This is a genomic window from Streptomyces sp. NPDC046557 (assembly GCF_040645975.1).
Classification (GTDB): domain Bacteria; phylum Actinomycetota; class Actinomycetes; order Streptomycetales; family Streptomycetaceae; genus Streptomyces.
The window spans coordinates 1-45,517 of sequence record NZ_JBEYZH010000032.1; the positions used below are offsets into that span (position 1 = coordinate 1).

The window sequence follows — 45,517 nt, forward strand, 5'->3', positions numbered from 1 at the left end:
GTCAGGTCCCCTTTTTCAGGGCCCGCATGTTCACCGAGTCGATCGCGCAGCGGGACCAGTCCAGCTCACCGCGAGCGCCGAGCTCGTCGAGGACCAGACGGTGGAGCTTGGCCCACACCCGTGCCTTGCTCCACTCGGAAAAGCGCCGGTGGGCTGTCGCCCCCGACGGCCCGAACGACGCTGCGGGCAGCTGCTGCCAGGTACAGCCCGACGTGGCCACGAACAAGATCGCGGCGAGCACTTCCCGGTCACCATACCGACGCCGGCCACCACCCTGCGGCCGCGACGGCGCCTCCGGCACCACCCGCTGGAACAGCACCCACAACTCATCCGGCACCAGCCGCTCAACAATCCCCACCACGACCGAAAGACTACCCAATCCACCAAATGAGATGACGTCTTAAACGCCTTCAATACCGACCCCATACTCTCGACGGCTTCAGAGCCGGCACCGGCCTCACCCTCGACGACCCAACGTCACCTTGAAGGGCCGAGGTCAGTCCCGCCAGTGAGGGTGACGGCGAGCGGGATTCCGTGGCGGTCGACGATCAGATGATGCTTCGACCCGGGACGGGCGCGGTCAACCGGGGAAGGGCCCAAGTGATCCCCCCTTTGAGCGCCCGAACGTGCGACCCGTCCACGGCACAGTCGTCCAGGTCCAGAAGCTCGGCGCGCCGCAGTTCGCTCAGTAGAGCGGCATGCAGCCGCGGCCAGACTCCGGCCTCGGTCCAGTCACGCAGCCGGCGCCAGGCCGCCACCCCGGAACACCTGACGGTCTCCGCTGGGACGTCGGGCCAGGCGACACCGGTTCGCAGCACGTACAGGATCCCCGCGAGGGCCGCCCGGTCAGGAACACGCAGCCTCCCTGGGTAGCGGTGACGGCGCTTCTATCTGTCGGACCACCCACCGTTCGACCTGATCGAGGAGGAGCTCGGGCACGTGGCGAAGGCCGTCGCCGCGTCCCGTACGTGAGGGCCGGGCGCGGCGATCGCCTGGGCCCCACGCCGTCGGGTCCGCCCGGCGTGCGGGTGGTTGACGACCGACGCGCAGGCCTTCACCGACGTCATGGGCCGCCCGCGTGTTTCCCCGACGACGTGGTCGGTCGCGCACCGGACCGGGCGTGGCGGGTATGCGTAGGCGTGCTTATCCCGTGCGATCCGGGACCAGGTGGGGCTGGTGAGGGCGAGCAGTCTTGCCGCCTCCGGGAGACGCGTTGACAGAGGTTGTGGTCGCCAGCCGTTGTGGTCGACGCAGCGGGAAGTGCGCACCGTCGGCTCGGCCGGGTCCTGTCAGGCGATCGTTCCGCCGCCGTCGACGTAGACCGTCGAGCCCGTGGCGTACGGGTTGTCGGCGAGGAAGAGGACGGCCGAGGAGACGTCGGCGGGGTCGCCGACGCGGCGTACGGGCAGCCGGGCGGCGGCGGCCTCGTACATGGCGTCGCGCGCCTCGGTGTCGAGGCCGTCCCACAGGGGGGTGCGCAGCAAGCCGGGCGAGACGGCGTTCACGCGCAGGGGAGCGTACTCCAGGGCCAGACCGCGCACGAGGGCCTCCATGGCCGCGTTGATGGCGCTCTGCAGCGCGGTGGCTTTGCCCGGGCGCTGCGAGAGGTAGCCTGCGACCAGGGTCAGAGATCCCGAGGGATCGACGGACACGGAACGGGCGATGCGGTAGGCGCCCCAGAACTTGCTGTCCATGGCGGCGTAGGCGTCGGCCTGGGTGAGGGTGTCGACGCGGCCCATGGGGGTTTCGGCGGCGGACACGACGACGTGGTCGAAGGTGCCGGCTGCCGCGGCGAACTGCTCGACCTCGGTGTCGGAGCGAATGTCGAGCGCTTGGGCGCTGGACTTGCCGGCGAGCGGGGCCAGTTCGGCGAGCGCTTCCTGGAGCTTGTGCGGAGAGCGGGAGGCGATGATGGTCTCGGCGCCGCGGGCGGCGAATGCGCGGGCGGTGGCGAGGCCCACACCGGAGGTGCCGCCGACGATGAGGGCGCGCTGCCCCTCGTAGGTGTTCATGAGTGATCTGTCTCCTGTTGTGGTGGGAGGGCAGGGGCTTCGGGCGTCATGCCGCGGTCGCGGTTCCGGGTTGTTCCCCGGACCGGGTCCGGGCGTAGGAGGCCCGGTCCAGTTCGGTGATCTGTACGGAGATGTCGCAGGAGGTTTCGCGCAGGGTCCGCGCGAAGGCCCGGGTGAGGACGGCGAGGGCGGTCTCGGCGATGGCAGCCCTCGTCTGAGGGGACTTGCCGGCGAACGTGCGTACGTCGAGATTGACGAAGGACTGTTCGCGGCTGCCGTCACCGATGGCGTAGGAGTCCATGCGCACCGCGCGGCTCTTGAAGTCCTGGAGGCGGAAACCGCCGGCGACGGCGAGCGCGGTGTGGATCTCGGCGAAGACGACGGCCGCGTCGAACGGGTCGCGGGCGTTGGACGAGTACTCGAGGGCGAGGTGCGGCATTGGCGTGCCTTTCGGGAGGTGAGGGCCGTCAGCGGGCGATGGAAGCCGCCGGGGCGGGGGCGGCCGGCACGGGGGCAGCGGCCTTGCGGATACCGGTTGCGCTCAGCACGGCGGCTACGGCCAGGGCGACGACGGCTGAGGCCAGGGCGGCCCGCAGACCGGAGAGGAAGTGGCCGGAAGCGGCCTGCCCGACGAGCAGTCCCATGGCGGCGACTCCGATGAGGCCGCCGAGCTGGCGGGAGGCGTTGAGGACGCCGGAGGCGATCCCGCCGTTGGCCGGGTCGACCGCGCCGAGCATCGCGTTGGTCATGGCGGGGACGACCAGGCCGATACCGAAGCCGGCGACCAGGAACTGTACGACCAGGGCCGGGTAGGAGCCGGAGCCCACCGCGGGCAGGACGGCCAGGTAGCCGAGCGCGGCAAGGGTGTTGCCGGCGAGCAGGACGCGCCGGGCGCCGTGGCGCTTGACCAGCGGGCCGCAGGCCAAGTTGGCGGCCATGATGGCGGCGGTCATGGGAAGGAAGGCGAGGCCGGCGGTGATCGGTGAGTATTCCCACACCTGCTGGAAGAAGAGGCTGAAGACGAAGATGAGGCCGTAGAAGGCGAAGTTGAGCAGGACGCCGATGAGTGAGGTGGCACTGAACGCCTGGCGTCCGAACAGGTGGAGCGGCAGCATCGGGTCGGCGCTGCGGTGTTCGACGGTGAGGAAGGCGATCAGCGCGGCCGCGAAGACCGCCAGGCAGGTGATGACCAGGGCGGACCCCCACCCTTGGGCGTTGGCCTCGATGATGGCGGTGGTCAGGCTGCCGAGGCCGATGACGGCGAGCAGCTGGCCGGGCAGGTCGAGGGAGCGTCGGCGGGAGCGGTCACGGGCCGGAGCGGGCTGTGCGTACAGCTGGGTGAGCAGGATGCCGACAGCGGCGATGGGGAGGTTGACGTAGAAGATGGAGCGCCAGCCGAGCGAGTCCACCAGCAGTCCGCCGACGACCGGGCCGAGGGCGAGCGCGAGGCCGCCGGCGGCGGCCCAGAGGCTTACGGCGCGGGTGCGGCGGGCGGGGTCGGGGAAGTTGGTGTTCACGAGGGACAGCGAAGAGGGCACGATCATGGCCGCCCCGATGCCCTGGAGGACGCGCGCCGCGATGAGGGTGATCAGGGACGGGGCGGCGCCGCAGGCCAGTGAGGTGAGGGCGAAGATGGCGAAGCCGAGGATGAAGATGCGCTTGGGGTCGAAGCGGTCGCCCAGGGCTCCGGCGGTGAGCAGGAAGGCGGCGAAGGTGAGGGTGTAGCCGTTGATCACCCATTCCAGGCCGGAGAGGCTGCCGCCGAATTCTCCGGCGAGGGCCTTGGTGGCGACGTTGACGACGCTGACGTCGAGAATGACGACCACGAAGCCCAGGCAGGCGGCGAAGAGGGTCGGGCCCGGCCGGGCCGCGGCGGAGGGGTCATGGCGACTCATGTGCTCTGCCTTTCATTGGTGGGGGCGGGGACGAGGCTGGGTACGGGTCCGGGCGGCGGCGTACCGTGCCGGCCAGGCCGTTCCCAACGCCGGGTGTAACTGCAGGCGGCCGGGGGCCGCAGCAGATGGGGCCCTGGCAGGCATCACGGGATCGTGCCTGCACACATAGACTGTTCGCTGAAGGACGAACATCAGAGAGTGTACGCATGGCAGCGAACACTCTGCAATCGGTGCCCGGTGTGATGCGGACACCCCGACGGGACGGAGAGCCGCCATGGCGGCAGCACACGCGCAGTCCGCGCCAGAGAGCCGGCACCCGGCCGCGGCACACGACGCGGCGGCAACGAGCCACCGCGTGCCGCCGGTCCACACCGACCCTCGCGAGGTGCCCCTGGAGGCTGCCCTCCTCGCGCTGGCCGACCCGGTCCGCCGCACACTCGTACGAGAACTGGCCGGGGCCGGTGACTGGCAGCGTTCGTGCGGGAGTTTCGACGTGCCGGTAACCAAGGCGACCCTCAGCCGGCACTTCGCGGTCCTGCGGGACGCCGGGCTGCTGGAGCAGCGTGACGCCGGGGCCAAGAGACTCAACCGGCTGCGGCGGCCCGAGTTCGACGAGCGCTTTCCCGGGCTGCTCGAACTGGTGCTGGGAACGGACTAGGGTCCTCGGCGGTGGGCCGCAGCACACGCTCGTACAGCGCTGTGGCCACCGCCGACGCAACGACGGGGTCCGTGGCCGGAACACCGTAGGCCACGGAGAGCGACACCGACCCGGCGAAGGTCGCGACGTGCAGGACCAGGCCGTAGTTGGCTCCCGTACGGTTGACGACCGTACGGAATTCGGTGACCCGCGCCGCGTGCGTACCCAACGCCGGGTCGACCACCCCCACGTTCGTGATGCAGACCCCCGGGGCATCGGTCCCGGCGGCCGCCACCTCCACGGCCCGGCGGATCGCCGAGTGGTCCCGCCGAGGCGGCCGCCACCGCGCGTCCGCGTCCCGCAGCGCGGCGCCGTAGCGGCGCGCGGCCGTGGCCGGGCCGTTGGTGTCCAGTGCCACGGGTACGCCGACCACGTTGATGAAGCAACCGACGTCCGGGAGGGCGGCCGGCCCCGGGTACCGCCCGCGCAGGGAGACCGCGGTCAGGAGCCGGACCTCCGGTCGGCCCGCGACCTCGGCGTAGGCCCTGGCGAAGGCAGCGCCGAGGAACTGGTTGACCGTCACCTCGTGCGCGCGGCACCACGACTTCAGCGCCGCACTCTGCTCCGGGCAGAGCGCGAGGGGTACGAAGTCGGCCGTGCGCTCGGCCCAGGGGGCGACGGATGCGAACGGAAGGGCCGGCAGCGGCCGGATCTCCTCGGGCACCGGAGATCCGGTGGCGGCACCGGGCGCACGGTAGTCCAACCCGTCGGCGTTCGGCGGGACACGGCGTACGTCCTCGTACGGCCGGGGATGCGCTAACGCCCCCGCCGGAGTCCTGGGCGCCGGCCCGTCCAGCTGATCGAGGAGCGCGCGCAGTAGGGCCCCCGTGGAGTGCCCGTCCGAGATCGCGTGGTTGCGGGTGAAGTAGAGGTGGGTCCGGCCCGGTGCACCCTGCCCCTCCGTGGCGCCGGAGCTCGGCTCGCTGACGGCGCGCAGCCGCCACAGGGGACCGCCGGTGGGCAGGATGTCGTTCAACTCTTGGCGAAAGACGTCGTCCGGCGTGTGCGACGGGCCGAGCAGGCCGTACCCCAACTGGGCCGGCTGCAGGTTCGGTTCCTCACGGAACCACAGCCCGTCCCGACGCTCCTCGATCCGCAGCCGCAGGACCGGGACGTCCCGCACCCACCGGCTCACCGCCCGCTCCAGCGCGCCGGCGGGCAGGTCGCCACGGAGCGAGAGCAGGGTCGTGACCTGAGAGGTGCCGCGCATCAGGGCGTGGGTGTACGCGAACGACGCCTCGATGTCACTGAGCCTGCGGGGCAGACCCGCGGCGCTCACCGGCCCCACTCCTGCCCCCGGGCCCCGACGCCCGGCCGCGTCCACGCCAGGGAGTGGGACATCCGGACGCCGTGGCTGCTCACGTCGATGGTGACGCGGTCGCCGTCGGCGGCCCGGAAGCCGCCGTGGAAGCTGCTCCGGTCGGCGCCGATGTAGACGTAGTGCACGCGGCCGGGCCGGTGCAGGGCCCGGTGGGCGAAGAGACGATCCATGATCGCGGCCACGTCATAGTGGATGGCGTCGGTTCCGGTGGTGAAGGCTCCCTTCCATGCCGTGGCGCCGTTGCGCTCGATGACGACCTCGCCGGCCGCCGTGCGCGGCGGGGCCCCCAGGTGCATCCAGGGGGCAATGCCCGCGTCGCACAACTTGGCGTAGGAGAGGTGGCCGGCGTGCTGCTTGAACCGGCCGATGTCCGTGAGGTCGTTGCCGAAGGTGTATCCGGCGTAACGTGGCGCGCCGTCCTGGTCGCCGACGTACACCAGAACGACCTCCGCCTCTTCACACACGGCGACTGCGTCCGCGGGGACGGAGAGGGGCTCGCCCGGCACCTTCAGGGCGTCACCGAGACCCTTGACGAACCAGTTGGGTTGGTCCTGCGCCGAGACGTCGATCTTGATGTTGTGGGTCATCATGAAGCCGCTGACCAAGGCATCGCCGACGTGGTCGGGCAGCAGGGGTGGCCGCATGCGCACCCGGTGACGCGCGTCGGCCGGAACTTCGACCGCGGGTCGCTCCGCCAGCAGGGCGGTGAGGGCCGCGGCGCGGTCGTCCTCGTCGCGGGTCCGGGCGAAGAGGGCGGCGGGGCAATCGTCCTCGCGCAGGCGGTTCAGGCGCAGCGGCGCGTCGTCGGAGGGGACGCCCAGTCCGATGTGGCGGGCGTTGTCAAAGGTGCATTCGAAGAGCACTGTCACGGTGGGATCTCCTGTCGGAAGGCGGATGGCAGGGGCGCGAGGGGGCCGATGCCCGGGGATCAATCCATGAGGATCTCGACAAGGACCGGCTTGCGGTGCGTCTTCAGGTGGGCCACTGCTTCGCGGATGGTCGGGGCGACATCGCCGATCTTCTCGACCCGCGGCAGGGCGTGGACTCCGTACGACCGGGCCATGGAAACGAAGTCGACAGGGTGGTCGTAGAAACTGGTGGCGATGTGCGCGCGGTCGATGTCGCGGTCGCGGTGGCCGGCTATGCGCTCGGCGTGCTGAGTTGAGTTGAGGTAGAGCCGGTTGTTCATGACGACGACCAGCAGCGGCGCGTCCTGGGCGGCGAGCGTCCACAGCGCGCTCGGCGTGTAAAGGAAGTCGCCGTCCGCCTGGAGGTCGATACAGAGCGTGTCGTCCTCCCGGTGGGCAAGGGCCGCGCCAACCGAGGCGCCCAGTCCGTAGCCGAGTCCGCCACCGCCGTTGAGGCCCAGGTAGCTGCCGGGTCGCTCCAAGGGCCACAACTTCTTGACCCAGCCGTCGATGGTCAGGCTGCCGGTGTTCGTGAGGACCCATTCCTCGTCGCGGACGGCCCGGTGGATCTCGTCGAGGGCGCCGGCGACATGGATGTGCTCGCGGTTCTTGAGCTCTTGGGACTGGAGCGACCACTGCGCACGGGCGCGGGTGTGGACGGCGGCGAGGGCCTCGGTCCGCTCGGTACGGCGCTCGGTGAAAGCCTCCGTGGCGAAGGGTCCTGCCGGATCTTCGGCCAGGGAGCGCAGGGCGGCGATCGAGGCACCCGTGTCGGCGGCGATCGACCGGTCGACAGGCACGAACTGCTGGTAGTCGGCCGCCCACTTGCTGGTGAGGAGTTCGTTGAATCCGATCGTGACGACCTCGGCGCCGTTGGCAGGCATGCCCTGGTCCGTGAGGGGCAGGAAGGCGCCGAGTGCTCCGACGAGGTCCTGGACTTCCAGGGCGATCACCAGATCGGCGTCCGCGAGCACCTCTGTGCCCGTGTGACTGACGTTGAGCGGGTGGGTGTTGGGGAAGTTCAGACGATTGCCCCGGTCGACCACGGCCAGGCCCAGTGCCTCGGCGAGGGCGACGAGCGGGGCCACCGTCCGGGGGTCGCGCCCGGAGAAGTCGACGACGAGTACGGGCATGCGGGAAGCGAGCAATCGTTCGGAGAGGTAACCCAGCGTCTCCTGGTCGAGCGGGGGCAGCCGAGTGGGTTCGGTCGCACCCGCGGGGAGGAGACGTACCCCTTCCTGCAGGGGCTCCTCTTGGGTGTCGAAGTCGAGGGCGACGAACACCGGTGCATGCATCGGTGTGTTCATCAGCTTGAAGGCCCGGGTGAGGGACTCCACCGTGGCGCGCTGGCCGATGGGCTGATCACACCACTTCACATAGTCCTTGACGACGGACTCGATGTTCTGCGAGGTGTGGATCCAGTCGATCCAGGGACGCCGCTTTCCCGCGTCGACAGGGCCGTTGCCACCGAGGACGAAGAGCGGCACCCGGTCGCACCAGGCGTTGAAGACGGCCATGGAGGCGTGCAGCAGCCCGACATTGGCGTGGACGAAAACGCCCATGTGGCGTCCGCTCGCCTTGTGGTAGCCGTGGGCGATCGCCACCGCGATCTCCTCGTGGCATGCCATCACGATGTCTGGTGCGATGCCCGCGTTTTCGGCGTGGACGAGCGAGTCGTGGACCCCGCGGAACGAGGCTCCGGGGTTGAAGACGACGGTGTCGATGTCCTGCTGGTGCAGGAACTCCACGATCAGGTCGGAGAAGTATGTGGTCGTCATGCGTGTTCCTCACTGCGTTCGGTACCGGGAGCGGCGCCCTCGTCTGTCGCGGGGTGCCAGAGCGGGTCGCCCTCGATGCGGCGCGCCACCGCCCAGCGGTCGGCGTGGTCGTTGAGGTCGAGCCCGAAGCCGTGCCCGGCCGGAGGTGAGATGGTGTTCGTCACCCGACACACGGCGGGACGCGGCGAGACGATCATCTCGGGGAAGAACCGGTCGGACTGGCCGGCTTCCACGGTCAGGGCGTCGCAGTGACGGAACGCGAGCGCCCGTCCGGCATTGACGAGTGGGCCCACTTCGGCGACTTGAACGCCGATCTGGAAGCCGAGGCCCTGCGCGCGGGCGAAGGCCGCGAGCCGTGCGGCGGCGACCGGGCCACCGTTCTTGGCCACCCGGATGTTGAACGCGTCGCAGGAACCGTGGGCGACGGCTGCTCGCGCGTCGTCGAGGGTGCAGACGGATTCGTCCAACATGATCGGGAGGCCGACGTCCGCGCGCAAGCGGCCGAGGTCTTCCCAGGCGCCCTTGGGCAGGGGCTCCTCGACGAGTGTGGCTCCGGCGTCCCGGAGGGCCCGCAGGTGCCGGGGGGCCTCGTCCGCGCTCCAGCTCATGTTGGCGTCCACCATGATCGGGACGGTGTCCGCGAGCTGTGCGCGGATCCGCGCCACCGTGCGGACGTCCTGCGCCATGTCACGCGATGCCTTGATCTTGACGAAGTGGAACGGCCCGCGGGTGGCGAGGAACTCGTCGGTGTCGAGGCTGAGATCGAGAACCTGGGAGACCGGCAGGGACCCGGGACGTTCGGCCTCCGCGTCCCGCGGGCCACCGGGCACCAGGTCCACGCCGGGCAGCGCGAGCCGCTTGCCGAGCAGATCGAGCAGCGCGGTCTCCAGCAGACACAGCAGGTTGTTCCCGCCGCGCAGGCCGAACGTGTCGGCGACCCCTTCGCGCAGGAGCCGGTCGAGAAGGTCGGCCGGATCCGTACGTCGCAAGGTGGCGGCGACGTCCTCAAGGGGCAGGCCCTGCAACTCGGCCGAGACGGAGTCCGTGGTCTCACCGGTGACGTACGGTCGCGGAGCGCATTCTCCTATGCCCCGCAGGCCGTCGACTTCCAGGCGCAGGACGAGGCTGTCGGAGGCCGACCGCTGCCGCGCGGGGTGGTCGAAGGCGACCGTCATGGGCAGCCGGACCCGGTACAGGTCCGCCGATGAATGCTCAGGCATTGCGGTCGAGCCCCTGCAGCAGGGTGAAGGCGGAGGCCCAGTCCACCAGGCGGGCGCGGACATCGGTGTAGAAGAGGTAATGCTTGTCGGTGGCGAACTGGATGAGGGCTCCGTCACTGGCGGTCATCCGCAGGAAGGTGCGCTGCGCGTCGTCGAGGTCCACGATGGGGTCGCTGATGCCGGAGACGAAGGCCGCCGGGACCGATGGCAGTGTGCGCTGCGGGACCGTGTACATGCGCTCCAGCTGGAGCAGGGTCGCCCGCGAGCGGCGGGTCAGCAGCCGGACCGCGAGGTCGTCGTTGTCGATGAAGTGCCGGTGGCGCGCCTCGTCGGTGAAGTCCGCGGATCTCAGGCCCGCGTCCCACAGCTCGGTGCTGGTGTCGGCGGCGAGTCGCTGCCGCTCCTCCTCACTGTGGGTGGCGTGCAGCTTGCCGAGCCAGGACGAGCAGAAGACGGCCGCTTCGTAGCGGGTGATGAAGCCGGGGTGGTGCATGAGGGCGGCCATGAAGGACCCGCCCAGGCAGTGGCCGAAGAGCGAGAGCGGTACCTCGTCGCCGATCAGGGTGCGTACGTGCTCGAGGGCGACCGTGTAGTCGCCGAGGACGGTCTGTGCGTCGGGAAGTTCGTGCCGGGGGCCGCCGCTGATGCCACTGCCGCGCCGGTCCAGTACGAAGAAGGCGATGTCGTTGTCGGCGAACTGGGGTCCGACCTCCCACAGCCAACCGGCGTGCGACTGCAGGCCGTGGAAGTAGAACACGGCACCCTTGACGTCCCCGCGCGGCCGCCACAGGTGGAGGGCGAGATCCGTACCGTCGACCGGCAATCCGATGATCTCCCGGCGGATGTTCTGCGGCGGCCTCTTGGTGTCGATCATCTGTGTCTGACTCCCCTTCAACGTCGGGCGACTGCATCGACGAAGTCGATGTCGCGCTGGAACGGCTTGTACTTGTACTGAGTGGCGTTCCCGGCTTGGCGGCGGCTTTCGATGTACGCGGAGATGGCGTCGCGCGGGACGCTGACCACCTCCAGTGGCGCGAGCCGTCCGCTGTCCCGCTTGGACGCGTACTCGATGTTGATCTCGTGCAGGGCGCTGTCGACGGCCGTGGACAGCGCGCTGTCGAGGCCGGCGGAAGGTTCCGGTACCTCGGCGACGACGACATAGCCGGGCGGAGTGCCCCAGCGCGGGCCACACATGTAGAGCCCCGTAACCAACCCGCTGGTGGCCAGGCCCCGTGTGATGGCCTCGGTGACCTGGGCCTCGGTGATCTTCTCGCCGGTGAAGGAGTGGAAGATTCCGTCGCGGTGTACGAAGTGCACCCACGGCGTGCCGTCGACAACCCGGTCCACGTGGTAGACGTCCCCGGTCCACAGCCGGTAGAGGCCGTTGCCCTGCGACATGATCAGGTGGTAGTCGCGGCCCTGCTCGACCTCGTGGACCAGCAGGGTCTCGATCCGTTCTCCCGAGTCGACCAGCTCGCCCAGTGGCACCTCGGCCGGCACGAACTCGAAGAACGCCTGGCCGACCGCCAACGGCTGGCTGTGGAGCGAGTCGTCGACGGGGATGGTGGTGACGCCCTCGGTGCCGCAGCTCATGAACGGCAATTTGGCGACGCCGGGGAACACCGCGTCGAGTTTGGCCGCGTACAGTCCGGCCGAGGCCGAAAGCCAGCATGTGTAGAGGGTCAGGGAGGGCCAGAGGTCTTTCAGCGTGAAGTCCGCTGTGGCCAGGACCCGTTCCAGGTGCGCGGCCGCCTGCTCGTCGGGTGCCGAGTGCGGTCGGCCTTCGAGGGTGCCCTCGCGCAGGTCGCGGACGAGCGCCGGGCCGTGCGCCGCCACGAGGTCGCGCATGGAGATGAGGGTGCTGGGGTTGATGGAAGAGATGTAGTGCAGGTCCTTGCCCACGAGGTGGCGCAGTCGGTGGTACATGCGGCCCTCGTGGCCGGTCGGCACGTCGGGGCCGAACCAGGGGGACTCGAACCACGGGGGGTTCCAATCACGGCTGTTGATCTGGGGGTGGCGGTTACTGACGGCCTGGTGCCCGATGCCGTGCACGAAGTCGAAGACGTCCTCGCGGACGGTCTGGGTGTCGAGGGTGGCGTACGGGTGGGCCAGGAGTTCGGGGTGGTGCTCCAGGTACGTGCCCCACATGGCCTTCATCGCGGGGATGCGGTAGGTGAGAAGCCAGTGGAGGGTGTAGGGAACGCGCTTGGGCACGCCGGTGGTGCCGCTGGTCTTGAGCCAGCGCATGACCGGGCTGCAGGTCAAAGTGCCGCCCTTGGTGCGGGTCTCGCGCTCGATCTCGGGGACGAAGTCCTCGTAGCGCATGATCGGCAGGACCGAGCGGAACCGGTCGTGGTCCGAGACGACGGCGTCATAGCCGTGTTCGCGCCAGTGGAGGGATCCGGCACTCATGTCGATGACATCGGCCAGTACGCGGCGCTGGGCGGTCTGCGGGTCCTTGAGGTCCAGCAGCAGTTCCTGACGGGCCTGCCGGCACTCCTGTATGAACGGTTCGCGGCGCTCCTGCCAGTGCTTCTGCCAATGGGGTGTGTCCACAACTGCTCCCGGAGGGGTCTGGATCCGAAGCCGAGCGGCCCGGAAACGGTTCGAACGTCATGGGACGGGTGAGGGGGAGAGCCACCGCGCGGGGTCAGCGGTCGATGTAGGCCATCATTCGCTCGTTGTAGCGGGGGCCGGCGACCTGGCCGGGGCGGACCATCGTGTCAATCGCGGCCAGCGTCTCTGCGTCGAGCTTGACCCCGGCGGCGACGGTGTTCTCCTCGAGGTAGGTGCGCCGCTTGGTGCCGGGGATCGGCACGATGTCCTCCCCCTGGTGCAGCGCCCAGGCGATGGCAAGCTGAGCGGGGGTGAGGCCACGGGCCTGGGCGATCTCGCGCACGGTGTCGGCGATCGCCGTGTTCTGGTCGTAATTCGCCCCCTGCAGACGCGGGTCGTGGTGGCGGAAGTCATCCTGCGGATAGTCCTCGGCGCGCAGGACGCCGCCGGTGAGGAAGCCCCGGCCCAGCGGGCAGAAGCCGACGAGTCCGATGCCGAGTTCGCGCAGTACCGGCAGCACGTCGTCCTCGAGGTTGCGCTCCCAGACGGAGAACTCGCTCTGTACGACGGAAAGGGGGTGGACGGCATGGGCCCGACGGACGGTGTTCGTGCCGGCTTCGCACAGGCCCAGGTAGCGCACCTTGCCCTGCTCCACCAGTTCGGACATCGCCCCGACGACCTCCTCGATGGGGACCGTTGGGTCGACACGGTGCTGGTAGAGCACGTCGATGTAGTCCGTGCCCAGTCGCTTCAGCGAGGCTTCGACGACCTCGACGATGTGTGATGGCCGACTGTCGGCCTCGGCTGTCGTACCGTCCTTGAGCTTCATGGGGAAGCCGAACTTCGTGGCGATCACGGCCTGCTCGCGGCGGTCCTTGAGGGCTTCGCCCAGCAGGACCTCGTTGTCGTAGGGGCCGTACGCCTCGGCCGTGTCGAAGAGGGTGTAGCCCAGCTCCAGCGCCCGGTGCACGGTGGCGATGGACTCGCGGTCATCGGTCGCGCCGTACCACTGGCTCATCCCCATGCAACCGAGGCCCAGTTCGGAGACCTCCAGACCTTGGCTGCCCAGCTTCCTGAACTTCAGCATGCGTCTCTCCTCATTCGCGTGGTCGGTGGGGTGAGGGGCCGACCTGGGCGGGGGAGGCCAGGTCACGCCCCTCACGAACCGGAACTGAAGCACAAACATGTACTGCGATTCAACTGTTTACTTGAGATCAGATTCACATCGACGGTCTGCGAACGGCGTGCCCGGACCAGAACGGGATCGCTGTCCAACTCGCATGTGAACAAGGCGTTACGGCGCGGGGCGCCGGAGATCGCCGTGTGTGCGGTCCGCAGTCAAGCTTTAACGCCACCTTCACGGGTGGACTGGAGAACAACATTGGTGCTGCGTGTATTTTTGAACTGCTCACTCGTCAGGAAGGGCTCGCAGTGGACACAGTTGGCGCGATCGCAATCGTTGGCATGGGTTGCCGCTTCCCCGGCGCGGCAGGGATCGACGCGTTCTGGCGCCTGCTCGAACGCGGCGGCGACGCGGTTACCGCTGTCCCCGGGGACAGGTTCGACGCCGAGGCGCTGTACGCGGGTGAGGACCCCGCACCCGGCCGACTGAGATCGCGGCACGGTGGCTTCCTCGACGACCTGTTCTCTTTTGACGCGGGCTTCTTCGGCATATCGCCGCGCGAGGCCCTCACCATGGACCCGCAGCAACGGCTTCTGCTCCACGTGGTGTGGGAGGCCCTGGAGGACGCCCGCATCCCGCCTTCGTCACTGGCCGGTAGCGCGACCGGTGTCTTCGTCGGTCAGGCCACCGCCGAGTACGCGGACACGCTGGGCTCGACCGGCTCCGGTGACATCCGTGCGCTCGCGGGCAGCGGACTGCGCGCCGTCACCTCGGGGCGGCTCAGTCATGCCCTTGACCTGCGCGGACCGAGCCTGACCCTGGACACGGCATGCTCTTCGTCGCTCGTGGCCGTGCACATGGCCCGCCAGAGCCTGATGGCCGGCGAGTGCGAGCTCGCGGTCGCGGCCGGGGTCAACGTCATCCTCACCCCGCGCGACGCCATCGCGTACTCGCAGGGAGAGATGCTCTCGCCCGACGGCCGCTGCAAGTTCGGGGACGACTCCGCCGACGGGTTCGTACGCAGCGAGGGCGTGGGTGCCGTCCTGCTCAAACGCCTGTCCGACGCGGTCGCGGACGGCGACGCCGTCCACGCGCTCCTGCTGGGCAGTGCAGTCACCAATGACGGCCGCGGCAGCGGACTACTGCTTCAGCCCGCAGTCTCCGGGCAGGTCGAGATGCTCAGAGCCGCGTGGCGCAACGCCGGGATCACCGGGGCGCAGCTGGATTACGTCGAGGCGCATGGCACCGGCACCACGGTGGGCGACACCGTGGAACTGAGCGCTCTGGCCGCGGCGCTGCGCGAGGAAGATCCGGCGGTAGCCGGACGGCCGGTGCTGACCGGCTCCGTGAAGAGCAACATCGGGCACACCGAGGCCGCCGCCGGGATCGCCGGCCTCATCAAGGCCACGCTGATCGCGCGTCACCGTACCGTGCCGGCTTCCCTCCACGTGACCACGCCGCACCCCCTCCTGGCCGACGACGGATTCCCGGTGGAGGTGGTGCGCGGCACCGCTCCGCTGGAGCCCCGGGGCGAGCGAGCCGTGCTGGGCGTCAGTTCCTTCGGGCTCTCCGGCACAAACGCCCATGTGGTGATCGGCGAGTACGTGGCTGCGGTGCCGCAGGATGGGGTGGGCGACCCACACACGGAGGCGGAGCCCTCCGTCGTACGGACGCCGGACGGGGCGGAGCTGCTCGTGCTCACCGCACGTTCGCCTGGATCCCTGCGCCGCCTGGCTCTCCGGTACGCCGCCCACTTCGAACCAGGCGGTGACGGCCGGCCCTATCCGCTGCGCGACCTGTGCCGGGCCGCTGCGGCCGGCCGGGATACGCACCCCTTCCGCCTGTGGGCGGTCGGCGCCACGCACGACGAGCTGGCCCGGACACTGCGCGATCTGGCCGCGGACGAGCCGACACCCGACGGGGGCATCCACGAAGCGGGATTCGCAGGCCCCCGCCGGGTGGCCTTCGTCTTCCCCGGCCAAGGGTCTCAATGGGCTGGCATGGGCAGGGAGTTGATGGGATCTTCGACGGCATTCCGGTCGGCGATCGAGGAGTGCGATGAGGCGGTGAAGGACGAACTCGGCTGGTCAGTGGTGGAGCTGCTGCGCGACGGCGGTGAGATACCGGAAGCCGTAGAGGTGGCACAACCCGCACTGTGGGCGGTGGAGGTGGCTCTGGCCGCACACTGGCGTGCCATGGGCGTGGAACCGGACCTGTGCCTGGGCCACAGCATGGGAGAGGTGGCCGCCGCCTGCGTGGCCGGGGCGCTCTCCGTTCGTGACGCGGCGCGGGTGATCTGCCGCCGCAGCACCCTGATGCAGCGGCTCTCCGGCCGGGGCGCCATGCTCGCCACCGAACTCTCCGCCGATCGGGCACGGGAAATCGCGGCGGCATACGGGGACCGGGTGTGCGTGGCGGTGGAGAATTCCCCCCGCGCGACCGTGCTGGCGGGTGATGTCGCCGCCCTCGCGGAGATCGGCAGGCTCCTGGAGGAGTCGGGCATGTTCAGCCGTCCGGTCAAGGTGGACGTCGCCTCCCATTCCCCGGCGATGGACGAGCTGCGCGAGGAGCTCCCGGCCCGGTTGTACGAGCTGCGGCCCACCATCCCGGACATCGAGCTGTTCTCGACCGTACGGTGCGCCCGCGTTCGGGACGCCGGGCTGGACGGGACCTACTGGATGGACAACCTTCGGCTGCCAGTGCGGTTCGCGGAGTCCGTTCAGCAGGTGTCCAAGTCCGGTGAGGTCGTGTTCATCGAAGTCAGCCCGCACCCTTTGCTCTCCGAAGCGCTGACGGACTGCCAGGAAGCGGCGGGCCTTCCGGTGTCGGTGGTGACGAGCCTCGCCAGACGGCGCAGCGAGCCGACGGCGATCGCGCGCGCTCTGGGTCGTGCCTTCTCGCTGGGAGCCCGGGTCGACTGGCGGCGTTGGTACGGCGTGCTCCCCGCAGGTGTCAACCGGGTGCCGCTGCCGCTGTACGCGTGGGACACCGAGGAATTGCGGGCCCGCACAGGGCCTGGGGCACCTGCGGCAACCGAAGTCGCCGTCAAGGCGCCGAGCGATTACGACCGGCGGATCCGGCTGTCCCGGCTCGGGTCGGCGGCTTACGGGGAAGGGGTGTCCGTGGCAGGGCGCACTGTGGTGCCCCCGGTGCTGTACCTCGGGGCGGTGGCCGAGGCCGTGCGCGACCTCGCCGGCGACGGACGGGTGAGCCTGGAGCACGTCCGGATGCGAGGTGCCGTGTCGCTCCCGGCGGTGGGCGAACCCCACAGCGAACGCGCCGAGGTGCGCATCGCACTGGAGCCGGAGGGGGGCGGGGCCGGGTACCGCTTCTCCGTCGATGTGAACCCGAACCCGGCCGCGGGTGAAGGTTGGGGTGAGGCTGAGGAGCACGGGGTGGACCGTCGGGACGGCAACGTCCGGTGCGTGACCGGCATCGCCCGCCCTGGAGGCCGGCCTGGTGGCGCTGACCTGGACAGTGCGCTGACGCGGTGTGGCGAATACGTGCCGGCCACCGAGTTCTACCGGCGGGCGGAGGGGCGCGGATTCACCGTTTCGCCGGCACTGCGCATGGTGCGGCAGTTGTGGTGCCGGGAGGGGGAGGCAGTTGCGCGCCTTCACACCGGGGGGCGCGGCTCAGGAGCCGGTGGGGCTGCCTTGGAGGCAGGGCTGCTGACCATGCTGGCGTCCTGGCCGCAGTACGGAGTCCCCGAGGATCGAGCCAGGGTGTACTTTCCCGCCTCGTTCGAGAGCGTGTTCTTCGAGGCGGATCCCGCCGGGGAGTTCTGGAGTACGGCAACCTTCTCGCCGGTTCCGGGAGGTGAGGGGGCGCGCGGTGACGTCGTGCTCAGCGGGCCCGACGGCCGCGTACTGGCAGAGTTCCGGGGCATCGCTCTGGTGCGCTGGGAAGCGGTCGGGGGGGCGATCACACCGGAGGACGCCCGAATGGGAGCGGCGGCGAGGGATGATGGGCCGGCCTCACCGGTTCCGGGCGCCGCGCCGCCTACTGCCGGCGCGGGACAGGATGTCTACGCCCGGATCGCGGAAGTGCTGGGCAGCAGTGCCGAGCGGCTGGACCGGAGGAGGTCGCTGGTCGACTTGGGCCTGGATTCCCTCATGGCCCTGCAGCTGCGGCGTATCCTCCAGGTCGAATTCGGCCTGGAGGTCACCGTGGGGCGGCTGCTCGGCGGTGAGAGTGTGGCGGCCCTTGCGGGGGCAGCGACCCGACTACGTTGAACTGCAATGCATAGATGAACTATGGTGCAGGAACTGGGTGGGCGCGGCTTGCCGCCCACGCGGCCGGGGGAGCTCGCCACCCGTCAGCGGGACCAAGTAACACGCCCTTTCGGGCCGCAGGAGGAGAACCCATGACCGTCGAGCCCACACCCGTACAACCACCGGGCAGGCGCGAGCGCAGCAGGCGGCGCGTGCACGAGAACCTGTACACGGCGGCTCTCCAGCTGTTCGCCGAGCAGGGGTATGAACGGACGACCATCGACCACATCACCGAGCGCGCGGATGTGGCCCGAGGCACCTTCTTCAACCACTTTCAGCGCAAGGAGGACCTCGTCACGACGTGGGCCGAGCACCGCCGGAAGAAGCTGGAAAGTGAGATGGGCGCGTCGCTGGTTCTGGAGGACCACGTAACCGTGCAACTGGAGCGGTGCATGGCTACGCTGGCCGCCTTCAACGAGGCGGAGGAGGACCTCACCCGGGTGATGCTCACGGCATGGGTGAAGTCGGGCCAGCCGCTCCTGGAGGAGCCGCACTATGCCGGATACGTGTTCACCCAGGTGATCTCGGCGGCCCAGGTCCGCGGCGAGGTGGCCTCCGACGTGGACCCTGTGGTGGCCGGAAACCTGCTCCGCGACGCCTACCTGGGGCTCCTCTACCGTTGGACCCAGACGGCTGAGGGCAAAGCCCCGCTGCGCGCAGAACTGCGAGCCCTCCTGCGGATCACTCTGACCGGAGTCCTCTCCTACACGCAGCGCGGATAAGCATCGCTCAATCATGCTGCGGCGTTTGCCGGCTCCTTCGAGTTGTGCTCAGCAGGTATACGCCGGCCGACAGAATCGCGGCTTGGTGTCGGGGAATCCTTCGACGATGTCGTGGGAGAACCAGCCGCCCAGCAGTTGCGCCGTCTCCGGGAACCGGGCGTGCCACCCCAGTGCGTCTGCAAGGCTTGAGGCATCTGCAGCCTGAGAGCCCGACAGGGCTTCAAACGGTGCTCCGTCAGAGCACCCGAGGCATGTGCGGCCATTGTCAGCGCTGGGGACTACAGCGGTTGCCAGCATCGCGACAGCGTCGCTTTCGTGGTCGCTGTAGTTCGCCTGGTCGCTGACATCGAACTGGACGCCCGTCACGGTGACAGTGAACCCGGGGATCACGGTGGCCGCCCTGCCCTCCAGTTCGGTGTTGAGGCGGTCGACGTCGGGGGAAGCCAAGAGGGTGTGCTGCCCGATCCGGGTCTGAGCGCGGATGAGGGAGGACATATTTAGGGTCTCCGTCTCGTCGCGTACCGGATGGATGGGCCGGGGACAGGCGACTGGTTCGGACGCCTATGTGCGTCTGTCTCGGGACCGGGCTAGGGCTCGAAGGCGCTGGAGTTCGTCCATCTTCCAAGGGTGGCCCTTCGCCGCGCGCCAGTCGAGTTCCCAGCCGTCCGGTAGCCGCAGGCAACCCCAGCCGTCCGGCCGCCCGTGGGGAATCCAGTCCGGCCTCCGTCGCGGCGCCCGCCACGTCGTAGACCTCGTCATACCGACAGCTGGAGGAAGGTGAGGCACCGCCGGCCACCGGCCCGGCTGTTTGCTACCTCGGGGTGGCGTTGGAGGTGTCCAAGCCCGTTCTTGGCCAGCAGAGCAAGGTCCTCGATCGATCGGGGTACGAGGTGGGCCAGGGATCGACGAGGAGTCGGCGCGCATCACCACTGCGGACGCGGACGACGGGGCCGCGTTGGATGCGCTGTGCCGGCACGTCATCACCCGCCGGGGACGGGCAGGTTGTGCCACCAGTGACCGCATCCGCCGGAGCAGAAGCGTTCGCGGCGCCGTTCGTCCGCGACCGCGAGTACCGCGACCAGCAGCCGGAACGCCTTGCGGCGTTCATCGACAGGAGTGAGGCCGGCGATCTTCCCCAGTTGCTGGTCGATCGAGCCGCGGGTGATCAGAACCGCAGGCGTGTACGTCGGGCGCAGCCCGGCACGCCGGATACGCTCCGGTCCGTTTCGGTGACGGCGCGGGCCTGCACGCAGTGATGGCGCAGGAACAGGAGCACTTCGGCCTGCTCCTCCGGGCCGCGGGTGTCGAACCACTCGATGCCCTGTGACATCGGGCGCAGGCCTTGGGCGAGTTCGTCGAGGATGATGTCTCGCTCGGTCATGATCAGCTCCCGCAGTCCAGCGAGACGAAGGCCTCAGCGGTCTCATCGACGAAAGCGCAGAGATGCTTCACGGCCCGCCGGCAGTACTGCGGTTCGAGGGCCGCCACGGCCCGGACTTCGAGCCATCGGTCCCAGGGACCGTCCGGGGCAAGGAACCGTGTCGTGTACTCGAAGCCCAGAATCTCATCGAGGTACAGGAGCGCCCCAAGGACGACTGCCTGGTCGTAGTCGAGGTCGGGACGCGACAAGTGGTGATCAAGGTAGGCGCTGAGTAGTTCGGCATCCGCTGCAGTGCCGAACTTCGCAAGGGCGACGCAGTATGCCGCGCCCGCGTACGGCCCCTCGCTGGCCAGTAGGAGCCGGCCTATGAGGTCGCGGAACTCGGTCCTGTGGGCCACAGCAACTAGCCAGGCGGCAGTCTTGCGCTCGCGCCAGCCACCCTCGAAGAGGATGCCCAGCTCTGCGGGAGTGATCTCGTAGGCAGCCTGAGCCAGATCCCGCACGAACGCAGAACGCTCGATCGGATCCAGCCGCAGAAGGCCCCCGCCCAACCGAAGGTATCGGCGATCAGGCGTGACGAACCGCCGAACCAGATCCTGCAACTCGGGATCACTCTGGACATGACGCATAGCCGCATCCTGGCGCGGGACGGTACGCATGCGCCACACGTTTGCCGACTGCCTCAACGGACCGCAATTACTGGTTCAGAGAAGTCACCAGACCAAAACTGATCGCACCGGACGAAATAGGGCGCATCGACGTATCCCCTCACGAACGGCTCTCAATCCAGCCTCGCACCGTCCCGACCCTCTACGCCGCCCCAGGAGGGCCGGCCGGGCGCAGACCCGAAGCCCGGCAGCCCGCGCCGTGGCCGGCCGGCCACGCACGCCTGTGACGGCCAAGGCCCATCGCGCCCGCCGGCTTCGACGCGGCCACCGCGCTGCGCGACGCACTCGGGCTCGCTGACGCGGAGGCATTCGCCCTCAGTCAGCAGAACTGCGCCAGTGGGCTCGGGGCCGTCGAGGTAGTGGCCCGGCTCCTGGCCGACGGCGACCCGGCCGACCGGGCTCTGCTCGTCATCGGTGACAAGCCGTACTCGCCGCTGATCCAGAAGGTGCCGAACACGGCCCTCATGGGAGAGGGCGCCGCGGCGTGCCTGATCGCTGCGGCAGGTTCGGGCGACCCCGTCCTTTCCCACGTCAGCCACACCTTGGGGGAATACGCGCGCCTGATCTCGCTGCCCCCGGAGGAAGCGGCGCTGTACGGCAAGGCATACGCGCCGGTGCTCGCCGACGTGATCCGCAGGGCGGTGCGGGAGGCCGGACTCGCCCTGGAGGACATCGACCTGGTCATCCCGCACAACGTCAACATGCTGGCCTGGCGCAACACCATCGGCGAGCTGGGCATCCCGGCGGACCGTGTGTTCCTGGAGAACATCGCACGCTACAGCCACTGCTTCGCCGCCGACCCGTTCGTCAACTACGCGACGCTCCGCGCCGCGGGACGCCTCGTCGCCGGCCGGCACTACCTGATGGCCGGGGTCGGTGCCGGAGCGACATTCACTGCCCTTGCCTTGACCCACCGGGGAGGTGCGAGGTGACAGCCACCGAGCGGAGCCGGACCAGCCTGCCCACCTGCCCGACGAACCTGGAGAGTACGATGACGGCGCCCGTCACGACACTGGAGGCCGTGGAGTCCTTCACACCTGAGCGGATCGTGCCCATCAGCCAGCTGGCCGACAGGCTCGGCCTGCGCCGGACCAAGCTCCGGCTCTTCGAACGCGTCCACGGGCTCAAGGAGATCCGCTTCGACCAGGAACTCGACCTGTTCGACGTAGTGCTGCCGGCGGCGCGACGCATCACGGCCGACCCGCTGGTGCGGGAACGGATCAGGTACATCGTCTACGCGCACACCACCCAGGCGGTGGCGCCGGCGCACATCAGCCCCGCCCAGGAGATCAAGGACCGCCTCGGGCTGGCCGATGCCGAGGCATTCGCCCTCAGTCAGCAGAACTGTGCCAGCGGTATGGCCGCGGTGGACACCGCCGCGGAACTGCTCAGGGCGGAGGGCCGACCGGGCGACCACGCCCTGGTGATCACCGGCGAACAGGCGTTCTCGCCTCAGATCCAGCTCATCCCCGACGTCGCCATCATGGGCGACGCCGGAGCGGCCTGCCTCGTGACGCTCGACGGCGGCGGAGACCGGGTGCGCTCGTACGCCACCCGTACCCTGGGTGAGTTCTCGGCGGCCATGCTCCTCGACGAGGAGAAGTCGCTGGAGGTCAGCAAGTTCTACGCGCCGGTGCTCGCCGAGGTCGTACGGGAAGCGGTGGCTCAGGCGGGGATGACCCTCCCCGATATCGACCTGATCATCCCGCACAACGTCAACCTCCAGTCCTGGCGCCAGACCATCGGCGAACTGGGCATCGACCGCTCCCAGGTCTTCCTCGACAACGTCGAGCGCTACAGCCACTGCTTCGCCTCGGACGTGTTTCGCAACTACACCACGCTGCGCGACGCCGGCCGCCTGACAGCAGGGCGCAACTACCTGTTCGCCACGGTCGGTCTCGGCGCCACCTTCGCCGCCATGGTGATCACCCATCAGCACACCGACCCGACCGGGGGCACGGCATGACCAACGCCGACGAGTTCCGGGTACAGGCTCTGCCCGTCTCCGAGATCGCCGCGGAGTTCGGCACGCCGCTGTACCTCTACGACACCGACGTGCTGCGGGACGTCTACCAAGGGCTGCGCACCCGCATGCACCCCGGAGTCGACATCTTCCTGTCCCTCAAGGCCAATCCCAACATCAGCGTCATCGGTTTCCTGGGCACCCTCGGGGCGGGAGCCGAGGTCTCCTCGCTGGCCGAGCTGGAAACGGCCCGTCGCGCCGGGATCGCCCCGCGGGACACGATCTTCCTCGGGCCGGGCAAGACCCGCGCCGAACTGGAAGCGTGCGTGGCCGCCGATCTCCACGCCGTCGTCTGCGAGTCGCTGGAGGAACTCGAAGCACTCGACGACCTGGCCGTCGCGTCCGGGCGCGAGCGGCTGCCGGTGATGCTGCGCATCAATCCCGGCTTCCGCACCAAGGGATCCGGGCTGGCCATGGGTGGCAAGCCCCGTCAGTTCGGCATCGACGAGGCGGAGGTGCGGGCGGCGCAGCGGTTGCTGAAGGGGCTGCGCCGGGTGCACGTCATGGGCGTGCACGCCTACATGGGCACCCGCTTCCTCAACCACGAAGACCTGGTCCACAACACCCGGCAGATCCTGGCGATGGCCGAGTCGTTGTCCGAGGAGACCGGTATCGAGCTCAGGACCGTCGACTTCGGCGGGGGCTTCGGCGTTCCGTACTTCGACAACGAGACCGAGCTGGACCTCCCCTCACTGACCGAGGGGATCAACGAGGCCGTCACGGAGTTCCTCGACCGGCACCCCGAGTGCCGCCTCATCAACGAGCTCGGCCGCTATCTCACCGCTCCGTGCGGCACGTACGTCACCCGGGCGCTGTTCGTGAAGGAGTCGATGGGCGAACAGTTCGTCGTCGCAGACGGCGGCACCAACCACCACATGGCCGCGGTGGGGGTCGGCAGCTTCGTCAAGCGCAACTTCCCCATCCGCTCGCTGACCCGGTACGCCGAGGAGCCCGTCGGCACCTACACGGTCACCGGCCCGCTGTGCACGCCCAACGATGTGATCGGCAAGCGGGTGGCGCTCCCTCCCGTCACCGCCGGCGACCTCATCGGCGTCGAACTCTCCGGCGCGTACGGCCCCTCCGCCTCCCCGGGGCTCTTCCTGAGCCACGGGTTCCCCGCAGAGGTCATGGTCCACGACGGCAGGGCTCGCCTGGTGCGGAGCCGGGACACCGTCGAGGACCTCCTCGGCAAGCAACGACTCATCGCTTTCTGATCACCCCCACAAGGAGCACGACCATGGACAACAGCACGATCGTGGCGCAGGTCGAGACCGCGCTCGGCGAAGTACTGGAGCGCGAGGTCACCGGTCTGACCGAGGACGTCCGTCTCTTCGAGGACTTGCACCTGGACTCCACCTCCGTGATGGAGATGCTGATGGAGCTGGAGGACAGCATGAAGATCGTCATCGATCCCGAGAACCTCGACATGGACGACTTCCAGTCCATCGGCACCCTCACCGAGTACCTGCGCCGGATCAGCCCCGAGCCGCAGGACGCGGGTGAATGACATGACGACCGTAGCCGCATCATCCGTCGTACGGGCGCCGGACGGCCGTGCCTTCCATGAGGACCAGGCCATCCTCGGCTTCTATCGCGATCTGGTCGAGCCGTTCGGCTCGACCGTGGACGAGCAGTTGCTGCGCGACGGCCGCAATGTGTTCCACAAGGACCTCGTCGACCGGCTGGTGGGCGGCGAGGACATCGACGTCGCCGCCGACCTGGTCATCGTCACCCACGCGCTGCCCGACGTGCACCCCTTCACCGCGGTCGCCTCGCACCTCAACATGCTGCTCGGAGGAGGTGCGCAGAGCTTCAGCATCAGCGAACAGGGGTTGGCCGCTCCGTTCACCGCGCTGCGGATCATCTCCGCCTACCAGCGCGGGGGCCGGTCCGAGCGCGCGGTGCTCGCGGTGCTGGAGCAGACCACTCTGCCCACTCCGCACCCCCTGGTGGACTCCGGCGACCTGGTGGACTCCGGCGCGCTGCTCGTATTCGAGGGCGGCCAAGGTTTGCAGAACTACGGGACGCGAGTCTGCGGCTGGCCGCATGGCTCCACTCCGAGGGTGTTTCCCGGGGACGACGGCTCGTCATCTCTCTGCCGCCCAGCCCACTGGTGCCCGCACTCGTCTTCGCGGCCTCGCGCGTCGGCGCCGTCTACACGGTGCTCCACGAGCAGGTCGTCGGAGCACCGCTGGAGCATGTCCTCGGCGACTGTGAACCCACCCTGGTCGTGGCCGACGGCGCGTCCGTGCTGGACACCGTCCGCGCCCTGGGCATCAACGCAGTCACCGCACCCCAGGTACAGGCACGGGCGTTCCCCGTCCCGGCCACACCGGCGCACTCAGCACAGATGCTGCCCGCACCCCTCGCCGTCGACCCGCTGTCCCTGATCTACACCTCGGGCACGACCTCGGCACCCAAGGCCGTGGTGAGCACGCACCAACAGGCCGTTTTCGCCGCCCAGGCCATCCAGCAAGTCCTGGACTACCGCGCCGACGACGTCGTCTACTGTCCGCTGCCCCTGTCCTTCGACTACGGGCTCTACCAACTGTTCCTCGGCGCGCTCAGCGGATCCCACATCGTGCTGGGCAGTGCCGCCGAAGCCGGGCCGGCGCTGCTGCGCAACCTCCTGGAGAGCCGCGCGACCGTACTGCCGGCCGTACCCTCGGTCGCCGAATCACTGGCCTGGCTGCTCAAGCGTGCCTCGCGGCGACCCGCCCTGCGCCTCGTCACCAACACCGGTGCGGCCCTGTCCACCGAGACGCTCAACGCCCTGCGCGCGGAGATCCCGGAGCTGAAGGGGCAGGTGATGTTCGGACTGACCGAGTGCAAACGCGCCACCATCATGCCCCCGGACGGTGACCTGCTCCGGCCCGGATCATGCGGCCTGCCGCTGCCCGGCACCGAGGTCTTCACCGTCGACGAAGAGGGCAACAGACTGCCGGCCGGTGAGATCGGCGAGATCACGGTCCGCGGTCCGAACGTCATGGCCGGCTACTGGCGGCGTCCCGAACTAAACCAGCAGAAGTTCCCGCTCCGCGACGGTCTCTTCCCCGAACTGCGGACCGGCGACTACGGCCGGCTGGACGAAGACGGCTACCTGTACTTCTCCGGTCGTCGCGACGACCTCTACAAGGAGCGAGGTTTCCGGGTCAGTGCCACCGAGGTGGAGGCCGCGGCTCACCGGATCCCGGAGGTCGTCTCCGCCGCCGTCCTCCCGCCGTCCGGGAAGAAGGCGGCGCTGCTTGCCGTGGTCACCGACCTGGAACCCCAGGCCGTCCTCGAACGGATGCAGGAGCAGATCGAGGAGTACAAGATTCCACGCCGCTGCGTGGTCCTTGAGACCCTTCCCCTGAGCCGCAATGGGAAGGTGGATCGCAAAGCACTGGCGGCCCTCCTCGAAGACCGGGCCCGCTCGTCCACCACCGTGCGCTGAGACTCCGGGCGCTGACTGTACGGCTGGGTCATGAGGGCTACGGCGTGAGATTCCGCCGGCGGCGACTTCGTCGCCGCCGGCGGTGTTCTGCTCGGAGGCGCCTGTCCGGAGGGACGGTGGAAGTCCACGCCGGCTTCCCGTCCCGCAGCCCCCGCTCCAGGCCGAGCACGAGGGCCACAGCCTCTTCGGCGTTCTCGACCCCGCCGATCACGGCGAAGGGACTGCGTCGGCGAACCTTGAACCGCCCGTTGGCGTGGTTGAGCGGCGGCGACCTCCAGCAGCGAGACGATGCTCGGACAGGAGCGCCCGGGCGAGCCGATCTGGTGTACCGCGTGCCTCCACTGCCAGCAGGGCAGGAGCGACCGCCAAAATGCCTCGACGGCGTCAGCCGTCAGACCAGGCCCGGTGAGCGCGGATGTTGCTGACCCCCCGGCGGACCCGGGCCGGGGTGAGCCGGTCGGAGGTGGCGGGTTTCTCCCAGGGCCGGCTGAGCGGGTGGCCCGGTCCTACGGGACCACGGCACGTGCCGACGGCCGCCGGCCGGTTCAGCGACTCCCACGGACGCCTGCCGTGAGCCACTTGGGTGTGTGCGGTTGATTGTGTCCGGCCTTTGAGGGATCAGCATGTTAGAGATGTAAGAAATCGTCGGAAAACAGGAGGTATGTAGTGATGCGTGTTCATCTTCTCCGCATGGCGGCTGTCGTCGGTGCCGCCGCATTCATGACCCTCGGCGGCGCCGCCGTGGCAAGCGCCGACGGGGGTGTCGGCAATTCCGGTATCGGTAACTCCGGCGTAGGCAATGCCGGTATCGGCAACTGGGGTGTGGGCAACGCCGGCATCGCCAACTCCGGGATCGGTAGCGCTGGAATCGGCAACGCCGGAGTCGGCAGCGCGGGTATCGGCAACTAAGGCGACTCCCTGGGCGCTGTTCCGCAGGTAGGCGCCGGTTGAAGGACTACCGCGCCGCGCCGGCGAGGGCCTGCGGCACGCCTGCGTGGTGTGCCCCCGGGCCGCCGTCTCCAAGCGCGGACCGGGGCGCCCGTGCTCGTCCCGATTCCTCAGGAGGGGCCGACCGGTGCCCCCACTGCCCTCTCCGGGGTGGTACCCGTCTCTTCGGGTTTCCGGCACCCTCGCCACCCCGGGCGCCGTCGGCTACCCCGACTCGGCGTCCGGTGATGTCGCTGCGGCACCGCCAGCACCATCGGCGCCTGCGCCAACGTGGTCGTCCTCGGAATCGCCGAACGCAACCGCCGACCCGTCGCCTTGCGGCAGTGCACCAAACGGCCTCATCGTCACGATCGTGACCACGGCCCTCGCGGCCCTCTACCTCTGGGTACGCTGCTTGCAGTACTAGGGCGTGTTTTAGGAGGCGCGGGCGGCCAGCCATTTGGTGAGGTCGCCCGCGATGTGGTCGGTGCTGGTTTCGACGACGACATCGTGTTCGTGGCGGGTGGTGTCGCGGCGGACGATCTCGTATCCGCCGTTGTCCAGGACGGCGACGGAGGCGAACCAGACGGGTTCGTCTTGGTCGGGCTGGATGACGACGAAGGTGTTGTCCGTGTCGTTGAGGTCGTTGATCAGCATGAACAGGGCTTCCTGCGACGGGTTGTCGACGTGGTCGCCGTTCTCGCTGTCGGCGCAGTAGTACTCGGCGGCCACAGGCCCTCCCCGGTTGCGTGCGATGTCGAATGCCGTGGTCAGCATGGCAGGCCGTGTGGCCGGGCCGCTGGCTCACAGCCACTGGTGAATCGCGGCGATTTGCATGGTGGCCTCGAATCGGCAGGCGAGCTTGTCATATGGTGCAGCGGATCCCGCGTCTGCGCAGGTAAGCACGGTTGGCGCGCGAGGAGTACGCCTTGTCACCACGCACCCGCAGCGGCTTGCTCCTGGGACTCCCACCGCCCACCTTGGGCACGCGGATCGCTTCGAGGACCGGCTCGAACTGCGGGCTGTCACCCCGTCGACCGGCCGTGACCAGCAACGACAACGGCTTCTGCCCCTGCTCGCAGGCCAGATGGATCTTCGTGGTGAACCCGCCCCGCGAACGGCCCAGCCCGTGATCGTCCGGCTCACTGCCCACGCCGCCGGGCGGTTCCTTCTGCCCGGCCCCGTCCCGGCGGGCACCAGCCGCGTGCTGATGGGCCCGGCAGACCGTGGAGTCGACGTTCGCCTCCCACGTGATCAGTCCGGCCGCATCCGCCCTCGCCTGCGACAAGGTCAGGATCCGGGCCCACACACCCTCGCGCTGCCAGCGGCGAAAGAGCCCGTACACGGTCTGCCAGGGCCCGTACTCACACGGCAGATCCCGCCACGCACACCGGTCCGCACCCGCCACCGCACACCGTTGATCAACCGCCGCCGGTTCCGCGACCTACGGCCCACACCCGCCGCAGGCAACAACGACTCCAACATCGACCACTGCTCGTCAGAAAGATCCCCACGCCCCACACCGTGATCATCACGGCGCGAGACGTGGAACGGAACCCCGATCTAAAACACGGCCTAGGAGCGTGCTCGGCGCCGTAGAGGCGGGTTTCGGTGACGGTCTGGGTGTCCGGAGTGCCCCAGGTCTCTTCCTGGCCGAAGACGAACTCGCCGCCATGCCGGGGCAGGCGGCCCATCATGTGGGGCTGCCGGGGTGGGGCGGTCCTGCGCAGAGGTCATCGGGTGTCTGCGCCAACCCTGCCGGGCAGAGGTAGCCGTTCGACTGGGCCCAGAGCCGTATCGCCGGTATCCAGACTGCGATCACGCATACGGTGCCAGTCGTTCGCCACGGCTTCCTCCGGCTCATCGCCAGGTGTTGGTGTCTACGATCTCGGCGGACTCCAAGTCGATGCGGCCGTGGAAATCCCCTGCGTTGCGCGTGACTATGATCAGAAGCGGCCTCCCGTCCTGCGGGAAGGCATCGTAGAAACCGTGCACGTCGTCTGGGTTCGGCAGCAGGCCTCGCGGCGGGTGCAGCCGGAAACGCTCTGTGCCGTCGGCCTCGTAGACCACCGCGTTGTCAGACGGAGTGAAAGGTGCGCCGTTGAGTGCTTCCACCACCAGCACTAGGGCTTCGTCCTGCTCCCGCCACGCCATGACGGCCTGCGGCGGAAGCTCGTACGACTTCTCGACATTTCCGGCGGGGCCGCTCCATCGGACCGCACGCAGCAGGGACACGGCGATGGGCTTTCGCCACTTACCGTGATGGTGGTGATACTGCACCGACGATCACCCCGTCGTCAACAGATGGTGCGGTCGCGTAAATCATCGGTGACATCCCTTGTGGGGGCGCCACCTCACAGCGCTAGAGTCGAGCCGTCCGATCACCTGCAGCCAGGAGTTCCGTTGTGAGAGACGGCTATGTTGCGCAACCAGTCGACACCGTCGCCCGCATCGGTCAACTGGCCGAGCAACTCGGTAGGCAGGTCAGTGAGTTCATCGATGTTTGGAAGCTGTCGCTGAGCACTGGAGTCTCCGAAGAGCACATCCAGGACCTGCTCGCCGGCCGCCCGATCGCCGAGTTCCCGCAGGACTGGATCGACGCGGTACCCGAAGAGGCGCGTGACGACCAGGTGCGCAAGTTGCGTGTACGCGACCGGCTGCAGAGGCTGAGGGCCAGCAGGCGCAAGGGGTCTCCCTGGCAGCGGCACAACTTCGCCGATCTCGACGAGATCGCCGCCTCCGACCGACTGGCCCCCGAGGCCCTCGCGTACCTGATCGAGTCCGTCCGGGAACGGGTCGGCGACCTGCTTCCCTTCGAGGAGATCGCCACCGGAACGGGCCTGAAACGCCAGACGCTGCACAAGCTTTTCGCACAGAAAGCCCCGGACCAGGTACTGATGCCGGCGCTTCTCACCGCGGACAAGATCTGCGCCTTCTTCGGGGTGCCCGAGGGGTACCTCAGCCGGTCCCCCGAGGACGCACTTCACGAGGTCTTGAAGCCGATCCTGAGCGCTCTGGAACGTGAAGCCAAAGCCAAGGCCGAAGCGAATCCTCCCCCGGAGGAGGCGCCCGTTCTGGTCTCCGCGCGGTGGCGCAAGGACCCCTCTGCGCCGGACTTCGACGATCTGACCGAGGCTCAGAAAGACTTGACCCTCGACTTCATGTCCATGCTCGTAAAGCGCGCCAGGGCCAGACAGCGGGGCGAGCAGACGTAGCGGAGCGGGGGCTGCCGAGGGCCGGCAGACCTACGCAGGCGACCAGGGCGGGAACCGAAAAGTGCGTGCCGATCGGCAAATGAAGGCGTTCATCAAACAGCTGGAAGGGCGACTGGCCGAGCTGTCTGTCCCGGCAGACCCGGAAGACTTCTTCAAGATGGTCGAGGAGGAGCTCTCAGGGTTACGGGGCCGGCCGTGCAGCATCATGCTGGTTCCGTTCCCCCGTGAACTCGGGGCCAGCGGTCTCTGGCTGGACCTGGAGACGTCGGACGTGATCGCCATTGAGGCGAACACGAGGTTCTCCCACCAGATGGTCATTTTCGGGCATGAGCTCGGGCATCTCCTGGCCGGGGACTGCGGCCAACACGGAAGCCCGTCAGCAGCCGACTTCCTCGCGCACGTCCTGGGGGACTCCGAGCCGATTCGGACCGCCGCGAGGACCGACTTCGCGGAAGCCGAAGAGCGCGAAGCGGAGAAGTGCGGTCACCGCTTCAAGCGGGCTTTCGGGCGATTCGCCGATGGGGATCCCTCCCGGGGCGAGATGGGACAGGTCGGTCATCGAATCAATGCGACCCTCGGACGTCGATTTTGATTGCCACTCTGATGAGCGGCACCGACTACTACATACCCGCCGCAGCGCTCGCGCCGGCGTTCGTGGTCAAGCTCCCGAATCTGTCGCGTGGTTGCGGGACCCGATGGTCCTCGCCGTCTCCTCGCTGATCCTCGCCGGGGCCGCAAGCTTCGTCTTCGCCGCACCCCCGACGGTCGAGGCCGTCAACCGCTTGGCGGGCATCCAGAACGTCGCGACACCGGTGGACTACGCGGCCGTGACCGTCTTCTCCTGCGCGAGCATCGTGCTGATCATCACCTGGCGCGGCGGTGCCGTCGCCGAGCGGCGCTCCATCCGCACCTACGTGGCCGGATACGCCGCCGTCATCGCCACTCTGATCATTCTCTTCGCGCTCGGTGACGCCCCCGTCGAGCGCCTTCGCGACTTCGACACCTACTACGCGAACACGCCGTACGTCCGAAAGATGATCGCGCTCTACCTCGTGGGCCACATGGTCGCCGCGGCGATCCTCTGCACCATGTGCCGGAAACGGGCCAGCGAGGTACGCGGCCGGCTGAGGGCCGGCCTTGTCGTCCTCCTGGCCGGCTTCACCCTCAACTGGCTGTTCGTCTGCGTGAAGCTCACCGGCGTCGCTGCACGTCTCCTCCGCGCCCTGTCGACGCCGCCATTTCCCCGACAGGCCCCCGCCCCAGAGAGCAGCCATTGATGACCCCCATACCTGACACTGCCGCCGTCCCCGATCGCATACCGAGGAATCCCAGCACGGCCGCGACCGGAAGAACATCGGCATGAGCACGACGGCCGCACTCACCTACTACTCGGCTCCCTCCCTTTTGCTCCTCGCCGCGATATCCAGGCTCTGGGCACTGCGTCGCGACTGGCACGACCGACTGCTGCGGGCCGTCTGTGCCCTGCTCTTCGTGGGCTCGATGGTCCTGCTCTCGGCAGCGCCTCCGACGGCCGCCGCCGTCAACGCGATCACCGACGTCCCCAACGTGGCCGCCCCGCTCGTGTTCTGCATCCTCACCGCGTTCAGTGGAAGCTGCATTCTGCTCGTCATCCACTGGCGCGGCGGCGAGGAGGGCACCACGCGCCGAGCCACACGTGTGTGCATGGTCTCGTTCGGCGCGGCCATCGTCGCCACCTGGATTCTGTTCGCGCTCTCGGACGCCCCTGTCGAGCGTCTTCGGGACTTCGACACCTACTATGCGACCACGCCCTTCGTACGCGAGATGATCCTGCTGTACCTGCTCACGCACACTGTCGCGTCGGTCCTGATGACCGTGCTCTGTGTCCGCTGGGGCCGGGAGGTCCACGGGGCCCTGCGGTGGGGACTGGTACTCCTGGCCATCGGCTTTGTGACCAACCTGGCCTACGACGTCCTGAAGTTCGTGGCGATCTTCGGCGTGTGGACCGGAAAGCCCTGGGAATGGCTCAGCACGGACCTCGCACCGATGGTGGCCGGCGCAAGCGCGGTATTGGTGGGCGCGGGCTTCGTGATCCCCCCTGTGGGCCATCGCATCGGAGATCAGTGGCAAGTCCTGAGCCGATACCGGCGACTGGAGCCGCTGTGGCGGGAGATGGTGCGCGCGGCCACGCCCTCGCACTACGTCCTCAGTAACCGGTGGGCCGCGCCGTCCCTGCGCCTCACCGTCCGCGAGAGCTTCATCGACGACGGCATTCTGCACATCAGCCCCGACTTGGACCCGAGGGTCCAACGCCAGGCGTACGACGACGCGATCCGCGCAGGTCGAAGCCCCCAGCAGGCCAAGGCCGTCGCCGCCGCGCACATGGTGGTCGCGGCCGCCGACGCCTGCGCAGCTCGCTGCGCGGAGCCCCGCGCCACCCCCGGCCCCGGCCGCGTCACCGAGGACCTCATCTGGGCCGTAGCGAATGTCCACTCACCCCTGATCGACGACGCCCTGCGCCGGGCGGCGATGCCAGAGAGCAGCTCCTGATGACCCCCAGCCCCGTCACCGCCACCACCGCCGTCGTCCTGGGCGGGAGTCTCGCCGGCATGCTGGCCGCGGCCGCTCTCGTCGACCACATGGACCACGTCGTCATCGTCGAGCGCGACATCCTCCCGGCCGAGCCGGCACCGCGCCGCGGGCTGCCCCAGGGCCGCCACGGCCACATGCTGTGGTCCGGCGGCGCCCAGGCCATCGAGGCGCTGCTCCCGGGCATCACGAACCGCTGGGCGGCTGCCGGCGCGCACACCATTCCGGTGCCCCAAAACATGGTCGGGCTCTCCCCCCGGGGCTGGTACCGGCGCTGGACCAAATGGCCCCCGAGCCACTTCGTCATCGGGTGCAGTCGCGACCGACTCGACTTCGACGTCCGCCAGGCGCTCACGGCCGTCCCCCGGCACCAGGGAAAGCTCCTCATCCTCGACGGGGCCGAACCCCTGGCCCTGACCGGCAGCGCCCAGCGCGTCACCGGCGTGAAGATCCGAACCGCAGGCGGCACGCACCAGACCATCGACGCCGACCTGGTCATCGACACGACCGGCCGCGCCACACGAACCCCGCAGTGGCTCGCTGCCCTCGGGGTCGCCGAGATCGAGACCAGCGAAGTCGACTCCGGCCTGACCTACGCCTCCAGGGACTACCAGGTGCCGCCAGGCGCCGAACGCAACTTCCCGATCATCAACGTCCAGGCCGACCCCGCGGCCGGCGGCCCCGGACAGGCCGGCACGATCTTCCCCATGGAAGGAGGCCGCTGGCGCGTCAGCCTCTCCGGCACCCGCGACGGTCGACCCACCAACGACAACGCCACTTTCGAGGACTTCGCCCGTGGCCTGCGCCACCCTCTGATCGCCGACTTCCTCGCAGACGCCGTACCCGTCACCGACGTGCACATCACACACAGCACCAGCAACTTCCGCCACCACTTCGAGAAGGCCAAGCTACCGGCCGGCTTCCTCGCTCTCGGAGACGCCCTCGCCGCCTTCAACCCCGTCTACGGGCACGGCATGACCGCCGCAGCCCTCGGCGCGCTCACCCTGGGCAACACCCTTGCAAAGACCGGCAGCCCCGTCGATCGCCGAGCGACCCAGCGCGCCCAGCGCGCCATATCCCGCGTCGCGGACGCAGCCTGGCTCCTCGCGACCGGAAGCGACATCTGGTACCCCGGCTCCCGCAGCAAGGCCCCCCACCTCGTCGACAGGATGACGAACGCGTACATCCGCCGGTTGATCCTCACAGCCTGCGGCAGCCTCACCGTCACCACAGCACTCACCGACGTCATGTCGATGGAGAAGACCGCCGCGCGGCTTGCTCACCCGACGGTCCTGTGGGCGGCATTGCTGGGGCCGCAGATGCGTGCCCTTGAAGGCCCGATACTCACCGACCGTGAGAGGGGCCTTCTACCGGAACGGGAGGGGTCTCCCTCGCAGCCACCCAGCAGAACTACGCCGCGCATGTGAAGCCACCAGATGGGTCCACGGCGAGCGGGCGGGGGAGGCGAATGGTCGAACCACAAGAATGTTCTTCACCGTGGCCACGTAGCCCAGTGGTCAAGCGACAGGTCCGACTTGTGGACGACATCGGCCTAGAGGACGGTCGGGCAAGGGTCGGCGCGAGGACGGCGGCCGGGTGCGGTCGTCGGCCGACAATGGCGAAAGCCACCGCGAACATGACAGGCGCCCGGTGCGATGGCTTAGGGTACGGGCGCTCGGACAGACGAACGGTGGGGAACGGCGTGGAGCAGATTTTGGCCCTGGTCGGCGGGCTGGCATGGACGGTCGTGTACGTCCAGGCGATACGGGTGGGGCTGCGGGACCGAACGTACGCGATACCCGTCGGGGCCCTCGCGCTGAACTTCGCGTGGGAAGCGACTTACTCCGTCCAGGGGTTCACCGGATCTGCGGACACGGCCCAGGTCGTCATGAACATGGTGTGGGCCGTCGCCGACGTCGTCATTGTGTACACGTACCTGCGCTACGGGCGCGCCGAGTTGCCCGACTTCGTCACCCGACCGCTGTTCGCCGTGTGGAGCGGGCTCGTCTTCGCGAGCGCCTTCGTCGTGCAGTGGCTTTTCATCGCCGAGTTCGGTCCGCAAGACGGGGGCCACTACTCGGCGTTCCTGCAAAACCTGCTGATGTCCGCTCTCTTCATCGCCCTCTACGCGAGCCGACGTGGCCCGCTCGGCCAGTCCCTCGTCATCGCGGTCGCCAAGTGGATCGGCACGCTCGCCGCGGCCTTCCTCTTCGGGGTCGTGGAGTATTCCCCGCTCGTCCTCGGGCTGGGGATACTGTGCTCCGTCTTCGACCTTGCGTACATCGCGCTGCTGGTCAAGAATCCGGCGGGCGGTGGCGGGGCGCCGTCACTCAGGTGGTGGAAGGGCCAGCGGTCACAGCCTCCGCCAACTGAGGGCCAAGGGCCTCAGGCCCCTGCCGGCCGGCCTCAGTTTTGTGATCAAGGAGGGCCCGGGAGCGGTGAGCGGGCCCACTGACAAAGACGGCCGAGAGGTCACGCCGACGCTTCCACCGCCCACGCAGCTACCTTCACCCGCGGACCAGCAGCCTCGACCACTACCACCGTCTGCTGACCGCCCTGTTACGCCGCCGCGGAGCCGTCACCAGCACACTTCTGGCCCAACTCCTGAACGTCAGCCGCACCGACCTTCCCAACCGGTTCCGGGACGGCCACCGCCTCCTGGACCTGCACCGCATCGTCGTCGCTCCGCAACCCGGAGCACCGGCCCGCACCCTCGCGCAACTACGAGCCCGCCTACCGTCACACGGCGACACCTGCACAGTTCAACTCTCCCTGTTCAGGACACATGGCTTGATTGCATGGTTCTCCAGTTCTATGGAATGCATGCCTTCACGGCAGTTCAGGAGTGGGGCATCGGGAAGGTGTTGACGGCGGTTTCGGGGAGGTCCGAGGCAGTCCAGCCGAGGTGGGTGCCGGCTCGCCTGAGGCGGTGGGCGCCCAGGGCGGGGTAGGCGGCCGGGGCGGCGCCCACCGTGCCCGGGACGACGGTGCGCACGGCGTGCATGCCCACGGCCGCGGCCTCGGGGGCGGTGATGTCCACGGTGATGACCTCGTACCCGCGCGCACGGACCCGGTCGAGCAGGCCGCCGCCGGCCGCGTCGAGGCGCGGTACGTCGCTCCAGCGGCCGGGCGGGAGGTCCCAGGTCCACGGCGCGACCCGGTCGGCTGCCCTGCGGTCCAGATACAGCTGCTGCTGGCACAACTGCTCGACGACGTCCGACGCGTCGTCCCGGTAGGAGTCGAGGTAGCGGCGGTCGGCGCGCCAGGGTTTGAGCGGGGAAGGCCGGCCCGGGGTCCGGACGGCCACCGCGCAGTTGTCCAGGGTGCGGCAGGTCAGCTGCAGGGTGTACGCCTCGGCCAGGGCCTTGGCCGCGGCCTCGACCGGGTCGGAGCGCACGGCGAACCCGTACGTCAGCCAGCCCTCTTCGCGGCTGCGCACTCCGGCGGCGAGTACCGGGGCGCCGAATTCGTTCTCCAGGTACGTCAGGCGGACGTCGAAGCCGCGGGAGGCGCCACCGATCAGGTCGCGCAGGTACGCGGTCGGCTCCAGGGCCGCGAGCGGCCGGGCGTGGGCCCACCACACGGCGGCCGCGTCGCGTTCGACCACCTCCTCCAGCCCGGCGCGCAGCGCGTGTCCGGGGGTGGGCCCCGCGGCGGTGCCGCCCAGGGCGGGGAAGGCGTACAGCGGCTCCGGCCCTTCGTGCGGCATCCGCCGCCAGGCCGTGTACACGAGGAAGGCGGGCACGTGGACGGGCTCGTCGCGGTCGGCGAAGCGGCCTTCGATCCAGTGGGCGGGGGAATCCGGCAGGAAGGGGCGGAACGGGAAGCCGGGGGTCGCGTACTGGCGGGGCGAGTACAGGACGAGCCGGCGGGGGTCCAGCGCGGGGACGCCCCGGCGGGTCAGCTCCGCGTGGCTCGCGTAGCGGACCCGCTCCGGGGCGGGCGGTACGGAGAGGCAGAACCGTTCGACGGCTTCGCCCTCGGCGGAGCGGCGGGCCTGTTCGGGGCCGGTCCAGGAGGTGCCGAACGCCTGCCTGTCGGCCTGCCACGGGCGGTCCGGGCCGGGGTCGGCGAGGTCACTGACGGCCAGGTGGAGGGCGGGCGGGGTACCGGCGGGGCCGGTGAGGACCCGCGTACGGGTGACCACGGCCGGGTGCGGGCCGGAGCCCGGCGCCGGACAGCGGTCGCCGTCCGGGCCGGGCTCCTGCGTACGGGTGGGTGTCATCGGCTCACACGTACGCGGCGACACAGTTGTCGACGACGACGAACTCCTCGGCGTCGACGTAGGCGGCCACGCAGTTGTTGACGACGAACTCCTCGGTGTCGACGTAGGCGGCGACGCAGTTGTCGACGATGAACTGCTCGTTCATGAGGTTCATGACGCGTTCCCTTCGGTTGGGGTTCCTCGTCCGGGTCCGGAGGAGGCGGATGGGAGCGGCGGTGTGCCGCTCCCGTCCCGTACGGGGCTCGGGCGGCCCGTACGGAAGTCTTTGTCGCGGGCGGTGACCAGTGCGCAGCCGACGCCGGCCGTGGTGGCGAGGACCGCGCACAGGGTCCACAGTGTGGTGGCGCCCCACTGGTCGAGGACCCAACCCCCGCCCGCGGGGGCCACGAACGCGGCGGTCGACCAGGCGCCGCCGTACATTCCCTGGTAGCGGCCGCGCCGGTCGGCGGGGGCGCGGTCGGCCGTGACGGCGATGCCGGCGGGTGCCTGCAGGATTTCGCCGAGGGTCCAGATGAGGACCGTGCAGGTGAAGGCCGCGACGCTGTCCGCGAGCATCGTCAGGCCGAAGCCCCAGCCGAGGAGCAGGCCGGCGGCGAGCAGGACCATGGGGCGCGAGCGTCCGCTCACCAGCCGGGTCAGGGGGATCTGCAGGGCGACGACCATCAGCCCGTTCGCGGCGCTGACCAGACTGTAGACCTCGGGGGAGTGGCCCTCGCGGGTCATGACGACGGGGAGGGTGGAGGACCCCTGTTTGAAGACCACGGCGAAGAGGGCGGTCATCAGGACGAAGAGCATGAAGGAGCCGTCGCGGTGGACCGGCCCGGACGGAGGCACCGCCGGAGGCCCGTGCTTCGGCCCGGCGGGCGCTGCGGACCGTGCCGTCGCGGCGGGGCGGGTTTCGGGGACCTTCGCCAGCACCAGGATCCCGCAGAGCAGCGTCGCTGCGCCGTCGGCCAGGAAGATCAGTGCGTAGCCGTGGGTCACCATGAGCCCGGCCAGCACCGCCGCGATCGCGCCGCCCGCGTTCAGCGCCCAGTAGTTCAGGGCGAAGGCCCGCTGTCGGTCCTCGGGCGGAACGAGGTCGGTGAGGGAGGCCTGCATCGCCGGCCGGACCGCGGTGGCGCCGAGCCCCATGGCCAGGGCGGACGCGGCCACGGCCCACGGCTCGCCGCTCACGCCGAGCAGGGCCATGCTCGCCGCCGTCCAGAGGTGGGCGGCGAACATGGTCGTACGGCGCCCGATCCGGTCGGCGAGCGCTCCGCCCAGGAACGTGCCGGCGATCCCGCCGAGTCCGACGAGGGACATGACGAGCCCCGCGTACGAGGCCGAGTAGCCTCGCCCGGCGGTGAGCGACAGGGCCAGCATGGGGCCGGCGAACCCGCCGATCCAGTTGACCAGGATGCTCAGCCAGATCCACCAGAACGCCGCCGGCAGCCCGCGTACGGCCGCCGGGGCCCTCAGGCGCGCCCCCGCCGGGCGGCTCACCGGCTGCCGGCCGGGTCGGCGGCCGACCCGCCGTACGGGAGGTACGGCAGGCTGAACTCCGGCCGGGCCGGTGCTCCGTCGTCGACCTGTCCGGCCAGCCGCTCCAGGAGGCCGGGCTCGCGGACGGTCGCGGCCAGGACCTCGCGCAGGCCCTCGTACCAGCCCCGCGCGTGGTCCGCGGTGGCGAACCTCGGCAGGTCTTGGCGTACGAGGGAGTGGTTGCGGGCCAGGTGGACGAGCAGGCGCCGCAGCAGGTCCCCGGCGGAGGGCAGCCGGGTGCCGAGGGTCAGGTGGAGCGAGGGGCGCCCCTCGACCGCCTTGACGGTGTGCCACCAGCCGCGCGGCAGGTAGAGCACGTCGCCGTCGGCGAGTTCCCCGGACCAGCCGGCGGAGCCGTCGGCCGGCGGGGCCGGGGTACTGAGGACTCCCACGGGGTGGTCCTCGGTCGGCGGGTGGATGTCCCAGTGCTTGGCGCCCTCGGCCTGGAGGATGAACACGTCGTGGTCGTCCCAGTGCGTGTGGAAGCCCTGTTCGGCCCCGCCCAGGTTCACGTAGAGGTTGGCCTGCACGAGGGAGCGCACGGATCCCTCGACGGCGGTGGCCAGGGCCCGCAGCGGGGCGTGGAGTTCCTCGATGCCGTCGATGACGAGGGTGGTGCCGGCGCCGAGCACCTCCTGCAGCCGCTCCGGGTGGATCCGCGCGGGGCGTCCGCGCGGGGACAGCTGGGGAACGGGCTCGGCGCAGGAGGCCAGGGGCACCCCGTCGGCGGACCGCACGAGGTGGATGCGGGAGGCGTCGGTGCGGGCCGCCGCGAGGACCTCGTTGAGCTGGGGCCAGCCGAAGAGGCCGCGGAAGCGGCCTTCCCGCCCCCGGACGACGACGGGGCGGGACCCCAGCCGGTGCTGGAGGAACTCCGGCTCGGGGAGCGGGGACAGCAGGCCGGCGAGCCCGTCGGCGGGGGCGCAGTCGGGTGCGCCCGCCTGGAGAATTTCCACGGCTGCTCCGGGTTCCTCGGGGGTGGGTGTGGGGTGCGTGTGGGTGTCTGGTGGGATGCGGGTCAGCCGGCCGCCGGGACGGGCGTCAGGGTGTCCCGGATCAGGTCGTGGGGAGGGGCTGCCACCAGGTAGAAGTGGTCGCCCGGTACGGCCTGTTCACGGACGCCGCCCGTGGTCAGCTCGCTCCAGGGCCGGCGGTCGGCGTCCGCGTCGGCGTCCCCGGTGAGGGTGGTGACCGGGCACCGCACGCTCGGGGCGGAGCCGGCGTCGGCAGCGGAACCGGGGGCGTAGGCGTGGAACATGGCCGCGTCCGCCCGTACGTACGGCAGGACCAGCTCCTGGAACTCGGGGTCGGCGGCCAGTTCGGGATCGGTGCCGCCGAGCGTGAGGAGACGTTCGATGACGGCCGGGTCGTCGTCCTCGTCCGGGTCGGCCCAGTCCTCGGCGGACGGGTACGGGGCGTCGCGGGAGCCCGACGCGAACAGGTGGACCGGGTCGATCCCGCAAGCCTCCAGCGCCGCTGCGGTCTCGAGGGCGATCGGGGCGCCCATGCTATGGCCGAACAGGGCCAGCGGGCGGTCGGCCAGGGGAGCCACGGCCCCGGCGACAGCGCGGGCGAGTTCGCGCAGGTCGGTCGCCACCGGCTCGGCGAGGCGCTCGGCGCGGCCGGGGTAGCGGACCGCGTACACCTCGACCCCGGGGATCCGGTGGCCCCAGTCGCGGAAGAAGGACGCGGATCCCCCGGCGTGGGGGAAGCAGATCAGACGGGCGACCGGGTCGGCCACGGGAGCGGTGCGGTGCAGCCACAGGCCGGTGTCGGCGCTCGCGCGGTACGGGGCGGTCGTGGGGTCGGTGGTCACTTGGCGGTCTCCTGAGTCGGGTCCTGCCGTCGGGCACGCAGGGCGCGGGCGCGGCGCGCGGCGGCGCGGCGCTCGGCCGAGGCGGCGGCGTCGGCGCCTTCGGTGGAACCGTCGCCGTCGCGCAGCATCGCGACCTGCGCGGCGACGGTGGTGTGCTTGAACAGCGCGATCACCGGCGGCCGCTTGCCGGTATGGCGTTCCAGGGCCTCGCGGAGCTGGAACATCGCCAGGGAGTGGCCACCGACGTCGAAGAAGTTGGCGTCCAGCGGAACGTGGGGGGCCTTCAGGACCTCGGCCCAGGCGGCGGCGACCTGTGCGGTCAGATCGCCCTGGGACGCCGGCGCGGCGGCGGTGGGGATGGGGGTGTGAGCGGCGCCGGGGAGGGGCTGCTGCCCGTCGGCCCGGGCCTGCAGGGCCGCCCGGTCCGCCTTGCCGTTGACGGTGCGTGGGAACGCGTCGAGGCAGACGATCCGGGCGGGGACCATGACGGCCGGCAGCCGGGCGGCGAGCTGCTCGCGCAGCGACTCGGGGGCCGGTGCCGGACCGGACGGGGCGAGGACGAAGGCGGTGAGCAGGGTTGCGGCGGCATCCGGGACGACGACGGCCTCGCGTACTCCGGGCAGGGCCGACAACTGCTCCTCGATCATCAGGAGTTCCACCCGGTGGCCGCGGATCTTGACCTGGTGGTCGCGGCGGCCGAGGAAGGCGAGGGTGCCGTCGGCGTTCCAGCGGGCGCGGTCGCCCGTACGGTACATCCGGGCCCCGGGCGTGTCCGTGAACGGATCGTCGAGGAAGGCGCGGGCGGTGGCCTCCGGACGGCCGTGGTAGCCGCGGGACACCCCGGCGCCGCCGATGAACAACTCGCCCTCGGTGCCGGGCGGCACCGGGCGCAGTTCTTCGTCGAGGACGTGGAGTGTCGCACCGGGGACCGGCCGGCCGATGGAGACGGGGCCGGGGGCGTCGAAGCGCCGGTAACTGGCCCAGACGGTCGCCTCGGTGGGGCCGTACTCGTTGACCAGTGCGGTGGGGGCGGTGCGCACGGCGAAGTGGCGTCGGACGAGTTCGGGCGGCAGGGGTTCGCCCGCGACGACGACGGTTTCGAGGGAGCTCAGGCGCTCGCCGCCGAGGGAGCGCGCGGCGTCGAGCAGGACGCTGTAGAGGGAGGGCACGCACAGGAGCCGAGTGACACGGTGGCGCTCGACCAGTTCGACCAGCCGCTCCGGGTCGCGGACTTCGTCGGGGGTGGCGACGACCAGATGGCCGCCCGCCGTGAGGGTGCCCCAGAGCCCGGCCACCGACGAGTCGAAGGCCAACGGGGAGACGAGGAGGAAGACGGGCCGGCCGGGGTAGACCGTGCGGCGGGCCAGGGTGGAGGCGGCCAGCTGGCCGTGTTCGACGACGACGCCCTTGGGTTCGCCGGTGCTGCCCGAGGTGTAGATGAGGTACGCGGCGTCGTCGGCCGCCACCGGGACGCCGGGCGACTCCGGCTCGCGGCCGCGGGCCGCGCCGCCGCCCGGGTGGTCGGCCGCCGGTTGCCGGGCGGTGGAGTCGGCGTCCACCAGGGGTACGTCGAGCCCTGTGAGGCGGGGGCGTGATGCCTCCGTGACGAGGACGGCGTCGACTTGGGCGTCCGTCAGGATGTCGGTGACGCGCAGGTCGGGGTGGGAGACGTCCACCGGTACGTACGCGGCTCCGCAGCGCAAGGCGCCGAGCACGGCGGCGACCATCGCGAGGGAGGGTTCGACCAGCACGCCGACGCGTCCGCCGCGGCGGACGCCCGCCTCGGTGAGCGCTGCCGCGACGCGGGCGGCCCAGGCGTCGAGGTCGCCGTACGCGATGCTGCTCGCGCCGCAGCTGACGGCGGTGCGGGCGGGGCCGGTCCGGGCGAATCCCGCGACGAGTTCGTGCACCGGTGGCCGCGGGCCGGCGGGCAGGGGCTCGCCCTCTCCGGTGGGGCGGAGCGCGCCGGTCGGGGGCCCGGACGGGGCGGTCAGAGTCGGCGTGGCCATCAGGAGTCCTCCACTGTTCGTCGAGACGGCCCGGGGCCGGTCCGCGTCTTCAGGAGCTTCATGCCAGGCAATATTGCCAGGCGAGTCACATTCATGGCAACCTCTTGCCAGATCTGGAAAGTCAATCCGGCGCACCGGAACGCCCGGTGAACCGGAATCGCCATGGGAAAGGCAAGAGCCATGACTGAAACCCTGCAGGCGCCGACCGGTGTGACGGTCACTCCGCTGACCGGGAACATCGGCGCCGTGATCGGCGGCGTGAACGCGGGCGACGCGCTGAGCGACGAGACGATCGCCTCGATCCGCGCGGCCCTCCTCCGGTACAAGGTGGTGTTCCTGCGCGACCAGGACCTGGACTACCCCGCGCAGACCGCCTTCGCCTCGCGCTTCGGCAAGCTGACGCTCGGACACCCGATCTACGACGCCCCCGAAGGCCGCCCGAACCTGCGGGAGATGGACTCCAAGCAGGGCACCCGCGCCAACCACTGGCACACGGACCTCACGTTCATCGAGCGCCCGCCGGCCTTCGCCTTCCTGCACAGCAAGGTCATCCCCCCGGTGGGCGGGGACACCGTGTGGGCCAACGCCGCGACCGCGTACGCGAGCATGCCGGCGGAGTTGCGCCAGTTCGCCGACCAGCTGCGGATCGTCCACAGCAACGACTGCGACTTCACCGACGACACCGTCATCGAGCGCGGGGCCTACATCGCGACCCCGTACGAGGCGGAGCACCCCGCCGTCCGCGTCCACCCCGAGACGGGCGAACGCTCGCTGCTGCTCGGCGGGTTCGCACGCCGGGTGGTGGGGTACGCCCCCCAGGCCTCCCGCGATCTGATCCGGGTCATGCAGGAGTACCTGACCAAGCCGGAGCACACCGTGCGCTGGCAGTGGCGCGTCGGCGACATCGCCATCTGGGACAACCAGTCGACGGCGCACTACGCCATCTACGACTACGGCAACCAGTACCGCCGAGGCGAGCGCGTCACCGTCGTGGCCCCCACCCCGGTCGGCGTGGACGGCCGGCCCAGTACGGCCCTGCGCGGCGACACCTCCGCCTACAGCACGGGCCGGGACTGAGCGGCCGGCGCCCGCCCGGACACGAAGACCACGACCTCGGACATGACGGAGACACAGGTGCGCACGTCCCCTTACGGAACCTGGACCTCACCGATCGGCGCCGACGCGGCGGCCGCGGGGCAGAAGAAGGTCGAGTGGGCCGCTTTCATCGGCGGAGAGGTCTGGTGGACCGAGTGGCGCCCCGGCGAGTCCGGACGCGTGGCGCTGGTGCGCCGGGCGCCCGACGGCTCGACCCGCGACGCGCTGGGGCCCGGGTGGAACGTGCGCACCCGGGTCATCGAGTACGGAGGGCGGCCGTGGCTGCCGCTGGGCACGGACCCCGCCGCCGGGTTCGTGTTCACCCACTGGGACGACCAGCGGGTGTACCGGGCGGTGCCCGGGGGGCTTCCGGAGCCGATCAGTCCGGAGCCCGCGCTGCCCGGTGCGGCCGCCTACGCCGACTTCTCCCTCGTCGGGGACGAGGTCTGGTGCATGCGGGAGGTGGCCCTCACCCCGGACCGCGCCGAGGTCCGCCGGGACCTGGTCGCCCTGCCGTTGGACGGCAGGGCGGCCGCAGATCCGGCGGCCGTGCGGGTGCTGGCCGCGAGCCACCACCTGATGACCGGCCCGAAGGTCTCGCCGGACGGCCGGTACGCCTGCTGGCTCGGGTGGGACCACCCGCGGATGCCCTGGGACGGTACGGAGCTGATGGTCGCGCCGGTCGGCCCGGACGGCACCGTGGGCCCCGCCCGCGTGCTGGCGGGCGGCCCCGGCGTCGCCGTCAGCCAGGCGGAGTGGGCCCCGGACCGGCCCGGCGTCCTGTACGTGCTGAGCGACACCACCGGCTGGTGGAACCTCCACGAGCTGGGCCTCGACGGCTCCGTACGGCCGCTGTGCGCGCGGGAGGAGGAGTTCGGCGAGGCGCTCTGGCGCATCGGCGCCCAGTGGTTCCTTCCGGTGGGCGGCGGCCGGATGTTCGTCACGCACGGGGTGGGCGCGCGGCGGCTCGCGCTGTTGGGGGCCGACGGCTCGCTGACGGACCTGGACGGCCGCGAGGAGCTCACGGAGTGGGCGGTGCTGGCCACCGACGGCCGCCGGGTGGCGGCCTCGGCCGCCGGCCCGGGCAACCGGGGCGAGCTGCTGCTGTTCGGGCCGGACGGCGGGGCGCCGGAGGTGCTGCGCGCGGCGGACACCTCGTACACGGAACACCTGCCCCCGGGCTACCACGCGGTGTTCCGCGGCCCGGAGGGCGAGGAGGTGCACGCGTACGTGTACCCGCCCCACAACCCCGGCTTCACCGCTCCGGAGGGCGAGCTGCCCCCGTACCTCGTGCAGGCGCACGGCGGCCCCACCACCCGCAGCCAGCTGGTGGCGGACCTGTCCACCGCCTTCTTCACCAGCCGGGGCATCGGCGTGGTGGACGTCCAATACGGCGGGTCCACCGGCTTCGGGCGGGCCTACCGCGAACGGCTGCGGGAGGCCTGGGGCGTGGTCGACGTACGCGACTGCGCGACCGCGATCCGCGGCCTGGTCGCACAGGGGAAGGCCGACCCCGGGCGGATCGGCATCCGGGGCGGCAGCGCGGGCGGCTGGACCGCCGCGGCGTCACTGGCCGCCGAACCGGAGCTGTACCGCGTCGCCGGGATCTACTTCCCGCTCCTGGACCCGGAGGAGTGGCGCGCGCAGGGCACGCACGACTTCGAGTCGCGCTACCTCGAAAGCCTCATCGGCCCGTGGCCGCGGGCCGCCGCGCGCTACGCGGAGGTGTCGCCGCTGCGGCGCGCCGACCGGGTGCGCGCGCCGTTCGTGCTGCTGCAGGGGCTCGAGGACGCCGTGTGTCCGCCGGTCCAGACCGAGCGGTTCCTGAAGCGGATGCGCGAGAACGGGGTGCCGCACGCGTACCTCGCCTTCAAGGACGAGCAGCACGGCTTCCGCATGGCGCAGACCGTCATCGACTGCCTGCACGCCGAACTCTCCGCCTACGGGCAGGTGTTCGGCTTCGAGGCGCCGGGCGTCCCCCGGACCGGGCTCGGGGTGGCCCCGCAGGCCTGACCTCCACCCGCTTCCCCCGGCGGTACGGGAGACGGCGGTGCGGGGGGCCGAGCGGCTGCCGGAGGCGCTGGACGAGATCGCGGTGACCTTGGGCGCGGCCGTCGCCGTACC

Annotated in this window: 39 protein-coding genes and 5 pseudogenes; 17 read left to right on the forward strand and 27 right to left on the reverse strand. The window is 70.2% G+C overall.

Annotated elements, in window-relative coordinates; all coding sequences use genetic code 11:
- Positions 1-13 precede the first annotated feature (13 nt).
- The 5 genes and pseudogenes from ABZ934_RS30620 to ABZ934_RS30640 all read right to left on the reverse strand — a co-directional run.
- Positions 14-379 (reverse strand): annotated as a pseudogene (locus tag ABZ934_RS30620) (transposase); the annotation flags it as partial.
- A 122-nt stretch (positions 380-501) separates the two neighbouring features.
- A pseudogene (locus tag ABZ934_RS30625) lies at positions 502-884 on the reverse strand (transposase); the annotation flags it as partial.
- A 405-nt stretch (positions 885-1,289) separates the two neighbouring features.
- The gene (locus ABZ934_RS30630) at positions 1,290-2,012 is read right to left on the reverse strand and encodes an SDR family oxidoreductase (RefSeq protein ID WP_361319332.1); all 723 of its coding nucleotides are present in this window, start codon (positions 2,010-2,012) and stop codon (positions 1,290-1,292) included.
- 46 nt (positions 2,013-2,058) lie between these two features.
- Complete coding sequence (locus tag ABZ934_RS30635; RefSeq protein WP_361319334.1) at positions 2,059-2,451, reverse strand: hypothetical protein; 393 nt, start codon at positions 2,449-2,451, stop codon at positions 2,059-2,061.
- A gap of 28 nt (positions 2,452-2,479) precedes the next feature.
- Positions 2,480-3,907 carry an MFS transporter gene (locus tag ABZ934_RS30640; RefSeq protein ID WP_361319336.1) on the reverse strand — a complete coding sequence of 476 codons (1,428 nt, stop codon included), beginning with the start codon at positions 3,905-3,907 and terminating at the stop codon, positions 2,480-2,482.
- Between the two features lie 274 nt (positions 3,908-4,181).
- Between ABZ934_RS30640 and ABZ934_RS30645 the strand changes: the two genes are divergently transcribed.
- On the forward strand, positions 4,182-4,565 hold the full coding sequence (locus ABZ934_RS30645) for a helix-turn-helix domain-containing protein (protein WP_136215311.1): 384 nt from the start codon (positions 4,182-4,184) through the stop codon (positions 4,563-4,565).
- On the opposite strand, the gene ABZ934_RS30650 is transcribed toward ABZ934_RS30645, so the two are convergent.
- The 7 genes from ABZ934_RS30650 to ABZ934_RS30680 all read right to left on the reverse strand — a co-directional run bounded on the left by ABZ934_RS30650 (position 4,492) and on the right by ABZ934_RS30680 (position 13,474).
- Positions 4,492-5,883, reverse strand: coding sequence for a hypothetical protein (locus ABZ934_RS30650; protein ID WP_361319338.1), 1,392 nt, complete (start codon positions 5,881-5,883; stop codon positions 4,492-4,494). The two genes, ABZ934_RS30645 and ABZ934_RS30650, sit on opposite strands and share 74 nt — an antisense overlap.
- Complete coding sequence (locus ABZ934_RS30655; RefSeq protein WP_361319340.1) at positions 5,880-6,794, reverse strand: FAH family protein; 915 nt, start codon at positions 6,792-6,794, stop codon at positions 5,880-5,882. The genes ABZ934_RS30650 and ABZ934_RS30655 overlap by 4 nt, the downstream gene beginning before the upstream one ends.
- 59 nt (positions 6,795-6,853) lie before the next feature.
- Positions 6,854-8,611: a thiamine pyrophosphate-dependent enzyme gene (locus ABZ934_RS30660; protein ID WP_361319342.1), complete on the reverse strand. Its 1,758-nt coding sequence runs from the start codon at positions 8,609-8,611 to the stop codon at positions 6,854-6,856.
- On the reverse strand, positions 8,608-9,831 hold the full coding sequence (locus ABZ934_RS30665) for an enolase C-terminal domain-like protein (RefSeq protein WP_361319344.1): 1,224 nt from the start codon (positions 9,829-9,831) through the stop codon (positions 8,608-8,610). The genes ABZ934_RS30660 and ABZ934_RS30665 overlap by 4 nt, the downstream gene beginning before the upstream one ends.
- Positions 9,824-10,705, reverse strand: coding sequence for an alpha/beta hydrolase (locus ABZ934_RS30670; RefSeq protein WP_361319346.1), 882 nt, complete (start codon positions 10,703-10,705; stop codon positions 9,824-9,826). The genes ABZ934_RS30665 and ABZ934_RS30670 overlap by 8 nt, the downstream gene beginning before the upstream one ends.
- A gap of 17 nt (positions 10,706-10,722) precedes the next feature.
- A complete protein-coding gene (locus tag ABZ934_RS30675; RefSeq protein WP_361319348.1) occupies positions 10,723-12,387 on the reverse strand; it encodes a GH3 auxin-responsive promoter family protein in 1,665 nt (554 codons plus the stop codon).
- Between the two features lie 94 nt (positions 12,388-12,481).
- Complete coding sequence (locus tag ABZ934_RS30680) at positions 12,482-13,474, reverse strand: aldo/keto reductase (RefSeq protein ID WP_361319350.1); 993 nt, start codon at positions 13,472-13,474, stop codon at positions 12,482-12,484.
- Between the two features lie 344 nt (positions 13,475-13,818).
- Here ABZ934_RS30680 and ABZ934_RS30685 point away from each other — a divergent pair, with 344 nt between their 5' ends.
- Positions 13,819-17,745, forward strand: coding sequence for a beta-ketoacyl synthase N-terminal-like domain-containing protein (locus ABZ934_RS30685; RefSeq protein WP_361319352.1), 3,927 nt, complete (start codon positions 13,819-13,821; stop codon positions 17,743-17,745).
- Between the two features lie 131 nt (positions 17,746-17,876).
- On the forward strand, positions 17,877-18,506 hold the full coding sequence (locus ABZ934_RS30690) for a TetR/AcrR family transcriptional regulator (protein WP_240801821.1): 630 nt from the start codon (positions 17,877-17,879) through the stop codon (positions 18,504-18,506).
- A gap of 48 nt (positions 18,507-18,554) precedes the next feature.
- On the opposite strand, the gene ABZ934_RS30695 is transcribed toward ABZ934_RS30690, so the two are convergent.
- The 3 genes and pseudogenes from ABZ934_RS30695 to ABZ934_RS30705 all read right to left on the reverse strand — a co-directional run bounded on the left by ABZ934_RS30695 (position 18,555) and on the right by ABZ934_RS30705 (position 20,516).
- Positions 18,555-19,001, reverse strand: a complete 447-nt coding sequence (locus tag ABZ934_RS30695; protein ID WP_361319354.1) for a hypothetical protein — start codon at positions 18,999-19,001, stop codon at positions 18,555-18,557.
- Positions 19,002-19,486: 485 nt separating this feature from the next.
- A pseudogene (locus tag ABZ934_RS30700) lies at positions 19,487-19,887 on the reverse strand (DUF5958 family protein).
- Positions 19,888-19,889: 2 nt separating this feature from the next.
- Complete coding sequence (locus tag ABZ934_RS30705; protein ID WP_361319356.1) at positions 19,890-20,516, reverse strand: DUF6000 family protein; 627 nt, start codon at positions 20,514-20,516, stop codon at positions 19,890-19,892.
- 398 nt (positions 20,517-20,914) lie between these two features.
- Here ABZ934_RS30705 and ABZ934_RS30710 point away from each other — a divergent pair, with 398 nt between their 5' ends.
- Genes ABZ934_RS30710 through ABZ934_RS30725 form a run of 4 tightly spaced genes read left to right on the forward strand, consistent with a single transcriptional unit; the run spans position 20,915 to position 24,085 of the window.
- Positions 20,915-21,487, forward strand: a complete 573-nt coding sequence (locus ABZ934_RS30710) for a 3-oxoacyl-[acyl-carrier-protein] synthase III C-terminal domain-containing protein (protein WP_361319358.1) — start codon at positions 20,915-20,917, stop codon at positions 21,485-21,487.
- Between the two features lie 59 nt (positions 21,488-21,546).
- Positions 21,547-22,521, forward strand: coding sequence for a ketoacyl-ACP synthase III family protein (locus tag ABZ934_RS30715; protein ID WP_361319400.1), 975 nt, complete (start codon positions 21,547-21,549; stop codon positions 22,519-22,521).
- A complete protein-coding gene (locus ABZ934_RS30720) occupies positions 22,518-23,792 on the forward strand; it encodes a type III PLP-dependent enzyme (RefSeq protein WP_361319360.1) in 1,275 nt (424 codons plus the stop codon). Before ABZ934_RS30715 ends, ABZ934_RS30720 begins: the two co-directional genes overlap by 4 nt.
- Before the next feature lie 23 nt (positions 23,793-23,815).
- Entirely contained in the window at positions 23,816-24,085 is a 270-nt protein-coding gene (locus ABZ934_RS30725) for a phosphopantetheine-binding protein (RefSeq protein ID WP_361319362.1), read from the forward strand.
- A gap of 19 nt (positions 24,086-24,104) precedes the next feature.
- Here ABZ934_RS30725 and ABZ934_RS30730 read toward each other — a convergent pair whose 3' ends face one another.
- Positions 24,105-24,584 carry a hypothetical protein gene (locus ABZ934_RS30730; protein WP_361319364.1) on the reverse strand — a complete coding sequence of 160 codons (480 nt, stop codon included), beginning with the start codon at positions 24,582-24,584 and terminating at the stop codon, positions 24,105-24,107.
- A gap of 32 nt (positions 24,585-24,616) precedes the next feature.
- On the opposite strand from ABZ934_RS30730, the gene ABZ934_RS30735 reads away from it, so the two are divergent.
- The gene (locus tag ABZ934_RS30735) at positions 24,617-26,014 is read left to right on the forward strand and encodes an AMP-binding protein (protein WP_361319402.1); all 1,398 of its coding nucleotides are present in this window, start codon (positions 24,617-24,619) and stop codon (positions 26,012-26,014) included.
- Positions 26,015-26,704: 690 nt separating this feature from the next.
- Positions 26,705-26,923, forward strand: coding sequence for a hypothetical protein (locus ABZ934_RS30740; RefSeq protein WP_361319366.1), 219 nt, complete (start codon positions 26,705-26,707; stop codon positions 26,921-26,923).
- A gap of 453 nt (positions 26,924-27,376) precedes the next feature.
- Here ABZ934_RS30740 and ABZ934_RS30745 read toward each other — a convergent pair whose 3' ends face one another.
- From ABZ934_RS30745 to ABZ934_RS30765, 5 genes and pseudogenes are all read right to left on the reverse strand, one after another.
- Positions 27,377-27,718, reverse strand: coding sequence for a hypothetical protein (locus tag ABZ934_RS30745; RefSeq protein ID WP_361319368.1), 342 nt, complete (start codon positions 27,716-27,718; stop codon positions 27,377-27,379).
- Positions 27,719-27,806: 88 nt separating this feature from the next.
- Positions 27,807-28,286 (reverse strand): IS5 family transposase, encoded by a 480-nt coding sequence (locus ABZ934_RS30750; protein ID WP_361319404.1) that lies wholly within the window; start codon positions 28,284-28,286, stop codon positions 27,807-27,809.
- Between the two features lie 9 nt (positions 28,287-28,295).
- Positions 28,296-28,426: pseudogene (locus ABZ934_RS30755) on the reverse strand (transposase); the annotation flags it as partial.
- A gap of 107 nt (positions 28,427-28,533) precedes the next feature.
- Positions 28,534-28,722 (reverse strand): annotated as a pseudogene (locus ABZ934_RS30760) (transposase); the annotation flags it as partial.
- A 79-nt stretch (positions 28,723-28,801) separates the two neighbouring features.
- Positions 28,802-29,221 carry a hypothetical protein gene (locus tag ABZ934_RS30765; RefSeq protein ID WP_361319370.1) on the reverse strand — a complete coding sequence of 140 codons (420 nt, stop codon included), beginning with the start codon at positions 29,219-29,221 and terminating at the stop codon, positions 28,802-28,804.
- Positions 29,222-29,346: 125 nt separating this feature from the next.
- On the opposite strand from ABZ934_RS30765, the gene ABZ934_RS30770 reads away from it, so the two are divergent.
- From ABZ934_RS30770 to ABZ934_RS30795, 6 genes are all read left to right on the forward strand, one after another.
- On the forward strand, positions 29,347-30,156 hold the full coding sequence (locus tag ABZ934_RS30770) for a hypothetical protein (protein ID WP_361319372.1): 810 nt from the start codon (positions 29,347-29,349) through the stop codon (positions 30,154-30,156).
- 79 nt (positions 30,157-30,235) lie between these two features.
- Positions 30,236-30,748, forward strand: coding sequence for a hypothetical protein (locus ABZ934_RS30775; protein ID WP_361319374.1), 513 nt, complete (start codon positions 30,236-30,238; stop codon positions 30,746-30,748).
- Positions 30,749-30,839: 91 nt separating this feature from the next.
- Entirely contained in the window at positions 30,840-31,433 is a 594-nt protein-coding gene (locus ABZ934_RS30780) for a hypothetical protein (RefSeq protein WP_361319376.1), read from the forward strand.
- Between the two features lie 82 nt (positions 31,434-31,515).
- A complete protein-coding gene (locus tag ABZ934_RS30785; protein ID WP_361319378.1) occupies positions 31,516-32,685 on the forward strand; it encodes an MAB_1171c family putative transporter in 1,170 nt (389 codons plus the stop codon).
- On the forward strand, positions 32,685-34,151 hold the full coding sequence (locus tag ABZ934_RS30790) for a pyridine nucleotide-disulfide oxidoreductase (protein ID WP_361319380.1): 1,467 nt from the start codon (positions 32,685-32,687) through the stop codon (positions 34,149-34,151). Before ABZ934_RS30785 ends, ABZ934_RS30790 begins: the two co-directional genes overlap by 1 nt.
- Before the next feature lie 275 nt (positions 34,152-34,426).
- The gene (locus ABZ934_RS30795; RefSeq protein WP_361319382.1) at positions 34,427-35,179 is read left to right on the forward strand and encodes a hypothetical protein; all 753 of its coding nucleotides are present in this window, start codon (positions 34,427-34,429) and stop codon (positions 35,177-35,179) included.
- A 384-nt stretch (positions 35,180-35,563) separates the two neighbouring features.
- Here ABZ934_RS30795 and ABZ934_RS30800 read toward each other — a convergent pair whose 3' ends face one another.
- From ABZ934_RS30800 to ABZ934_RS30825, 6 genes are all read right to left on the reverse strand, one after another.
- Positions 35,564-36,949, reverse strand: coding sequence for a YcaO-like family protein (locus tag ABZ934_RS30800; RefSeq protein WP_361319384.1), 1,386 nt, complete (start codon positions 36,947-36,949; stop codon positions 35,564-35,566).
- 4 nt (positions 36,950-36,953) lie between these two features.
- Positions 36,954-37,103: a hypothetical protein gene (locus tag ABZ934_RS30805; protein ID WP_361319386.1), complete on the reverse strand. Its 150-nt coding sequence runs from the start codon at positions 37,101-37,103 to the stop codon at positions 36,954-36,956.
- Positions 37,100-38,434: an MFS transporter gene (locus ABZ934_RS30810; RefSeq protein ID WP_361319388.1), complete on the reverse strand. Its 1,335-nt coding sequence runs from the start codon at positions 38,432-38,434 to the stop codon at positions 37,100-37,102. Before ABZ934_RS30810 ends, ABZ934_RS30805 begins: the two co-directional genes overlap by 4 nt.
- Entirely contained in the window at positions 38,431-39,429 is a 999-nt protein-coding gene (locus tag ABZ934_RS30815; protein ID WP_361319390.1) for a cupin domain-containing protein, read from the reverse strand. The genes ABZ934_RS30810 and ABZ934_RS30815 overlap by 4 nt, the downstream gene beginning before the upstream one ends.
- Before the next feature lie 62 nt (positions 39,430-39,491).
- Positions 39,492-40,289: a thioesterase domain-containing protein gene (locus ABZ934_RS30820; protein ID WP_361319392.1), complete on the reverse strand. Its 798-nt coding sequence runs from the start codon at positions 40,287-40,289 to the stop codon at positions 39,492-39,494.
- Positions 40,286-42,298: a non-ribosomal peptide synthetase gene (locus ABZ934_RS30825; RefSeq protein ID WP_361319394.1), complete on the reverse strand. Its 2,013-nt coding sequence runs from the start codon at positions 42,296-42,298 to the stop codon at positions 40,286-40,288. The genes ABZ934_RS30820 and ABZ934_RS30825 overlap by 4 nt, the downstream gene beginning before the upstream one ends.
- 180 nt (positions 42,299-42,478) lie before the next feature.
- On the opposite strand from ABZ934_RS30825, the gene ABZ934_RS30830 reads away from it, so the two are divergent.
- Both ABZ934_RS30830 and ABZ934_RS30835 read left to right on the forward strand, forming a co-directional pair.
- A complete protein-coding gene (locus ABZ934_RS30830; protein ID WP_361319396.1) occupies positions 42,479-43,375 on the forward strand; it encodes a TauD/TfdA family dioxygenase in 897 nt (298 codons plus the stop codon).
- A 42-nt stretch (positions 43,376-43,417) separates the two neighbouring features.
- Entirely contained in the window at positions 43,418-45,406 is a 1,989-nt protein-coding gene (locus tag ABZ934_RS30835) for a prolyl oligopeptidase family serine peptidase (protein ID WP_361319398.1), read from the forward strand.
- The last annotated feature ends 111 nt before the right edge of the window (positions 45,407-45,517 follow it).

Excerpts from the sequence above, each read along its gene's own strand:
- ABZ934_RS30630 (WP_361319332.1), bottom strand. The coding sequence starts at position 2,012 with ATGAACACCTACGAGGGGCAGCGCGCCCTCATCGTCGGCGGCACCTCC.
- ABZ934_RS30635 (WP_361319334.1), bottom strand. The coding sequence starts at position 2,451 with ATGCCGCACCTCGCCCTCGAGTACTCGTCCAACGCCCGCGACCCGTTC.
- ABZ934_RS30640 (WP_361319336.1), bottom strand. The coding sequence starts at position 3,907 with ATGAGTCGCCATGACCCCTCCGCCGCGGCCCGGCCGGGCCCGACCCTC.
- ABZ934_RS30645 (WP_136215311.1), top strand. The coding sequence starts at position 4,182 with ATGGCGGCAGCACACGCGCAGTCCGCGCCAGAGAGCCGGCACCCGGCC.
- ABZ934_RS30660 (WP_361319342.1), bottom strand. The coding sequence starts at position 8,611 with ATGACGACCACATACTTCTCCGACCTGATCGTGGAGTTCCTGCACCAG.
- ABZ934_RS30665 (WP_361319344.1), bottom strand. The coding sequence starts at position 9,831 with ATGCCTGAGCATTCATCGGCGGACCTGTACCGGGTCCGGCTGCCCATG.
- ABZ934_RS30670 (WP_361319346.1), bottom strand. The coding sequence starts at position 10,705 with ATGATCGACACCAAGAGGCCGCCGCAGAACATCCGCCGGGAGATCATC.
- ABZ934_RS30680 (WP_361319350.1), bottom strand. The coding sequence starts at position 13,474 with ATGCTGAAGTTCAGGAAGCTGGGCAGCCAAGGTCTGGAGGTCTCCGAA.
- ABZ934_RS30690 (WP_240801821.1), top strand. The coding sequence starts at position 17,877 with ATGACCGTCGAGCCCACACCCGTACAACCACCGGGCAGGCGCGAGCGC.
- ABZ934_RS30695 (WP_361319354.1), bottom strand. The coding sequence starts at position 19,001 with ATGTCCTCCCTCATCCGCGCTCAGACCCGGATCGGGCAGCACACCCTC.
- ABZ934_RS30705 (WP_361319356.1), bottom strand. The coding sequence starts at position 20,516 with ATGCGTCATGTCCAGAGTGATCCCGAGTTGCAGGATCTGGTTCGGCGG.
- ABZ934_RS30715 (WP_361319400.1), top strand. The coding sequence starts at position 21,547 with ATGACGGCGCCCGTCACGACACTGGAGGCCGTGGAGTCCTTCACACCT.
- ABZ934_RS30720 (WP_361319360.1), top strand. The coding sequence starts at position 22,518 with ATGACCAACGCCGACGAGTTCCGGGTACAGGCTCTGCCCGTCTCCGAG.
- ABZ934_RS30725 (WP_361319362.1), top strand. The coding sequence starts at position 23,816 with ATGGACAACAGCACGATCGTGGCGCAGGTCGAGACCGCGCTCGGCGAA.
- ABZ934_RS30740 (WP_361319366.1), top strand. The coding sequence starts at position 26,705 with ATGGCGGCTGTCGTCGGTGCCGCCGCATTCATGACCCTCGGCGGCGCC.
- ABZ934_RS30745 (WP_361319368.1), bottom strand. The coding sequence starts at position 27,718 with ATGCTGACCACGGCATTCGACATCGCACGCAACCGGGGAGGGCCTGTG.
- ABZ934_RS30775 (WP_361319374.1), top strand. The coding sequence starts at position 30,236 with ATGAAGGCGTTCATCAAACAGCTGGAAGGGCGACTGGCCGAGCTGTCT.
- ABZ934_RS30785 (WP_361319378.1), top strand. The coding sequence starts at position 31,516 with ATGAGCACGACGGCCGCACTCACCTACTACTCGGCTCCCTCCCTTTTG.
- ABZ934_RS30790 (WP_361319380.1), top strand. The coding sequence starts at position 32,685 with ATGACCCCCAGCCCCGTCACCGCCACCACCGCCGTCGTCCTGGGCGGG.
- ABZ934_RS30800 (WP_361319384.1), bottom strand. The coding sequence starts at position 36,949 with ATGACACCCACCCGTACGCAGGAGCCCGGCCCGGACGGCGACCGCTGT.
- ABZ934_RS30805 (WP_361319386.1), bottom strand. The coding sequence starts at position 37,103 with ATGAACCTCATGAACGAGCAGTTCATCGTCGACAACTGCGTCGCCGCC.
- ABZ934_RS30825 (WP_361319394.1), bottom strand. The coding sequence starts at position 42,298 with ATGGCCACGCCGACTCTGACCGCCCCGTCCGGGCCCCCGACCGGCGCG.
- ABZ934_RS30830 (WP_361319396.1), top strand. The coding sequence starts at position 42,479 with ATGACTGAAACCCTGCAGGCGCCGACCGGTGTGACGGTCACTCCGCTG.
- ABZ934_RS30835 (WP_361319398.1), top strand. The coding sequence starts at position 43,418 with ATGACGGAGACACAGGTGCGCACGTCCCCTTACGGAACCTGGACCTCA.